This is a genomic window from Ruegeria sp. AA6 (assembly GCF_056542865.1).
In genome coordinates, this window is record NZ_JBQGAN010000020.1 from 1 (window position 1) to 57671 (window position 57671).

The 57671-nt window shown below is 57.0% G+C and carries 52 protein-coding genes, 1 tRNA gene and 1 pseudogene (1 of these 54 running past the window's edge); 25 read left to right on the top strand and 29 right to left on the bottom strand.

From position 1 onward, the window contains the following. Positions 1-281 precede the first annotated feature (281 nt). Both msrQ and msrP read right to left on the bottom strand, forming a co-directional pair. Positions 282-896: a protein-methionine-sulfoxide reductase heme-binding subunit MsrQ gene (gene msrQ, locus ACR0LN_RS18485; RefSeq protein ID WP_480431748.1), complete on the bottom strand. Its 615-nt coding sequence runs from the start codon at positions 894-896 to the stop codon at positions 282-284. 4 nt (positions 897-900) lie between these two features. Further along, complete coding sequence (msrP, locus tag ACR0LN_RS18490) at positions 901-1803, bottom strand: protein-methionine-sulfoxide reductase catalytic subunit MsrP (RefSeq protein WP_480431750.1); 903 nt, start codon at positions 1801-1803, stop codon at positions 901-903. 285 nt (positions 1804-2088) lie between these two features. Between msrP and ACR0LN_RS18495 the strand changes: the two genes are divergently transcribed. Together ACR0LN_RS18495 and ACR0LN_RS18500 are read left to right on the top strand one after the other, a co-directional pair. After that, positions 2089-3033, top strand: coding sequence for a hypothetical protein (locus ACR0LN_RS18495; RefSeq protein ID WP_480431751.1), 945 nt, complete (start codon positions 2089-2091; stop codon positions 3031-3033). A 123-nt stretch (positions 3034-3156) separates the two neighbouring features. After that, entirely contained in the window at positions 3157-3693 is a 537-nt protein-coding gene (locus tag ACR0LN_RS18500; protein WP_480431753.1) for a hypothetical protein, read from the top strand. Between the two features lie 40 nt (positions 3694-3733). Here the strand turns inward: ACR0LN_RS18500 and clpB are convergent, their stop codons facing one another. Together clpB and ACR0LN_RS18510 are read right to left on the bottom strand one after the other, a co-directional pair. Further along, positions 3734-6352, bottom strand: a complete 2619-nt coding sequence (gene clpB, locus ACR0LN_RS18505; protein WP_480431755.1) for an ATP-dependent chaperone ClpB — start codon at positions 6350-6352, stop codon at positions 3734-3736. A gap of 128 nt (positions 6353-6480) precedes the next feature. After that, the gene (locus tag ACR0LN_RS18510; protein WP_480431757.1) at positions 6481-6801 is read right to left on the bottom strand and encodes a hypothetical protein; all 321 of its coding nucleotides are present in this window, start codon (positions 6799-6801) and stop codon (positions 6481-6483) included. A 151-nt stretch (positions 6802-6952) separates the two neighbouring features. On the opposite strand from ACR0LN_RS18510, the gene pyrF reads away from it, so the two are divergent. Together pyrF and ACR0LN_RS18520 are read left to right on the top strand one after the other, a co-directional pair. Further along, complete coding sequence (gene pyrF, locus ACR0LN_RS18515) at positions 6953-7669, top strand: orotidine-5'-phosphate decarboxylase (RefSeq protein WP_480431758.1); 717 nt, start codon at positions 6953-6955, stop codon at positions 7667-7669. 358 nt (positions 7670-8027) lie between these two features. Next, positions 8028-9281 (top strand): DNA polymerase IV, encoded by a 1254-nt coding sequence (locus tag ACR0LN_RS18520; RefSeq protein ID WP_480431760.1) that lies wholly within the window; start codon positions 8028-8030, stop codon positions 9279-9281. 2 nt (positions 9282-9283) lie between these two features. On the opposite strand, the gene ACR0LN_RS18525 is transcribed toward ACR0LN_RS18520, so the two are convergent. Next, complete coding sequence (locus tag ACR0LN_RS18525; RefSeq protein WP_480431762.1) at positions 9284-10144, bottom strand: N-formylglutamate amidohydrolase; 861 nt, start codon at positions 10142-10144, stop codon at positions 9284-9286. A gap of 150 nt (positions 10145-10294) precedes the next feature. Here ACR0LN_RS18525 and ACR0LN_RS18530 point away from each other — a divergent pair. Further along, positions 10295-10369: transfer RNA gene (locus tag ACR0LN_RS18530), tRNA-Val, on the top strand. Between the two features lie 90 nt (positions 10370-10459). Beyond that, on the top strand, positions 10460-10585 hold the full coding sequence (gene ykgO / locus ACR0LN_RS18535; protein WP_008755722.1) for a type B 50S ribosomal protein L36: 126 nt from the start codon (positions 10460-10462) through the stop codon (positions 10583-10585). Between the two features lie 86 nt (positions 10586-10671). On the opposite strand, the gene ACR0LN_RS18540 is transcribed toward ykgO, so the two are convergent. Beyond that, the gene (locus ACR0LN_RS18540) at positions 10672-11826 is read right to left on the bottom strand and encodes an adenylate/guanylate cyclase domain-containing protein (protein ID WP_480431764.1); all 1155 of its coding nucleotides are present in this window, start codon (positions 11824-11826) and stop codon (positions 10672-10674) included. A 237-nt stretch (positions 11827-12063) separates the two neighbouring features. On the opposite strand from ACR0LN_RS18540, the gene ACR0LN_RS18545 reads away from it, so the two are divergent. The 3 genes from ACR0LN_RS18545 to ACR0LN_RS18555 all read left to right on the top strand — a co-directional run bounded on the left by ACR0LN_RS18545 (position 12064) and on the right by ACR0LN_RS18555 (position 14269). After that, entirely contained in the window at positions 12064-13080 is a 1017-nt protein-coding gene (locus tag ACR0LN_RS18545) for a Fe(3+) ABC transporter substrate-binding protein (RefSeq protein ID WP_480431766.1), read from the top strand. A gap of 119 nt (positions 13081-13199) precedes the next feature. Further along, the gene (locus ACR0LN_RS18550; protein WP_480431768.1) at positions 13200-13754 is read left to right on the top strand and encodes a helix-turn-helix domain-containing protein; all 555 of its coding nucleotides are present in this window, start codon (positions 13200-13202) and stop codon (positions 13752-13754) included. Further along, positions 13751-14269 (top strand): N-acetyltransferase family protein, encoded by a 519-nt coding sequence (locus tag ACR0LN_RS18555; protein ID WP_480431770.1) that lies wholly within the window; start codon positions 13751-13753, stop codon positions 14267-14269. Before ACR0LN_RS18550 ends, ACR0LN_RS18555 begins: the two co-directional genes overlap by 4 nt. A 157-nt stretch (positions 14270-14426) precedes the next feature. On the opposite strand, the gene ACR0LN_RS18560 is transcribed toward ACR0LN_RS18555, so the two are convergent. The 9 genes from ACR0LN_RS18560 to ACR0LN_RS18600 form a co-directional block, all read right to left on the bottom strand. Continuing rightward, positions 14427-15671 (bottom strand): molybdopterin molybdotransferase MoeA, encoded by a 1245-nt coding sequence (locus tag ACR0LN_RS18560; protein ID WP_480431772.1) that lies wholly within the window; start codon positions 15669-15671, stop codon positions 14427-14429. Positions 15672-15903: 232 nt separating this feature from the next. Further along, positions 15904-16404: a GNAT family N-acetyltransferase gene (locus tag ACR0LN_RS18565; RefSeq protein ID WP_480431773.1), complete on the bottom strand. Its 501-nt coding sequence runs from the start codon at positions 16402-16404 to the stop codon at positions 15904-15906. Between the two features lie 48 nt (positions 16405-16452). Continuing rightward, positions 16453-17301, bottom strand: a complete 849-nt coding sequence (gene nadC, locus ACR0LN_RS18570) for a carboxylating nicotinate-nucleotide diphosphorylase (RefSeq protein ID WP_480431775.1) — start codon at positions 17299-17301, stop codon at positions 16453-16455. After that, positions 17298-18860, bottom strand: coding sequence for an L-aspartate oxidase (locus ACR0LN_RS18575; RefSeq protein ID WP_480431776.1), 1563 nt, complete (start codon positions 18858-18860; stop codon positions 17298-17300). Before ACR0LN_RS18575 ends, nadC begins: the two co-directional genes overlap by 4 nt. Positions 18861-18868: 8 nt before the next feature. After that, positions 18869-19921, bottom strand: coding sequence for a quinolinate synthase NadA (gene nadA, locus ACR0LN_RS18580; RefSeq protein WP_480431777.1), 1053 nt, complete (start codon positions 19919-19921; stop codon positions 18869-18871). A 126-nt stretch (positions 19922-20047) separates the two neighbouring features. Further along, positions 20048-20854, bottom strand: coding sequence for an SDR family NAD(P)-dependent oxidoreductase (locus ACR0LN_RS18585; protein ID WP_480431778.1), 807 nt, complete (start codon positions 20852-20854; stop codon positions 20048-20050). Between the two features lie 10 nt (positions 20855-20864). Next, a complete protein-coding gene (locus ACR0LN_RS18590; RefSeq protein WP_480431779.1) occupies positions 20865-21827 on the bottom strand; it encodes an LLM class oxidoreductase in 963 nt (320 codons plus the stop codon). A gap of 48 nt (positions 21828-21875) precedes the next feature. Next, a complete protein-coding gene (locus ACR0LN_RS18595; RefSeq protein ID WP_480431780.1) occupies positions 21876-22178 on the bottom strand; it encodes a DUF1330 domain-containing protein in 303 nt (100 codons plus the stop codon). A gap of 23 nt (positions 22179-22201) precedes the next feature. Continuing rightward, a complete protein-coding gene (locus ACR0LN_RS18600; protein WP_480431781.1) occupies positions 22202-23206 on the bottom strand; it encodes a zinc-binding alcohol dehydrogenase family protein in 1005 nt (334 codons plus the stop codon). Between the two features lie 108 nt (positions 23207-23314). Here ACR0LN_RS18600 and ACR0LN_RS18605 point away from each other — a divergent pair, with 108 nt between their 5' ends. After that, positions 23315-24202 (top strand): LysR family transcriptional regulator, encoded by an 888-nt coding sequence (locus tag ACR0LN_RS18605; RefSeq protein WP_480431782.1) that lies wholly within the window; start codon positions 23315-23317, stop codon positions 24200-24202. Positions 24203-24247: 45 nt separating this feature from the next. Here ACR0LN_RS18605 and ACR0LN_RS18610 read toward each other — a convergent pair whose 3' ends face one another. Beyond that, complete coding sequence (locus ACR0LN_RS18610; RefSeq protein ID WP_480431783.1) at positions 24248-25414, bottom strand: MFS transporter; 1167 nt, start codon at positions 25412-25414, stop codon at positions 24248-24250. Positions 25415-25510: 96 nt separating this feature from the next. Between ACR0LN_RS18610 and ACR0LN_RS18615 the strand changes: the two genes are divergently transcribed. Beyond that, a complete protein-coding gene (locus ACR0LN_RS18615) occupies positions 25511-25993 on the top strand; it encodes an Lrp/AsnC family transcriptional regulator (protein WP_480431784.1) in 483 nt (160 codons plus the stop codon). 259 nt (positions 25994-26252) lie between these two features. On the opposite strand, the gene ACR0LN_RS18620 is transcribed toward ACR0LN_RS18615, so the two are convergent. Continuing rightward, the gene (locus ACR0LN_RS18620; RefSeq protein WP_480431786.1) at positions 26253-27434 is read right to left on the bottom strand and encodes an adenylate/guanylate cyclase domain-containing protein; all 1182 of its coding nucleotides are present in this window, start codon (positions 27432-27434) and stop codon (positions 26253-26255) included. A 195-nt stretch (positions 27435-27629) separates the two neighbouring features. Here ACR0LN_RS18620 and ACR0LN_RS18625 point away from each other — a divergent pair, with 195 nt between their 5' ends. From ACR0LN_RS18625 to ACR0LN_RS18640, 4 genes and pseudogenes are all read left to right on the top strand, one after another. Next, positions 27630-29162, top strand: coding sequence for a phospholipase D family protein (locus ACR0LN_RS18625; RefSeq protein ID WP_480431788.1), 1533 nt, complete (start codon positions 27630-27632; stop codon positions 29160-29162). A gap of 55 nt (positions 29163-29217) precedes the next feature. Further along, the gene (locus ACR0LN_RS18630; protein WP_480431789.1) at positions 29218-29583 is read left to right on the top strand and encodes a cupin domain-containing protein; all 366 of its coding nucleotides are present in this window, start codon (positions 29218-29220) and stop codon (positions 29581-29583) included. 157 nt (positions 29584-29740) lie between these two features. After that, positions 29741-31135, top strand: a complete 1395-nt coding sequence (locus tag ACR0LN_RS18635) for an alpha/beta fold hydrolase (RefSeq protein WP_480431791.1) — start codon at positions 29741-29743, stop codon at positions 31133-31135. A 474-nt stretch (positions 31136-31609) separates the two neighbouring features. Continuing rightward, positions 31610-32996 (top strand): annotated as a pseudogene (locus ACR0LN_RS18640) (IS1182 family transposase). A gap of 471 nt (positions 32997-33467) precedes the next feature. Here ACR0LN_RS18640 and ACR0LN_RS18645 read toward each other — a convergent pair. The 3 genes from ACR0LN_RS18645 to ACR0LN_RS18655 are packed head-to-tail and all read right to left on the bottom strand — an operon-like array spanning position 33468 to position 39046. Continuing rightward, entirely contained in the window at positions 33468-34232 is a 765-nt protein-coding gene (locus tag ACR0LN_RS18645; protein ID WP_480431792.1) for a sulfotransferase-like domain-containing protein, read from the bottom strand. 9 nt (positions 34233-34241) lie between these two features. Next, complete coding sequence (locus tag ACR0LN_RS18650) at positions 34242-36656, bottom strand: GcvT family protein (RefSeq protein WP_480431794.1); 2415 nt, start codon at positions 36654-36656, stop codon at positions 34242-34244. Further along, positions 36653-39046 carry a GcvT family protein gene (locus ACR0LN_RS18655; protein ID WP_480431796.1) on the bottom strand — a complete coding sequence of 798 codons (2394 nt, stop codon included), beginning with the start codon at positions 39044-39046 and terminating at the stop codon, positions 36653-36655. Before ACR0LN_RS18655 ends, ACR0LN_RS18650 begins: the two co-directional genes overlap by 4 nt. Before the next feature lie 161 nt (positions 39047-39207). Here ACR0LN_RS18655 and ACR0LN_RS18660 point away from each other — a divergent pair, with 161 nt between their 5' ends. The 5 genes from ACR0LN_RS18660 (at position 39208) to ACR0LN_RS18680 (ending at position 44567) form a co-directional block, all read left to right on the top strand. Continuing rightward, a complete protein-coding gene (locus ACR0LN_RS18660) occupies positions 39208-40185 on the top strand; it encodes a LysR family transcriptional regulator (RefSeq protein WP_480431797.1) in 978 nt (325 codons plus the stop codon). 114 nt (positions 40186-40299) lie between these two features. Continuing rightward, positions 40300-41820, top strand: coding sequence for a trimethylamine methyltransferase family protein (locus tag ACR0LN_RS18665; RefSeq protein WP_480431799.1), 1521 nt, complete (start codon positions 40300-40302; stop codon positions 41818-41820). Further along, positions 41817-43136 (top strand): aspartate aminotransferase family protein, encoded by a 1320-nt coding sequence (locus tag ACR0LN_RS18670; protein WP_480431801.1) that lies wholly within the window; start codon positions 41817-41819, stop codon positions 43134-43136. The genes ACR0LN_RS18665 and ACR0LN_RS18670 overlap by 4 nt, the downstream gene beginning before the upstream one ends. Before the next feature lie 774 nt (positions 43137-43910). Beyond that, positions 43911-44168, top strand: coding sequence for a YjhX family toxin (locus ACR0LN_RS18675; protein ID WP_480431803.1), 258 nt, complete (start codon positions 43911-43913; stop codon positions 44166-44168). A gap of 9 nt (positions 44169-44177) precedes the next feature. Then, on the top strand, positions 44178-44567 hold the full coding sequence (locus ACR0LN_RS18680; protein WP_480431804.1) for a GNAT family N-acetyltransferase: 390 nt from the start codon (positions 44178-44180) through the stop codon (positions 44565-44567). Between the two features lie 106 nt (positions 44568-44673). On the opposite strand, the gene otnC is transcribed toward ACR0LN_RS18680, so the two are convergent. Genes otnC through ACR0LN_RS18715 form a run of 7 tightly spaced genes read right to left on the bottom strand, consistent with a single transcriptional unit; the run spans position 44674 to position 50997 of the window. Beyond that, positions 44674-45315, bottom strand: coding sequence for a 3-oxo-tetronate 4-phosphate decarboxylase (gene otnC / locus ACR0LN_RS18685; protein ID WP_480431806.1), 642 nt, complete (start codon positions 45313-45315; stop codon positions 44674-44676). Beyond that, positions 45312-46589, bottom strand: a complete 1278-nt coding sequence (otnK, locus tag ACR0LN_RS18690) for a 3-oxo-tetronate kinase (protein WP_480431807.1) — start codon at positions 46587-46589, stop codon at positions 45312-45314. Before otnK ends, otnC begins: the two co-directional genes overlap by 4 nt. Continuing rightward, positions 46586-47383, bottom strand: a complete 798-nt coding sequence (locus ACR0LN_RS18695) for an N-acyl homoserine lactonase family protein (RefSeq protein WP_480431809.1) — start codon at positions 47381-47383, stop codon at positions 46586-46588. The genes otnK and ACR0LN_RS18695 overlap by 4 nt, the downstream gene beginning before the upstream one ends. Beyond that, complete coding sequence (locus ACR0LN_RS18700; protein WP_480431811.1) at positions 47380-47667, bottom strand: putative quinol monooxygenase; 288 nt, start codon at positions 47665-47667, stop codon at positions 47380-47382. The genes ACR0LN_RS18695 and ACR0LN_RS18700 overlap by 4 nt, the downstream gene beginning before the upstream one ends. Continuing rightward, positions 47667-49178 carry a tripartite tricarboxylate transporter permease gene (locus ACR0LN_RS18705; protein WP_480431812.1) on the bottom strand — a complete coding sequence of 504 codons (1512 nt, stop codon included), beginning with the start codon at positions 49176-49178 and terminating at the stop codon, positions 47667-47669. Before ACR0LN_RS18705 ends, ACR0LN_RS18700 begins: the two co-directional genes overlap by 1 nt. Before the next feature lie 4 nt (positions 49179-49182). After that, on the bottom strand, positions 49183-49932 hold the full coding sequence (locus ACR0LN_RS18710) for a hypothetical protein (protein ID WP_480431814.1): 750 nt from the start codon (positions 49930-49932) through the stop codon (positions 49183-49185). Between the two features lie 57 nt (positions 49933-49989). Then, the gene (locus ACR0LN_RS18715) at positions 49990-50997 is read right to left on the bottom strand and encodes a Bug family tripartite tricarboxylate transporter substrate binding protein (RefSeq protein WP_480431815.1); all 1008 of its coding nucleotides are present in this window, start codon (positions 50995-50997) and stop codon (positions 49990-49992) included. A gap of 135 nt (positions 50998-51132) precedes the next feature. Here ACR0LN_RS18715 and ACR0LN_RS18720 point away from each other — a divergent pair, with 135 nt between their 5' ends. The 5 genes from ACR0LN_RS18720 (at position 51133) to ACR0LN_RS18740 (ending at position 55679) form a co-directional block, all read left to right on the top strand. Further along, positions 51133-52221: an isocitrate/isopropylmalate dehydrogenase family protein gene (locus ACR0LN_RS18720; protein ID WP_480431817.1), complete on the top strand. Its 1089-nt coding sequence runs from the start codon at positions 51133-51135 to the stop codon at positions 52219-52221. After that, positions 52218-53249 carry a Gfo/Idh/MocA family protein gene (locus tag ACR0LN_RS18725; protein WP_480431818.1) on the top strand — a complete coding sequence of 344 codons (1032 nt, stop codon included), beginning with the start codon at positions 52218-52220 and terminating at the stop codon, positions 53247-53249. The genes ACR0LN_RS18720 and ACR0LN_RS18725 overlap by 4 nt, the downstream gene beginning before the upstream one ends. After that, positions 53246-53923 carry a GntR family transcriptional regulator gene (locus tag ACR0LN_RS18730; protein WP_480431819.1) on the top strand — a complete coding sequence of 226 codons (678 nt, stop codon included), beginning with the start codon at positions 53246-53248 and terminating at the stop codon, positions 53921-53923. Before ACR0LN_RS18725 ends, ACR0LN_RS18730 begins: the two co-directional genes overlap by 4 nt. Positions 53924-54139: 216 nt before the next feature. Continuing rightward, positions 54140-55240: an Acg family FMN-binding oxidoreductase gene (locus ACR0LN_RS18735; protein ID WP_480431822.1), complete on the top strand. Its 1101-nt coding sequence runs from the start codon at positions 54140-54142 to the stop codon at positions 55238-55240. Then, on the top strand, positions 55230-55679 hold the full coding sequence (locus tag ACR0LN_RS18740) for a MarR family winged helix-turn-helix transcriptional regulator (protein WP_480431824.1): 450 nt from the start codon (positions 55230-55232) through the stop codon (positions 55677-55679). Before ACR0LN_RS18735 ends, ACR0LN_RS18740 begins: the two co-directional genes overlap by 11 nt. Before the next feature lie 37 nt (positions 55680-55716). On the opposite strand, the gene ACR0LN_RS18745 is transcribed toward ACR0LN_RS18740, so the two are convergent. Together ACR0LN_RS18745 and ACR0LN_RS18750 are read right to left on the bottom strand one after the other, a co-directional pair. Beyond that, positions 55717-56484, bottom strand: coding sequence for a hypothetical protein (locus tag ACR0LN_RS18745; protein ID WP_480431825.1), 768 nt, complete (start codon positions 56482-56484; stop codon positions 55717-55719). Between the two features lie 48 nt (positions 56485-56532). Further along, positions 56533-57671, bottom strand: partial view of an adenylate/guanylate cyclase domain-containing protein gene (locus ACR0LN_RS18750; RefSeq protein WP_480431826.1) — the 3' portion only. It continues 34 nt past the right edge of the window; only the last 1139 of its 1173 coding nucleotides appear in the window; the start codon falls outside the window, past its right edge; it ends in the stop codon at positions 56533-56535.

The window sequence follows — 57671 nt, forward strand, 5'->3', positions numbered from 1 at the left end:
TAACTCATTCCCCAAGATGCCCCCAGTCTCTCCTGAGCGTCCCCGCCGCTTCCGCCGCGTCCCGAGCGCCTCAGCAGCGCCGGTGAAGGGGGTTCTAAGGATAACCAAACAAAGCCGCAAGTGGAAAATTCTAGAAACTCGCAAAAAACCAAAGAATCTTATTCTTTCCTTTAATTTCATACTCTTACGATAAATAGATCAGTGCGATTGCCCGCCGGCAGAGCCAGCACCACGCCGAATCTCGGCTTTTGCACAGGGATACTCACAGACTCAGCCGCGAGTCAGGCGGAATCGGCCTGACGCACGCGAGTCAGCAGGTCAGAAAAAGGCACACGCAACAACAATAGGCCGACGATTGCGGACAGATAGACCAGCGGTTCGATCTGAAAGCCCTTGGCCAACATGACGTAGTGCAGCCCGCCCAGAACCGCCGCCGGAAAGACAAGGCGCTGCAAACTGCGCCAGCGTGGGCCCAATTTCCGCACAGACAGACTGTTCGAAGTAATCGCCAGCGGCAGCATCAGAATAAATGCGGCCATGCCAACCGTAATATAGGGACGTTTGACGATATCCGCCCATATCTGGCTAGGCACCTGTACATCCAGAACCAGCCACACCAACAAATGCAGGCTGACATAGATGAATGTCAGCACACCAAGTGCACGGCGGAACTTGAGCAAGTTCAGCCCGAGAAACCGCCGCAGAGGTGAAATCGCCAGCACAGCAATCAAAAGCTGCAATGCCAGTTCGCCGTACCGGTGCTCGAGCGCCTCGATCGGGTCGACACCCAGACCTCCGGTCAGCCCCTGATAAAAGAGCCAAGGCGCGGGAAGCACGCCCAGTAGGTAGACCAGCCAGACAGGGGTTCGGCGTATTATCTGGTTCACACTCTGCATACGATTAATAGTTTTTCGCCAAATCCATGCCTTCGTAAAGGCCCGCGACCTCTTGCTCATACCCATTGAACATCTGGGTCGGGATACGCTTGGCAAACAGACCTCCGCCAATCTGACGTTCCGAAGCCTGCGACCAGCGCGGGTGGTCCACGTTCGGGTTCACATTACTATAGAAACCATACTCGCGCGGGTTGGACATGTTCCAGCTGGTGGGCGGTTCGACATCCGTAAGGGTGATCCGCACGATCGACTTGATCGACTTGAACCCGTACTTCCACGGCACAACCAAACGCAGAGGCGCACCATTCTGGTTTGGGATCGGACGGCCATAGATGCCGGTGGCCATAATGGTGAGCGGGTGCATTGCTTCATCCAGACGCAGACCCTCGCGATAGGGCCATTCCAGGATCGGATAGCGGACGCCCGGCATTTCATCAGGGATGACGGCGGTCTCAAAAGCCACATATTTGGCACCTTCCTGAACACCCGCCATATTCAGCAGATCGGCCAGTTCAAAACCATTCCACGGAATCACCATCGACCAAGCCTCGACACAGCGGAAGCGGTAGATACGCTCCTCGACTGTCATCTGGGACAGGATGTCCTTGAAGTCATACTCACCCGGATTGTCGACCAGACCGTCGATCTTGACGCTCCAAGGCTCAGTCGTCATTGCACCCGCATATTTGGCGGGATCGTCCTTGCCGGTGCCGAATTCATAAAAGTTGTTGTATGAGGTGATTTCTTCCCAGGTGTTGGGCTCCAACGCTTCTTGCGCCGACGCGCCCCGCGCCATGCCCGCCAGTCCGACACCCGCCAGCCCGGCCATCACCTGTCGCCGGTTCAGAAACGCAGCCCTTGGGGTTACGTCTGCATGTGTCAATGTGTTGGTCCAGCGATGCGCCATCTATGTCTCCGTCGTCAAACAACCTCGGATGTGAGGTAGTCCGCTGATAGCACAGAGCCAAGGAAACAGGCGTAACGATTGAGAGACGAGATTGTAACGAAAGGAGCAACACCACTACGCGCCGCCTGAAACGGCCAACCTTGCGATCCCCAAAAGACACATTGGGCCGCGCTGTTGGTTGGAAAGCTTAAAAACTCTGGCACGTCGCGACACGCTTCGATACGTCGATCACAGTTAGATTATTAATCAGAGATTAATACGTTGCTTTTTGCTCAGGCCTTTCCTTTGTCTTTCTCCATTTTCTGGCGCATGGCTTTTGTTTCGCCTGTCATGCTGATTGGTTTGACGCTCTATGCATTGCTTGGACTGTTGGTGGGTTTTCTGATTGGCCTTCTATTGCCCGCATTGTCGTTCATTCTGACTTTTCTGATCATGGCCTCGTCCAGTGTTCTGCCGACTTTGATCGGAACAAGAATGGGTTTTCAGGCAAAACGCGTCCGACCCAGTATCGGAATCTGGAAATTATTCGTGCCGGCAGTGATCTACGGAGCGGTTGAGGGCGTCAGCGTGACGTTGATACTTCTTCTAGTTGCCGCAGTGTCTGTGGTCATTATCTCTCCCGACATCATGCAGCAGTACGAAGTGGCCGATCTGATGCTGCAATACGCGGATACCGCTTTGATATTTGCCGCGCCGCTGGCGTTGATTACTGTATTTCTGTCCATATGCTCGATCCGGGCCAGCCTGCTTGTCCCGATTTCATCTGCCTCGATCGGGCGTGACCCCGATGGTTTACACTACACACCCTTCCGGCATTTCCGAGCTTCTTTCGGCCCGCTGTTTGCGTTGACCATCTGCAGCTATGTGGGAATGCTGATTCTGCACGCGGGCCTTATCCTGGTGCTCGTGCTGACGGGTTACGCCGAAACATTGCAAACAGACCTGACCGAGTTCACCAACATGACGGAAGGCACTGCGCGTATCCGTCCAATCTGGTCCCTGATCATCCTGTTTGTCGTCTACATGTTGATTGGCACCTGGGCTTTCAGCCTTCAATGCGCAGGTGGAGTTCTGGGTTATCTGCGCTTGCGCGACGAGACCCCGACAGTGACAGAGATGCTGAAAGCCGGGCAGAAGCAGTCATCGCAACCTGATACTCAAGAAGCCCCGCGAATGAGTGCGGAAGACCTGCGCGCCCTGCGCAAAAGCCGCGAGACAGGCAATCGATAGAGGCGCGAACTCTAAGCCAGCCTCTCGGCCCGCCTTTACAACATTTGGCGAGGTCAAATTTTCACCGCAGATCAAGATCACCAATTGGGTACGACTATTTTTTGGACCGGAACAAACCTAGCAATGTTGTTAAGAACACTTACTCTGTCACTTTCGATGCTGAGCGGGCCGGCGCTTGCCGACGTGCAGTCGTACAAAAACTTGTATGATCGTGTGTCGCAAGTCCTAGACGATTTGAACCAGGTGGGGTCTCAAGAATATGAAAGCGACCACCCCGGCCTGGGCTATTCTGCCACCTTCGCAGACCCGTCTTCTAAGATCACCGTTTTCTTTTACGATCATGAGCAAAACACCATCTCTTCTGAGGTAGCCCTTGAAAGCTTCAAACAGGCCGCGCGGGATATTGCGGCGGCGGCCGAACGGCGCGGGGCCGAGACCAGAGAAATAAACGCTTACCAAATGCGCGATGCCTCTCAGGTATTGCCACTCCGGGCCGAAGTCGAAACATCGGATGGCTTGTCCGAGTTTCTTGCGGTTGGCGTTGTCGATGATTGCATAGTGAAACTGCGTTTCACCGCGCAGTTTCCGATGGAGAAAGCTCAGGTTTGGATGAAGGTCCTGAACGACTATATGAATAAAGGGTACGGAAATCCGGCCTAAAAAAACCCGCCAATATGGCGGGTTTTTCTGTGTCATTTGACTAATGCACGACCGCATCATCTGGACGCGGGCGTTCCGAGGTTCCCAGCCGATCTCCGATGATCAGGCCATCGGCCCCGGCAGTTACGGGAACGGTCTCGCCATCCTTGATCTCACCAGCCAGTAAGGCTTCGGCCAGTGGGTTCTGAAGCGCGCGCTGGATCACGCGTTTCAGCGGGCGGGCGCCAAAGACAGGATCATAGCCCTCGTTGGCCAGCCATTCCTTCGCACCATCGTCCAAAGCCAGCTCGATCTTGCGGGCGGCCAGACGTTTTTGCAGCCGTGCCATCTGGATGTCGACGATCCCGTCCATGTCAGCCCGCTTGAGCCGGTCAAAGATGATAGTCTCGTCCAGACGGTTCAGGAATTCCGGCCGGAAATGCGCCCGGACCGCGTCCATCACATCGCGCCGCGCCTGCGCGCTGTCCGCGCCTTCGGGCAACTGGCTGAGCGCCTGCGAGCCAAGGTTCGACGTCAGGATGATCAGCGTCTGCTTTAAGTCCACGGTGCGGCCCTGACCATCGGTCAGGACACCATCGTCCAGAACCTGCAGCAGCACGTTGAACACATCCGGGTGCGCTTTTTCGACCTCATCGAACAGCACAACCTGATAGGGCCTGCGCCGAACAGCTTCGGTCAGCACACCGCCTTCGTCATAACCGACATAGCCCGGAGGGGCCCCGATCAGACGGGCGACCGCGTGTTTCTCCATGAACTCGGACATGTCGATGCGGACCATCGCGTTGTCGTCGTCGAAGAGGAAATTCGCCACGGCCTTGGTCAGTTCGGTTTTCCCCACACCAGTGGGTCCGAGGAACAGGAACGAGCCCAGCGGGCGGTTCTCGTCATTCAGACCGGCTCGTGCACGGCGCACGGCGTTGGCAACGGCAGTGACCGCCGCATCCTGACCGATCACGCGGGAATGCAGATCGTCTTCCATCCGCAGCAGTTTCTCGCGCTCACCTTCCAGCATTTTCGAGGTCGGGATACCAGTCCAGCGCTCGACAACGCTGGCGATCTGTTCCGGGCGCACCGTTTCCTCAGCCATCATAGCGTTGCTTTCAGCGTTTTCAGCCTCGGTCAGCTTTTTCTCAAGCTCGGGGATGACGCCATAGGACAGCTCACCCGCTTTAGCGAGGTTGCCTTCCCGCTTGGCGATCTCCAGATCAGCACGCGCTTTGTCGAGCTGCTCCTTCAGATCGCGCGCACCTGCGAGTTTATCACGTTCGGCCTGCCATTGGGCGGTCATCTCGGCGGATTTCTCCTGCAGATCGGCCAGATCCTTTTGCAAGGTTTCCAGACGATCTTTAGAGGCCGCGTCATCCTCAAGCTTCAGCGCCTCTTCTTCGATCTGCATCTGCAGGATCTGACGATCCAGCTGATCGAGTTCCTCGGGTTTGGAATCCACCTCCATCCGCAACCGCGACGCGGCTTCATCGACAAGGTCGATGGCTTTGTCGGGCAGGAAACGGTCGGTGATATAGCGATGCGAGAGCGTCGCCGCCGATACCAACGCCGAATCCGATATGCGCACACCGTGGTGCAGCTCGTACTTTTCCTTGATGCCGCGCAGGATGCTGATCGTGTCCTCGACCGTCGGCTCGGTGACCATCACAGGCTGGAACCGGCGCGCAAGGGCCGCGTCTTTTTCCACGTATTTGCGATACTCATCCAGCGTGGTCGCACCGATACAATGCAGTTCACCTCGGGCAAGCGCAGGCTTGATCAGGTTGGCGGCATCCATCGCGCCGTCGGATTTACCGGCACCGACCAGCGTGTGCATCTCGTCGATGAAAAGGATGATCTCACCAGCGGCCTCGGTCACTTCGGTCAGAACGGCCTTGAGGCGTTCTTCGAACTCACCGCGGTATTTCGCACCAGCGATCAGCGCACCCATGTCGAGCGCAAGCAGCTTTTTGTCCTTCAGCGATTCCGGCACGTCTCCGTTGACGATGCGCAGGGCCATGCCCTCGGCGATCGCGGTTTTACCGACGCCGGGTTCCCCGATCAGAACCGGGTTGTTCTTGGTGCGGCGCGACAGAACCTGCATCGAGCGGCGGATTTCCTCATCGCGCCCGATGATCGGGTCGATCTTGCCCTCAGCCGCCGCCTCGGTCAGGTCACGCGCGTATTTCTTGAGCGCGTCATAGCCCTCTTCCGCCGATGCGGTGTCGGCAGTGCGACCCTTGCGGATATCGTTGATCGCCTCATTCAGTTTCTGGGCGGACACGGCCCCAGCCTCCAACGCCTCCTTGGCTTTGGATTTCACCATGCACAGCGCCATCAGCACCCGTTCGACCGGCACAAAACTGTCGCCCGCCTTGGTGGCAATCTTGGCAGCCTCGTCCAGAACCTTGGCGGTCTGGCCGTCCATGTAAATCTGGCTCGCGTCGCCGCTGACCTTCGGGATTTTGCCCATCGCGGCGTCCAATGCCTCTACCACGCGATTGGGCGCTCCACCCGCGCGGGTAATCAGGTTACTGGCCAGCCCCTGATCGTCATCCATCAATGCTTTGAGTATATGTGTGGGCTCCAGCCGCTGGTGCCCCTCGCGCAGCGCAATCGTCTGCGCCGCTTGCACGAAACCCCGTGCCCGCTCGGTGAACTTGTTTAAGTCCATATTATTCTCCTTTTCCTAAGCGCCCGGAATGTGATGCGCCCGCTAGGCAGCACGCGTCGGTCTGGGCCTCACATTCAATCTGGGAAATATCTTTGCGCTTTCAAGAGGCTAAACCACCCATTCCACCCTTATCTGCGAGGCACCGTGTAAACCGTATATCCCCCGATTTCGGCCACTTCGCGCGCGCCATACATGTCGACCAAAGACTGCGCCGCATCACTGCCTTTTGGACAAGATACAAGGTCTGCTGCGTCATCCAGAAATTCGTTGGTATAGGCAGTTTCTCCGGTCAGCTGGCAATCGTCGTCGGTGGACCGGTATCCCCGCACAAGACGCAGGTCTTGGTTGGTCGGGGACCTGATTACCGAGTCTGCAGCCTCTGGCTGTAACGGCATTTGCTGACATCCGACCAAACACAAAATAAGCCCTACACCCGCAAACTGTTTCATGATCCCCCCACCTGAAATGCTCTTTGGAATGATCAGACCATATCATACTCGGCCTTGGGACAAGTGATTTCGGTCAAAAAACCTGTCCCGCATGGACAGAAGACAAGGAACCCGCTAGGACGCAGACGTTTGCCAAAAAGGAGCTTGCCCCATGACCGTTCCAATGTCCGATGACCGGCTGATCGTTGCCCTTGATGTTCCGAACGCCCTGCAAGGGTTGGCCATGGCCGAGCGGTTGGGTGACGCGGTGTCTTTCTACAAGATCGGGCTGGGGATGCTAACCGGCGGCGGGCTGGCATTGGCCAATGAGCTGAAACAGGATCATGGCAAGCGCATCTTTCTGGACATGAAGCTATTCGACATTGGCAACACCGTGGAAAACGCCGTCCGTGAGCTGGCGCAGTTCGATCTGGACTTTCTAACCGTGCATGGCGATCCGCATGTAGTGCGCGCCGCGAAAGAGGGTGCCTCGGGCAAAGACCTGAAGATTCTCGCCGTGACTATCCTGACTTCGCTGAACCGCGACGATCTGGATGCCAGCCTGCTGAAAGACGGAGACGTGCAGGAATTGGTGGTGGAACGCGCTGCACGCGCTTTGGAAGCCGGCGCTGACGGCGTCATCGCCAGCCCACAAGAGGCTGCCCTGATCCGAGCCTTACCCCAGGCCGAAGGCCGCCTGATTGTCACCCCGGGCGTCCGCCCGGCAGGTGCAGCCCTGGGCGATCAAAAACGCGTCGCAACCCCAGCCAGCGCCATCGGTGACGGAGCTGACCACATCGTTGTCGGGCGCCCTATCTATCAGGCTGAAGATCCGAAGGCCGCGGCAGAAGCGGTAATTGCTGAGTTAAATTCCTTGACACAGCATTAAATGCCCTCGCCAAATCGGCGATTTTTTGCCCAGATTCCAGCCGCAAGCGGTTGACCTTACGTCACTTTCCGGTTTCACCGCGCCAAATCGTCTCTGTGCCCCAAAACACACATGAAAAACACGAGTTTTGCTTGTGTGACTTAGAACCTATCTAAACCCACATTTTTGGGGGATTCTGGTTCCGTGATACTCCCCGCGGACCGTTTCTTCCTGAGGTCCGTTACCTCCCCCCGCCACTTCGCGGGGGGTCTTCTTTCAAAGTAAATTCTGCCCGGTATCTCAGTCCAGCCTTTGCGCGGAAGCTGGGGCTGATATAAGAAAACCCCCGAACAAATCGCACGGAAGGCGGGAACGTTACATGCCCGGTCTCTGCCGAGATTGCTTGACCATTTTGACCGACGAACGGCGCTGCCCGGCCTGCGGCAGCCCGCAGATCAAGGCGCATCCGGAACTGTTCGATCTGTCCATCGCGCATATGGATTGCGACGCGTTTTACGCCTCGGTCGAAAAGCGCGACAACCCTGAATTGGCCGACAAGCCGGTGATCATTGGCGGCGGCAAACGTGGCGTCGTGTCGACCGCTTGCTACGTGGCGCGCATTCGCGGGGTTCGGTCGGCAATGCCTATGTTCAAAGCCCTGCAACTCTGCCCTGATGCGGTGGTGATCAAACCGCGCATGTCTGTCTATGCCGAAGTCTCGCGCGAAATCCGCAAAATGATGGATGAACTTACCCCCGTGGTCGAACCGTTGTCGCTGGACGAAGCCTTCATGGACCTTTCGGGTACACAGCGCCTGCATGGCGCACCGCCCGCCGTGATGCTTGCGCAACTGGTGAAACGGATGAAGGACGAGCTAGGCGTGACCGGTTCGATTGGCCTGTCGCACAACAAGTTTCTGGCCAAAGTGGCCTCGGACTTGGACAAGCCGCGCGGGTTCTCGGTGATCGGCAAGGCGGAAACGGCAGAATTCCTGCATGACAAGCCAGTGCGACTGATTTGGGGCATTGGCCCTGCCGCACAGGAATCGCTGGACCGCGCAGGTATCCGCCTGTTTTCCGACCTGCTCCGCTGGGATCAGGAGGCGCTGACCGCGCGCTTTGGCTCAATGGGCTATCGGCTTTGGCATCTGGCGCGCGGGCAAGACAAACGGCGAGTCTCGGCGCATGAGCCGATGAAATCCATTAGCAATGAGACCACGTTCTTTGAAGACACCGCCAGCCTGGATATTCTCGACGGTCACCTGTGGCGCATGTCCGAGAAAGTCGCCGACCGCGCCAAGGCCAAGGCGCTGGCCGGGAGGGTTGTCGCGCTGAAGCTGAAAAAAGCCAACCACAAGACCATCACACGGCGCATTTCATTACAAGACGCAACGCAAATCGCAGACCGAATCTATCGCACCGCTCGGGGGCTGTTCGATCAGGTCGGGGATGAAGGCCCTTACCGCTTGTTGGGCGTAGGTCTGTCTGACCTGTGTCCCGAGGCGCAGGCCGATATCTCGGGCGACCTGCTGGACCCTGGCGCAACCCAAAGATCAAAAGCCGAACGCGCCACAGATGAGATTCGGCGCCGCTTTGGCAGTGATGCGATTGTGAAAGGCCGCGCGCTGCGCTGAGGTTACTCGGCCGCCAATGGCAGGCGTTCTTCTCCGATACCGGCGATGTCCTGGATCACGTCACGCAGTATTGCCTGAAAGGCGTCAAAATTGGCGTTCGGCTCGATCCGGGATTCGTCCATATAAAGCGCCCGGTCGATCTCAATTTGAACCGCGTGCTGATGACGGGTGGGGCGGCCGTAAGTCTGAGTAACATAGGCCCCGGCAAAAGGCGCGTTGCGCGCCACGTGCAGCCCGGCCGAAACAAATGCTGCCTCGATCAGGTCCACCACCTCAGTTGCAGCGGATGCACCAAACCTGTCGCCCAGCACAACATCCGGTCGCCGGGACTTTGAATTGCTGGCCATTGCCACGGCTTCATGCGGCATGGAATGGCAGTCAATTAGGATCGCTTGTCCAAACGTCTCATGCGATTCCTTAAGGAGGGATTTGATCCGTGCGTGATAAGGCCGCCAGCAGGTGTCGATGCGCAGACGCGCCTCATCCATCGTCAGCTTGCCACGATAGATCGCGCGCCCGTTTGCCACCACGCGGGGAATCACCCCCAACCCCGAGGCGACCCGCGGGTTATGCCCGTGACGGCGCGCACCCTGAATTAAAGCGGGGTCCAGCTCCTCGGCGCTGCGGTTCAAGTCCAGATAGGCACGCGGTATAACGGCCGAGATCATAGGCGCGCCGTAGTCCACCGCTGCGGAAAACAGTTGATCCACAAAGGCATCTTCCGAGGATCGAATCACGTGTTCACTTAACACCGTGCGGTCTAACAGCGTTTCGGGGTAATTCCGGCCACTATGCGGTGAAGAAAATACCACGCAAGACGTGCGGCTGGCGGGCATATCCAATACATAGGGCGTATTCTGCATGGTCACTCCTTGTTCGCGACCAACATAGACCGGAAAATAGTTCTACCAAACCCCTTGAACCCCTTTGCGACTCCTTTTATAGACCCCGCTACCGGCGCGGGGTTCCGCGCCCCATTTCGTTATGGGGCAGGGCAACGCAAAGGTTCAAGTGGGCGGTTAGCTCAGCGGTAGAGCACTTCGTTGACATCGAAGGGGTCACAAGTTCGATCCTTGTACCGCCCACCATCGTTTCACTGTTCCGGGTTTCCGGGGCACCCGCTAACCCAGGCGCTGGCCACGTCTTTGATGAAGGCGCCGCAGATTGGAGACAGACCCATGAAGGTCAAGAACTCGCTCCGCTCGCTCAAGAACCGGCACCGCGACTGCCGGATTGTGCGTCGCAAAGGCCGCGTCTACGTGATCAACAAGACGCAGCGCAAGTTCAAAGCTCGCCAGGGCTAAGAACAGCACTATCCATTACAAAAAACCGCGCTTCTTAGCGCGGTTTTTTTGTGCCTGATTATGAGCGCAGCAAGACACAGGGCAAATCATTCCAACCGAAACACTTCAACGGCATGCCCCAGCCCTTTCAGGCTGTGCAACCCGAACGATTGCGTTGGAACCGAAACATGCTGCTGGACCGCCGACGTCATCAGAAGCTGCTGATCCAGCGCCTTGCACAGACTTTGGACCCGGCTGGCGACGTTTACGGCAGAGCCCACGACTGTGAAGTCCAACCGATCCGGGCTGCCGATATTTCCGAACGTGACGGTGCCATAGTCTATGCCCACCACGAACGCGATCTGTTCCTGATTCTTCTCTTGCACATCCCCATTGTAGACAGCCAACCGATCCAGCGCTGCACGCGCAGCGGCAACGGCAGCCTGACACGCCTGCTCTGGCCCGTCGCTTGCCTCGAATATGGCCAGCACACCATCCCCCATAAATTTCAGGACATCGCCGCCCTGCTCTCGGATCGGCGCAACGACCATTTCAAAGTAATCGGCCATGATCTGCAGCAGTTTACCTTCGGGCCAGATCTCTGACTTGGCTGTGAACCCTCTGAGGTCCACGAACAGAATCGCGGCCGAAACGGATTTGTGTTCGCCACGTTTGATGATGCCATTCCCGATTTCCAGCGCAGGACCGTCACCGAGATAGGTCGACAACAGGCTTTGCTGCGATTCGCGCATTGCAATGGGCTCAAGCGCCGCCGAGAGCGCATGGCGCGTCGATTTGAGCATTCGGATTTGCGATTCCGTAAACCCGGCCTCATGATCTGTGCAAAAGCTGGATCCCTGAACCGATCCGTCGCCATATTCCAAAGGCATCGCTAGAAAATCGGTGGCACCATCGGCTGCAAGCTCGGCATAGACCTCGTGCTCTTGCGCAAGGTTCAAATCCATCAACCGTTTGCGCAGGCATGTCCGCGTGCTGACAACCTGTTCAAAGGGGCTACCCTGCCACGCGCTGGTCATTCGAACTGTCGCCGGCACCGTGTATTTTCGGGAACCGTCCGGCGTCCAGATGATACCCCAGGCACTGATCAGCGGATTCGAGTAATTCTGACCGATCCGCACGCGCGAAAGTGGGATTCCCATATCCCACAGGCTTGCGCAGTAGTGCGAGACAATTTGGGTGGCATCGCCAAGCAGACGTCCCTCTGAAATCAGCCAGAGGTTAAGTTCCGTGGTATCTTGCATTTTTCACCCGCAAAAAACCGTTATTCCAGCGTGACTCTACGCTGTCTCTGTCCCTGTTGGAACCAGTTCTGTTGCCTGTCGATCTGCACCAAATACTGCGCAATTTGTCCCTACACACCACACCTGGAAATTTGACCGACTAATTTTATCGGATTTGCATTGCAAATGCCGGAAATATCGTTAATTGAGAAAATCACTCAGATTTATCAAACCGGAAACGACACGTTCGGAGACCCCATGTTAAAATCCACAACTTGCCTTACAGCTGCCCTGACGGCCCTGATCGCCACCTCTGCGATCGCTGAAGGCGAACTGAACCTCTACTCCTCTCGCCACTACGACACTGACGAGCGCCTCTACAGCGACTTCGAAGAGGCAACCGGCATCACCATCAACCGCATCGAAGGCAAAGCCGACGAATTGATCGCGCGGATGGAAGCCGAGGGCGCGAACTCTCCTGCCGACGTTCTGCTGACCGTTGACACCTCGCGTCTGGCCCGCGCCAAGAACGCTGGCATTCTGCAACCCGTCGACAGCGCCGTTCTGGAAGACAGCATTCCGGCAAACCTGCAGGACAGCGACAACGAATGGTTCGGCTTCTCGCAGCGCGGTCGCATCATCTTTTTCGACAAGGAAAATTTCGCCAATCCGCCAGCCACCTATGCCGATCTGGCCAAGCCGGAATACAAAGGTCTGGTCTGCATTCGGTCGTCCAGCAACACCTATAACCAGACGCTGCTGGCCTCGATCATCACCCATGAGGGCACCGAAGCGGCCAAAGCTTGGGCCGAAGGCATTGTCGCAAACATGGCGCGTGAACCGCAGGGCGGCGACACTGACCAGCTGCGCGGCATCGTTTCGGGCGAGTGCGACATCGCCGTGTCCAACACCTATTACTTTGGCCGCGCCATCCGCAAAGATGTCAAAGGCGTATCTGCTGAAATCGACGCGATCGGGTGGGTCTTCCCGAACCAAGACAGCACCGGTGCGCATATGAACCTGTCTGGCGCAGGTGTTGCGGCAAACGCGCCCAACAAGGATAACGCGATCCTGTTTCTGGAATATCTCGCCAGCGACTCGGCCCAGCAGTACTTCTCGGCTGGTAATGACGAATACCCGGCAGTTGAAGGCGTTGCCCTTGCAGAGTCCGTCAAGGCTCTGGGTGAGTTCAAAGCAGATGACGTGAACCTGTCCGACGTCGCCAAGAACATCCCCGAAGCACAGAAAATCTTCAACGAAGTTGGCTGGAAGTAATCCACAACAAGAACATGGCTATCCGAAAGGGCGCAGTGAACTCTGCGCCCTTTCTTGTTGTGCCCGTTTTACTTTTAGTCGATGATCCCATAAATGAACACGATTCTCAAATTTGAAACATGCTGGATGATCTCTCAAATCGCCTAGCCACGCGCTTAGCCGAACTTCGCCGCAGCCATGGATGGTCGCTGGACCAACTGGCGGACCGCAGCGGCATCAGTCGCGCGACTCTGTCACGGATGGAGAAGGGTGATGTCAGCCCCACCGCCGAAACACTGGGGCGTCTGTGCGCAGCTTACCGCCTTCCCATGTCTCGCCTTTTGATGATGGTAGAAGACAGTTTTGATCCCCGTGTGCCGTTCGAGCGGCAATCGGAATGGCGCGACCCAGAGACCGGATTTACGCGGCGGTCGGTTTCGCCACCCGCAGCCGGACTTTCCGCTGAAGTAATGGAAGGGCACCTGCCCCCCAATTCGGTGATCACGTACGATACCCCACCAAAACCGGGGCAGGAACATCACCTGATCATGCTGGACGGCGCTCTGACGCTGACCGTGGATGGTATCGCTCACGCCCTGAACCAAGGCGATTGCCTGCGCTACCACCTGTCCGGCCCGACCCGATTTGAAACGACCTCAGATTGTGGTGCACGGTACTTTTTGGTGCTGATATGATCTTACGTCTGGACGAATACGGCTTTGACGCCGCAGTGGACGACCTGACCGATATCCTGCACGCATGTGTGCAGGACGGGGCCAGCATAGGGTTCATTCTTCCCTTTTCGCCCAAACAGGCCCGCGCCTACTGGCAAGACCGCGTGCTGCCGGACCTGCAGACCGGCGCGCTGGACCTTTTTGTTGCTCAGGACCAACAGCGCACAGTCGGCACGGTGCAATTGATACCGGCAGCGATGCCCAACCAGCCGCATCGCGCTGATGTTGCCAAGCTGTTGGTCCACCCTGACGCAAGGCGACAGGGTCTTGGGCGAACCCTCATGAAAGCCTTAGAGAACCGCGCCGCAGCCCTTGGCAGGACCCTGCTGGTGCTGGACACACGCAGCACGGATCCCTCGCGGATTCTGTATCAGAGCCTCGGATTTCAGATCGCCGGAGAAATCCCCAACTATTGCCGCAATCCGTTCGAGGATCGGCTTGAGCCGACAACCTATATGTTCAAGGACCTCAGTTGATCTTGGCCTCTGTGCGCGTTGGCGGCAATACAACAGCCGATGCCATATACGGTTATGCTCTTTCACCAACGGCGAATCCGAACGAGCGCGTTTGGCTGTTGCGCGGCTCTTACTGCCACCGTCAGCTGGCTCTCGCAACATTGCAGCGACACCAGCGTCAAAACCGCAGGAACGGCAATGCGTGGCCTTTAGCAAGCGCTTCAGTTTCTGCACCGATCACAGCCAGGCCATCCGCCTGCGCCAGCAACGCGACCCGGCCGCTATAGGACGCGTCCATCAGGCGCAATTGCGGGGTTCCGTCAGGCAATGTGCCCTCAATCACCACGGGGCGGTACTCCTGACGTCCGGCTCGACGCTCCAACGGTTCGGCCAGAACGGCCTGCTCGGGCGTAAGTGGCACATGGTGCAAGCCTGCCCGGCGGGCCATCAAATGTGCCCCAATGATCTGCCAGGTCACATAGGCCGAGACCGGGTTGCCCGGCAGGCCGACATAAAGTGCGCGGCCCCGACGACCGAACATGATCGGCTTGCCTGGTTTCATCGCCACTTTCATCACATCCGTCTGACCACCGATCTTGGCAAACAGTCGCGGCATGTGGTCTTCGTCGCCCACCGACACGCCGCCTGTCGTAACTATTAAATCGGAGCTGTCACATGCGTCGCGCAAGACCCGTTCAAGCAACGCGGGATCATCCTCGACCGGCCCCCTATCCATCAGGTCGATCCACGGTTTGTCTAATAGCGCCCGCAGCATATAGCGGTTTGAGTTGTAGATTTGGCCCGGTTCCAGTTCCTCGCCGGGTTGCCGCAACTCGCTGCCGGTCGAAAAGATCGTGACTTTTAGTTTGCGATAAACCGTGACTTCTCCGTATCCGGCCGAGGCCAGGGCGGCGGCTTCGCGCGCCGCGATCTCGCATCCCCGATGCAGGATCGGAGCACCGGCCTTCAGGTCTTCACCTGCGTAGCGGATATGCTGACCGGGCTTGGGACGGCGGCTAAAGCGGATGCCGTCGGCGGTGGTCTCGCAGTCTTCCTGCATCAGCACGGCATCGAAACCACCGGGCACCAGAGCACCGGTGAATATCCGCAAGGCACTGCCCGCAGGCGCGTCATGGGCCCCACTGTCCCCTGCAGCCACGCGTCCGGCGACAGGCAGGGCGTGCAGGGGACCATTGCCCAGATCAGCCGTGCGGACCGCATAGCCATCCATCGCCGAGTTATCGAAAGCGGGCATTTCCACTTTGCTCACGCAGTCCTCGGCCAATACGCGGCCAATCGCTTTGATCAGCGGCAGGGTTTCGGTTTCGTTCACCGGATCGGCGACGGACAGGCCACGATTCAGCGCCTCAGAGACCGTGAGATACATATGGGCGTGCCGATCGCAGGCGCATCCATCAGCCATTTGGGTCCTCCGTTTTTCGAACTGTTCCTCAAAACCCGTGTGTTTCGCATCGCGCAGTTCACCCAGCTATTGACGCCTAATGGACACCGCCGCCGGAGTGCTGTCATTGACATAGGTCAGGACTCGTTGCGCGGAGGTGGTCGTCTGCTTGGGGTCGCTCATCGCGCCCGCCTGATGCGGCGCGGCAGTCGACAGCAACTGCATGGCGGCCTGTCGCACAGGGACTTTCTGATCACTTCCGGTCCAGCATCCCTTCCATTCGCACAACAGGGAACCAAACTCCCCGCCCCATGTCCAGGTGGATCAACTCAAGGCGACGCAACCCCATGCGGTGATAAAAAGCCTCGGCATTCAGACTGGAAAATGTCTGTATCCGGACTGCGCCAATCAGTCCGGCCTCAGCCTCGCAGCGGGCAAACAGAGCCCGTCCCACCCCCTGACCGATAGCCTCTGGGTCCACCGCGAAATGGCGGGCATGCACCAGCCCCTCAACCACAGCTCCGGTTCCCGGTTCCGCGCGGCTCCAACCGCCGCAACCGATAATGGACCCCACAGCCTCGGCCACGTAAAAGCGACCGGAGGCGACAAGATCAGGATTGGCCCGTGTCATGGCTGGCAGCGCCTGCGAAAGGACATCCGGCGCATAGGCCCCCGCCATCAGAACTGGATAGCTCCGCCCAAGCAGATCCTCAATGGCAGGTATATCCTGCTTTTCCGCGATCCGAATGCGCATTCTGGGCCCTCGCGCTTTGCCTGATCAGTGCCCGTGGAATGGCTCGTGTTAAAAGTCCAATCCCAAATCAATGGTGCGATAGGAATGTGTGAGCGCCCCGGACGAAATATAATCCACTCCGGTGGCCGCGACAGCAGCCACAGTTTCACGGCTGATGTTGCCAGAGGCTTCGGTCACGATCCGGCCGTCCACCATTGCAACCGCTTCTTTCAGAATCGCGGGCGGCATGTTGTCCAGAAGCACCACGTCTGCCCCGCCGACCTCAAGCACTTCGGCCAGCTGGTCCAGAGTATCGACTTCAATTTCAACCTTCATCATGTGCGAGGCGCGGGCTTTGGTCGCCTCAAGCACTGCACGCACGCCCCCGGCGGCTGCGATGTGGTTGTCCTTGATCAGGATCGCATCCGACAGAGAAAAGCGGTGATTGAACCCGCCGCCATGCAGCACGGCCTGTTTTTCGACAATGCGCAGGCCGGGTGTGGTCTTGCGCGTGCAGGTGATGCGGGCCTTGGTTCCCTTGGTTTCGGCCACCAGCGCGGCGGTCGAGGTCGCCACTCCGGTCATGCGCCCGGCAAAGTTCAGCGCGACGCGCTCACCCGACAGGATCGAGGCCGCGCTGCCCTTGATTTCCATCAGCGTGTCGCCTTTGGCGCAACACTGCCCGTCCGCGACATGGGTGGTGACATTCAAGGACGGATCGACCAGACGGAAGGCCAACGCCGCCACCTGCATGCCCGATACCACCGCATCCTCGCGCGCGTTCAGCCGGGCGTTATAGGTCACGTCCGCCGGGATTACGGTCAAGGTGGTGACGTCGCCATTGGCGCCCAGATCCTCCATCAGCGCGGCTCGCACCATCGGTTCCAGGATCATGTCGGGCAAAGCCGGATAGTTCATGCTGCGTCCTTTGCAATGCGGTCCCGCAGGGCCAGCGCCTCGGTCAGCGTCAGGGCCGAGCGTTGGCCGGGGCCGGGGATCAGGTCAGGAAAATCGGATCGGTAATGCGCGCCGCGGCTTTCTTCGCGCAGCAGCGCGGCGGCGGCGATCAGCGTGGCGGTGGCGGTCATGTTCAGGAACAGGGCAGAGCCTTTGTGCCGTGCCTCAAGCGCCGCAATCTCGGTCAGGGCGCGGCGCAGACCGGTTTCATCGCGCACCACACCAACATGCTCGGTCATGGTTTGTCGCAGCGCCATCACGCCCTGTTCGTCAGTGGGGTCGCCGGAGGCAAAACGGATTACAACCTCGGGCGCGTCCTGTGCCGCCACCTCACCAGCAATGTCACGGGCGCAGGCGCGGGCAAAAACCAGCGCCTCAAGCAAGCCGTTCGAGGCTAACCGGTTGGCCCCGTGCAAGCCGGTCGAAGCGGCCTCACCGCAGGCCCAAAGCCCGGTCAGCGAGCTGCGCCCCGCCAGATCGGTTTCGACGCCGCCCATGTGATAATGCGCCGAGGCGGTCACCGGGATAGGCTGACGCACTGGGTCAACACCATTGCGCAAGCAGGCTTCGGTCACGGCGGGAAAATGCGTTGCGATTTCGGTGCCGATGGCCTGACGAGTGTCCAGCGCGGGGCGCTTGCCCGCCTGTGCCTGCATGTAAACTGCGCGGGCCACAGTGTCGCGCGGCGCCAGCTCGGCATCTGGGTGAATATCCAGCATGAAGCGGTGGCCGTCACTGTCGATCAGTACGGCCCCTTCGCCGCGCAACGCCTCGGTCGCCAGCGGTGTCGGGTCTTCGCCCACATCGATGGCCGTGGGGTGAAACTGCACGAACTCCGCATCCGCAATCCGCGATCCGGCGCGGGCAGCCATGCCGATCCCCTGCCCTCGAATACGCGCAGGGTTAGTCGTCTGGGCGTAAAGACCCGACGATCCGCCCGTCGCCAGAACATGTGCGGCCCCGCGCAGCAAAACAGGTTGGCCGTCGGGGGCGTCGGAACTGGTCAGATACACGCCAGTCACGCATTTGCCATCACTTTCCAGCTTGACGGCCAACGCTCCCTCAATCACCTGAATAGAAGGCGTTGCGCGCAAAGCCACGTTAAGCGCCCGCATGATCTCGGCCCCGGCCTGATCGCCTTTGACCCGCACCACGCGGGCAGCCGAATGCGCGGCCTCACGCGATTGCACAAAGCCACCATCAGCGGTGCGATCGAACCCCGTGCCCAATTCTGACAGATCAAAGATATGCTCGGGGGCGGCCTTGGTGACGAACTCGGCCACCTCACGCAGTACCGACCCGGCACCGGCGCGCATGGTGTCATCTGCATGCGCTTCGGGGCTGTCGGTTTGCGCCATGGCTGCCGCAACACCGCCTTGCGCCCAGGCCGAACTTGCGCCTGCGCCCAGCGGTTCAGGCGAGATCATAACAACCGGGAGCGGTGCCAGCTTCAAGGCCGTATAGACCGCAGCCAACCCAGCTCCGATTATGACCACACGCGGCGTTTCAACCGTCTGCATTTTGCGGATCAAATACCCAGTTGGCGCGACAGATCAATCATACGCTGCACCGACAGGCGGGCCTTGTCGGCCACGTCCGCGTCAACCTCAACCTGCCCGGTCATGGTATCCAAGGCGTACAGCACTTTCTCTAGCGTGATCTTCTTCATGTAGGGGCACATGTTGCAGGGACCGACAAACTCGACCTCGGGCAGCTCATCGGCGATGTTCGACGCCATCGAGCATTCGGTAATCAGCAGCGCCTTTTCCGGTTTTTCATCGGTGACATATTTGATGATACCGCTGGTCGAGCCCGAGAAATCGGCCTCGGCCACAACGTCTGGCGGGCATTCGGGATGCGCGATCAGGCGCGTGCCGGGGTTCCATTCCCGAAAATCGCGCAAGTCCTTGGCGCTGTACTGTTCGTGGACGATGCACGACCCTTCCCACCAGACCACATTCTTCTGGGGCACGTCGCGGGCCACGTTCTGCGCCAGATACTGGTCCGGTGTCATGATGACCGTGTCACTGTCTTGCGCTGCCACAATCTGGGCTGCATTGGAGGAGGTGCAGCAGATGTCCGAGGCCGCTTTGACCTCGGCCGTGGTGTTCACATAAGACACAACCGGCGCGCCGGGATAGCGGCGGCGCATTTCCTCGATCCCTTCGGCGGTGATCGACTCGGCCAATGAGCAGCCAGCCTCCATATCCGGCATCAGCACGGTTTTTTCGGGGCTGAGAATCTTGGACGTCTCAGCCATGAAATGCACACCGCATTGCACGATCACGTCCGCTTCGACCTCGGTGGCCTTGATCGCCAGTTGCAGACTGTCGCCGCCGAAATCGGAAATGCCGTGGTAAATCTCGGGCGTCATATAGTTGTGGCCCAGAACGACCGCGTTACGCTCAGCCTTCAGATCGTTGATCGCCTTCACATAGGGCGCATAGATCGCCCAATCCATGGGCGAGACCACGCGGGACATGCGGTCATAGATATCGCTCATGCTTGCGGCAAGCTCGGGCGATGGGGCCAGATCATATTTTTCGGAGAGATGCGCGCGCTGCGCGGGTAGGTCGAACACGGGACTGTTTTTCCGCCTGATGAAGTCGTGACGCCTTTAATATGGGGTTTGTGGCGGATTTACTACCGCTCAAACCAGAAGAATATTCCAATATTAGCATGACCGACGGAACTATCTTATCGAACATCACAAGTTGGGCGCATACGTCGCAATGGTGGACCTGATCGACTCGACCACTTTTCCAACCTGCGACGGATTCGCTGCGTCTTGGTGCGGGGCCGCAAATTGCCCGCTGTCATTGTCGAAATACCGCCCCGAAGCACTGGCGAATTCCGGCGACAGGGCAGCCCTGATCAGAATCTCCGCGCCTATGCCGATGTCATTGCCCGCCACGCCAAAGCCCTGCTGCACCATATTTGTGGCCAACAGCGACCCGGGGTTAATGGCGATCGAAGCGGGGCCATCGGGATGTTCCTCGGCGAAGGCCTGACTCCACATCGTTATCGCCAGTTTGCTTTGGGCATAAGCCTCAATCGCCTCGGGCTGTCGCTGGCCCGTCATCGCGGCCAGATCAACCGGCGCCTGCGCGGCGGACGACAGATGAAGGATACGACCGTCGCTGGGCAGGATCGGCAACAGCAACTGGCTCAGCAAGGCCGGAGCAAAGGTGTTGACGACGAACCGCGCGTCCAGCCCCCCTGCTGTGATTGGCGCGGCCATTCGGAACACGCCTGCGTTGTTGATCAGCACGTCCAGACAGTCATGTGCCGCGCGTACCTCTTGCGCAAGCTGCCGGACCTCGGACAGATCGGACAGGTCAGCGCGAAACGTATCCACCCGGGCACCGCGTGTGGCCAATTCATCGCGGATCGTCGTTAGTTTGTCAGAGTTGCGGCCATGGATCAGCAGATGGTGCCCCTGATCGGCCAACGACAGGGCGGTTGCGCGGCCAATGCCATCGGTTGCGCCGGTGATAAGAATGGATTTCGGCATCGTGGCCTCCTTAACTGAATTGCGGCAACACATCCTGCGCCAGCCGGTCGAGTGTTTCGTCGATGGGCGCGGAATTGAACCGCAGGTTCAGCGCCACGTGGTTCACGCCGACCGTTTCAAGCTGGCGTAGATATTGTATCAGCCAACGATGACCGGTCCGTACCCCCAGATGGATCGGTTGTGGCGGTTCGTCTGGATCGTCGGACAGATCAATATACAGCGGTTGCAGCACCGGTTTGGGCGGCTGCCCCGTACCAGCAACGCGGGCTTGCCAATCAGCCAGCACTTTGGCCTGCGAAACATCTGATCGCGGATAGGTCATCCACCCATCGGCGTGTTCAGCGATCCAATCCGGCGATTGTCGACTTGACCCGGTGACCAATAATGGCAGTCGAGAGCCCACGGGTTTAGGCAGCAAATCCAGCCGACCCTCCAACGACCCACAGGAATTGGAAACGGTCGGGTTCGTCGCAGACATGGCCCGAATATAGTCGAAACTGTCCCGAAACGCCTCGGCGCGCGCCTCATAGGAATGGTTCATCGCCGGGTATTCCTCGGGCCGGTCGCCCGAGGCTACGCCCAGTATCACCCGTCCGCCGGACAAGACATCGGCGCTGGCTGCAGCCTTAGCCACATGCGCCGGATGGCGCAGAGGCAACACGATGCTGGCAACGCCCAGCGCGATCTGTGAGGTCTGCCCAGCGAGGTAGCCAAGATAGGTGAACGGGTCGAACAACTGACCGGCATCACCAAAAGCCGGGACGTTAAACGGCACATCGCGCAGCCAGACTGCTTTGAAGCCCAGCGCTTCGGCCAAGCGTATCCGGTCCAGATGCCCGCGCATATCCGGCACAGCGCTGTCGGCATAGCGCGTGATTGGCACTACCAGCCCAAGCGTCAGCCGCCCGGCCTGAAAGGTTGTATCAAAGCCCCGGTTGATCCGGGCAAATGGCTTATGGATCTCGTCGCGCATGGCATCCTCACGTGATTGAACACCGCCGCGAGGCGGTGCCCTGCTGGTTCAGGCCAGATCGTCCTTGCCTTCGATCAGATAGTGATGACTGACCGAGCCGGCCGTTCTGGCCGCAAGATGCGGGGCATAGGCTTCGTCTTGCATGAAAGCCTGTGCCGCCTCTTTCGACGGCCATTCGATGATGATCCGCAGCGCGGCGGGCTGGGTATCGCCTTCCAGTTGCTCATGGTTCGACGTGCGGGCGATATAGCGCCCGCCATACGCAGCCACACGTTCGTTGGCTGATGGCAGATAACCGGGTATCCAGTCTTCGCTGGTAGGGGTTACGTCCAGAACGGAATAAAACGCCATTGGGTGCTCCTCATGGTCAGGTTTCAAAATCCAGGCAGAACCTGCTTGCCGATGACACGACCGCTTTCCTGCCGCAGATGGGCCTCGGTCAGGGTGTCCACGTTCAACTCGGCCGCGGTTTCCGTCACGGTCGAGATCAGCTCACCCGCGTCCAGCATCGCCGAGACCCGGTTCAGCAGGGCGCGTTGCGCGTCGATATCTGCGGTGCCAAACATGGATCGGGTGAACATGAACTCCCACGAAATCGTCAGCGCCTTGGGTTTGGCAGGGCCGATGTCGAACCCATCGGGATCGTCGATCAGAGCGACATGGCCGCGCGGTGCGATCATCTCGATGATCGCGGGCCAGTGCTGATCGGTGGCAGTCAGGGCGGCCACGTAGTCCGGAGCCAACCCAAGGTCGCGCATCTGCGCCACCAGATCGCCGCGATGGTCAACCACGTGGTCGGCCCCCATCCGACGCACCCAATCCTGCGTTTCCGGACGCGAGGCCGTTGCAACGACCGTCAGATTGGTCAGCTTCTTCGCCAGTTGGATCAGGATCGAGCCGACGCCACCTGCACCACCAATAACCAACAGGCTTTGCCCAGCGCCGCCGCCTTCGGTCAGACGAAAGCTATCAAACAGCATCTCCCATGCGGTGATTGAGGTCAGCGGCAATCCTGCGGCTTCGACAAAATCCATCGACGCGGGCTTACGCCCGACGATGCGTTCGTCGACGGCTTGCAATTCGGCATTTGATCCGGGGCGTGTGACGTCGCCCGCATAGAACACCTCGTCTCCGACCTTGTACCCTGTGACCTCGGCCCCGGTTTTGACAACCACACCGGCAGCGTCAAAGCCCAGAATGTCCGGTCCGTTTTCCGGCGCACGTAACGCGCGCAGTTTCACGTCCACCGGGTTCAGGGATATCCCTTTGACACGCACCAGCAGGTCGCGCGGGCCGATTTGCGGCGCTTCCGTTTCAAACACACGCAGCGCGCCTGCACCGCCAACGGCCCCCACCTTGTCATATCCGATCGCTTTCATCTTGCTTCTCGCTCCTTCGCGTTTCGCTTGAGGCGCAAGATATCTATTGTAATTTTGATAAAAACGGCGAAATTTGGAGTTCAGAATTCTGATATTCAGGATAATGAAATGGACACGAATGCTCTGCGCCTGTTCGTACGAGCGGCGGAACAACTTAATATTTCTGCCGCCGGTCGCAGCCTTGGATTGGCACCGGCAATCGCCAGTGCACGCCTCGCCAAACTTGAGCACGAGCTGGGTGTCGAGCTATTACACCGTACCACGCGCAAAGTGTCGATCAGCCAGGAAGGTGAGGCGTTCCTGCCCTATGCCCGCGAAATCCTCGCACAGATGGACGCCGGACGCGCGACGCTTGGGCTGGATGCGACCACGCCAACCGGCACCCTGCGATTTGCCGCGCCAAGCAGTTTTGCCCAGTTGCACATCATGCCCCTGCTGCCGGAATTTCATGCGCTGTATCCAGAAATCACGTTGGACCTGCGCCTGTCGGACACCCGGTTTGATCTGATCGAGGGCAGCTTTGACCTCGCGCTGCGCAGTGCCCCGTTGCAGGACAGCAGCCTGAAAGGGCGCAAACTGGCGGATGACACCCGCGTTCTGTGTGCCTCACCCGCTTATCTGGAACAGCATGGCACACCACAAACCCCCGATGAGCTGATCGATCATGACTTTCTGGCCTGGACCGATCTGACACCACGGGACCTGATTGACCAAAACGGCACGGTCTTCTCGTTGAACCCAAAGCAGATGCGCTGTCGGACGATTGTGGATGACGGGGCCTCACAACGGGTTGCGACAATTGCCGGAGCAGGTATTTCCGCTAATTCACTCTGGAGCGTCGCGCATGAGTTTTCCTCGGGGCGATTGGTTCAGGTTCTGCCGGACTGGAGATTGAACGATCAGTCCGTCCTTTGGCTGATCTACCCCCGCTCGAACGTCCTCACACCAAAAGTGCGATGCTTCATGGATTTCCTGATTGCGCGACTGGCATTCTGAAAACAGCAAGCTCAAAGCTTCCTGCAGTCCAACACCGGTGTGCTCTTACCCACTATTGCGGCTTGGAAGGGCGTTGCTGTTCTGCGTTGCGGTGTGGCGTTTCAGCGTTCCCACCAAAGCCGGGAAGATGCACAGGGCGGATAGCACCGCGACTGCTTGCAGGCCATAGGCTTCGAAAACCGGTTTGAATGCTGCCGTACCGGCGAACATGGCCGCGTAGGTGACGGCGCTGTAAAGGCCAAGGATCGCGCCTCGACGGTCCGGGGACAGGGCCGTTAATTGACCCACAAGAATGTTCAGGCCCAGATGATTCAAAGCCCCCCATAGAACGCACGCTGCGAACACAGCCGCGGTTGAGCCGGATACCACCGCAAGCAAGGTGTATGCGCTCAGCAATCCGGCAAATACAAAAGGCGCTGCCCGTTTTGCTCCAAAGCGATCAATCAGCTTGTCCCAAGGCGTCACTGCCCCGAAGCCGACGCCGTAGGAAACCGCAACAAGGCCGACAATCCAGGTCGGTTGGCCCAGAACGTTTTTCACATGTGTGCCGATATACCCATAGAGACCATAAAACGCGACCATATACGCAAGGACCGCCATCAGAATGGGCATCAGCCCCTCGATCCGCAGCGCCTTCAACGGAGAGGCCGCTGGTGCATCAGATGGTTTGGACCCAAAGTTCGCGCCGCGAAGCGACAGAACAAGCGCCAGGCTACCGCCTGCAAGCAGGACATAGACCGCGCGCCAATGGATCACATCAGACAGGATCGCCGCGAGGGAAACGCCCGCCACAAGGCTGAGCGTCCAACCGGTCAGCACTTTACCCAAAGTCTCGCTTTCGCGCCCCTTAGGCGCGGCATCTGCGGCCAACCCATAAATGGCTGGCAGGGCCAAACCAGCGGCGGCCCCTGCCAGCCCTTGGGCCAGAACCAACATCCAAAGCATTGGTGAAACAGCGCTTAGGGCGAGTGAGGCAGCAAGACCCGACATCGCCAGCAGCAATGCGCGATGTAACCCGATCTGGTCAGCTTTGGGCGCCAGCAACAAAGCGCTCAGCGCTGTTCCAGCGCCATAGACTGCCGAAGCCAACAGCACATCGGGCGCAGTCTGTCCGGGGAAGGACTGCGCAACTTCCTGAGCAATCGGGCTGAGCACCAACGAATTCGAGCCCACAACGCCAACAGCGCACATCAATAGCCAAACGGGGTTCATGGAATCACCTCTTATTGTCACGAGGGATAGAGAAAACTGTATCCTTTTGGTATTGCATTATGCCAAATCAAAAAAGAAACGAATGAGGTTCTGTTTATGGCCCGAGATGCGCAGAAGTTGGACGACATAGACCGAAAATTGTTAGGTCTGCTGACCCAGAATGCCGAGCAAAGCTATGCCGCGCTTGGCAAATCCGTGGGACTATCCGCACCAGCGGTTCATGAACGGGTCAAGCGTTACAAAGCCAGTGGTCGCATCAAAGGCGTTGTCGCCCAACTTGACCCAGAGATGACGGAAAAGCGGTTTTTAGCCTTCATTCACGTTAACACCAGTGGCTGGGGTGCCAGCGATGCGTTGATTGGTATGGGCGAATTGCCGGAGGTTGAGGAAATTCATTCGGTCGCCGGGGACACGTGTATGCTTCTCAAGGTCAGAATGGAAAGCACACGGGCCATGGAGGCCCTGCTGGCGCAGATCTACGACTTGCCCGAGGTTATCTCGACCAAAAGCTACGTTGTTCTTTCCACATATGTGGAACGCCCCGTTCAGGCAGACGTATCAAAGGGGTTGGCACGGTAAAGACGGGGGCTTGCTGCAAGAAATTGCCGTCGCTCCGGGCACCAGAGCACCCGCTTCGTGTTCACCCAAGTCGGGGATGTTTGACCTTCGCAAACTTCGACAGCGGTCCTGCGGCCTGACTGCGTTTCAGTAGCGAAGTCCTGAGCTGCTCACTATGGTGGTGAACCGTTCATCAGACCGACGCGCCAGCTCACTATCTGGTTGAAAACAAAAAACGTTCGGGGTCGCCCTCGATACGTACTATCTGCCCAAAACCCGGCTAAGAGGCACGGTCGGACAGGCTGAGCACGCGATGAACCTGCACGGGGCTGCTTATCCCCTTCAGGTCCAGCTCCCCCAAATCTTCCGTCTTGGCAATATCTTCAATGTCCATAAGCGCTCGTTGGTTCAGGAGTATCTGCCCATCGCAGGCCAAGTCACACAGCCTTGATGCGGTATTCACCACACCGCCGATTGCGGTGTAGTCCGCCCGCCCGTGGAACCCGACAAGGCCAAGAGTTGCATAACCGCTGCTGATCCCAATACCCAATCCCATTGTATGTCCAAGTTTTTGCCAAGGCGCGCGTATATCTTCAAACGCCTCTCTGATTGTTTGCCCCAGGCGCACAGCCTCTAACACAGGGTGATCGCATGGAACCGGATCGTTGAAGAAAACCATCAGCCCATCCCCTGCGCGGTACCCAATCGTGCCTTTGTGTTGCGCCACAAGACCGCCGACCTCATCATGGAACTGTTGCAACAGAGTGATGACGTCTTCCGGTTCAATAACCTCGGAAACTGCTGTGAAGTTGCGGATGTCGCAAAACAAACAGGCGATGTATTGACGATGTGTCTTTAGAAGTTCGTCACTGTCTTTATCCACGACAAGCTGTGCCACCTGCGGCGCAAGAAATTGCCTTAGCCGCCCAAGCCGGTCGATTTCCCCCTCTTGGCGCTTCACTTTCTCGGTTAGCTTGTCGTTCAAAGCCTCAATTTCTTGGGTCTGGTCTCGAACAGTGTGGTTCAGAGCATCGAGTATGAAGTTCTGGTTCAAAAGCGCCGCAATCACCAAAAGCACATATGCAAGTGCTTCGATGCGCTCGTCATAGCCCAGATAAAGCGTGGTGATCAGGATCAGGGCGGCGATACCGCCCAGAGCAAGCGGCAATTCTTTTGTGTGACGTTTTCTGTCGCGCCACAGGAAAGCAACTGCCAAAAGGGCAAACGCCCACATGAGTATTGCCTGCGCATGAGGGTTTATTGAAAACGCCTGATAGCCCAAAACGTATGTCGCCAATATCCCAGCGTAGCATGTCGCTAACGAGGCAAGCGCAGCAACGACCGCCCCGATCCCAATGGGCATCGAGATTTTGAACTCTTCCGTCGCGGCTCCAAACCCATCCGCCACCGCGCGCGAACCGGGCTTGGGAACAGGGTTTCTCGCGTTCTCTGGATCAGACATTGGTCCCTTCTGCAATTGGCTGCGACCAGAGTACGTTTGAAATAGGATTGCGTCAAAATCACGAGGCCCGAACAAGGCGGCAGACACGTCGCGGACACAACGCGTTCACACGAAACACCCGCAAGCAATGCAGAACAAACTTGCAAACGAACCCACAAGCGTAGTCACCTACAGTATGAACGCAGGAGGACGTCGATGAACCCATGGGCCACTGCAGTAAGTGTTTGTTGCGCGCTGGCTCTTGTCGGCTGCGCCTCTAAAGTTCGCACATACGAAAAGACGGTTACAACTTCTCTGCCCGCGCAATCCAACAGTCCTTTGAGTCAGGTGGTCAACCGGCTAGGAGATCCCAAAGATGGCCGGTCAGGCGTCAAGCTGATCAGCGACGGCGAAGAAGCGTTGGTTTCACGATTATTGATGGCTGCTGGGGCCGAGCGCACAATTGACGCTCAATACTACCTTTTGCACAACGACCCAACGGGGCACCTTTTCGCGGCCAGTCTGTTGCAGGCAGCGGACCGAGGCGTTCGTGTTCGGCTGCTGCTGGATGACATGGACACGTCCAGCTATGACGCGATGACTGCCGTATTGGACAATCACCAAAACATTGAAATTCGGTTGTTCAATCCGTTTTGGCGAAACCAGAGTCTGCTTTTTGCTGGATTGACAGACTTCAAGCGCATCAATCGCAGAATGCACAACAAGTCCATGACCGCAGACAACGTGTTCACGATTGTGGGTGGGCGCAATATCGGGGCCGAGTACTTTTTGGCGCGAGAAGAAATGAACTATGCCGATCTCGACGTTCTGGCCGCTGGTCCCGTTGTGAACGAGGTCTCGCAGAGCTTTGACACGTATTGGAACAGTGAATTCGCCGTTCCCGCCCGCGTGGTCGTTGGAGAAGCCGAAGAGATTAGCTTGAGCGATGCGCGGTCTAGGCTGAACCAGCTGGTTGAAGAAGCAAAGCAAACCCAATACGGGGCGGCGCTGAGAAGGTCTGCAAACGAGAATTTTGCTGACGGAGCGCTTTCATTGGAATGGGTGCCCGCGAAACTATATGCCGATCCGCCTTCCAAAGCCGCCGGGCTTGAGAATTTCGACCCTATCCTTGCGTCGCAGCTGCTTCCGTACTTTCAGAATGCCGACAGTGAGGTGAATATCGTGTCGGCCTATTTCGTGCCACGCAACAACGGTGTGAAATGGATGACTGAACTGGAAAATCGCGGCGTGGATGTGAAGGTTGTGACTAACTCTCTGGCGTCGAACGACGTCGCACCGGTCTATGCGCATTACGCCAAAAAACGTCGCGCATTGTTGCGAAATGGCGTCGAACTTTACGAATTGCGACCCGACGCCTATCAGGTCCAACGCCGTGGTATCAACTGGGCACAGTCGCGGTCGGGCCTGCATTCCAAGGCCTTCGCCGTCGATGACCGGTATCTGTTCGTCGGATCGTTCAACTGGGATCCGCGATCGGTCAATATCAATACAGAAATGGGCATACTGATCGACTCGCCGGCGCTGACCGTTCGAACCATGGGGGCTTTGGACGAGGCACTGCCAGCCTATACCTATCACGTGACCCTGGAGGAGGCAGGCCAGTTAAAATGGAGAACACGCGGTGAGGATGGTGTGGTTCTCGAATATGACTCCGAACCAACAGGATCGGCCTGGGATCATATAGTCGCTGGATTTCTGGGCATTCTGCCGATTGGTTCTCAGCTTTAGGGTTATTGAAAACGGCTTGGGCGGCACAACCGATTACGCCGAAAGGAAATTCACCGTGAAATTTTATAAGCTCTACACCGATGCCACCGGCGAAAGTCATTGGAATGATATTGAAATCAACGTTGAAGAACGGAACTTTGCGCCACCCGCTCAGGCAATCGAGATTTCAGAACCTGAACATGTCAAACGAACCATGTTTCTGAGGCTGCGGTCAGGTTGGAACGAGCCCATCCATCCGACACCGGTGATCCAAAAGCTGGTTTGTCTGGCGGGCACAGCGCAAGTAACCGCAAGTGACGGAGAGTATCGAATAATAGGCCCGGGTGATGTCTGGCATATGGAAGACACCTTCGGAAAAGGCCATCACACCAAAGTTACAAGCGAAGGAGATTTTGAGGCCCTTATCATTCAATACGAGTGATTTGGGAACGCCCTCAATTTCGCCCGACATAGCTCGAAGAAATTTACTCTTTGGGACCACCGTTACTGAGAAGCATTTTCCAGCTATAGTGACAGCACTGTGCTGCGCTGGCCCTGGCGAGATACTTCAAACGACTGCTGGCGCAGGGGGGATTGCTTTGGAACAACGCCTCTCAGCTATTCTTGCGGCCGATATGGTCGGGTACTCGCGCTTGATGGAAGCGGACGAGCTTGGCGTATTGTCACGTCAAAAGAAGTATCGGCGCGAATTGATTGATCCCGAGATCACCCGCCGACGCGGCACAATCGTCAAAACGACAGGCGACGGCATGCTGGCCACGTTCGCGTCGGTTCAGGACGCGGTTCAATGCGCTGTCAAAATCCAACAAGCGATGAGCTTGAATGAGACAGAACTGGGGGACGATCAGAGAATCCGATTTCGAGTTGGTATCAATCTGGGCGATGTGATCTTCGACGACGGCGATATTTTTGGTGACGGCGTGAACGTGGCCGCAAGGCTGGAAGGGCTGGCAGAACCCGGTGGGGTTTGCGTCTCGGACGTGGTGCACCAGGCCATTCAGGACCGGGTCGATGCCCCATTCCGTGACATGGGCGGGCAACGGGTAAAGAACATCAGCCGACCGATCCGTGTCTGGCAATGGTCACCTCAGGCGGCACCCGTGCGCAAAGCTCCGGAAATCTCATTGCAGCAACGCGTGAAGTTCTGCAAATCGGTAGACGGCGTAAATCTTGCCTGGGCATCGACCGGAAAAGGCACGCCTGTATTGAAAGCGCCCAATTGGCTCAATCATATTGAATACGAATGGACCAGCCCGGTCTGGGGGGACTTTTTGTCAGAGATGTCCAAACTTTGCCGGTTGGTTCGATTTGATCAGCGTGGGAATGGACTATCCGACTGGGATGTCGATGACATTTCCGAAGACCGAATGATCGACGACATGATAGCCGTGGCTGATGCGGCCGGTCTTGATCGCTTTGGCCTGTTGGGTATCAGCCAGGGCGCGGCCTTCTCAATTCGATTTGCGGCAAGACACCCGGAGCGGGTAAAGTTTCTTATTCTGCTTGGAGGCTACGTCCGGGGACGTATGGTCCGAGAAGACGAGGAAGCCGCACAGTTCTACGAAGCCGCCCGTGCAATGGTGTCGGCCGGCTGGGGCTCACCTAACCCATTGTATCGCCATTTCTTTACGTCCTGCTACATGCCCGACGCGACACCCGAAGAGGGCGCCAGCTTTGACGAGATGCAGCGTATTTCCGCAAGCCCGGAAATGGCTTTGCGCATTATGGAAATGAACGCATACGTAAACGCACGCGCGGACGCGCAAAGCTTGAATATTCCAACCTTGGTGCTGCACGTAAAAGGCGATATGGGCGCCCCCATAAGCGAGGGGCGCGAGACAGCCCGAGAAATTCCGACCGCAGAGTTTGTGGAATTGCCCGGTGCAAACCACTGCATGATCCGAGGTCATCCGGGTTTCGACGAATTCTTTCAGGAAATTCAACCATTTCTCAGAGCCAGCGCGCGTCCTTGATACACGGTCGGAATTTGCCATTTGCGAAGATAGACGAGAGTGGAATTTTTGATCGCCTGTTACAACGGGTTGCCTCGCGTTGCCAATCTTTCAGCCTGCGGAACAAAACCTCGATTCAGTCGCGCTGCTTGCGGCGGCGTTTCGCATATTTGGCGGTGACCCTCGAAGCTTCCAGCCCGAAAAACAAAAGCGTACCCTATTGTCTTTCAAAGCCTCTCTGAACCAGCCAGAGCCTTGCCCCTCTAACCGCCAAGTGAAATCGGGCACGCCGATCAAAAGGCTTATGCGAGGAGCACTCACTGACCTGACCGGCAAGGACGAAAAGAAGACAAGTCACTCAAGATCCACACCTCGCTCGAAATTTCTCGTCAGGATGTAACCCAATGTCGATTGCGGGCGTATTTCGTTGAAAAACCCTTGGTTGATTGAGTGGTAAGTCTCTGATTCAATTCGTCCTGAAGGGAGGAATTGGCGATGATGGGACCGAGGCAGGAAGCGCGGGCGGCGTTGTTTTATGAGTTCTCTCTTGAGGATCATGTCCCGCAAGATCACTTGCTGCGGTCGCTTGATCGGTTCGTTGATCTGACGAGCATTCGCGCTCATTTGGCAAATTTCTACAGCCACACCGGTCGGTCATCTGTCGACCCGGAACTGCTGACACGCATGCTGCTGGTGGGATATTGCTTCGGCATTCGGTCAGAACGTCGGCTGTGCAAAGAAGTGCATTTGAACCTGGCGTATCGCTGGTTCTGCCGTCTCGACCTGACTGACCGCATGCCGGATCATTCGACGTTTCCCAAAAACCGGCATGGCCGGTTCCGGGAGAGCGAATTGCTACATCACATGTTCGAGGCCACTGTTGCGCGTTGCATCGCAGAAGGTTTGGTCAGCGGCCAGCGCCTGGCAATTGATGCCAGTCTGATCGAGGCGGATGCCAACAAGCAAAACTCGACACCCAAAGAAGAATGGTGCGTCTCCGACATCGACCCGGCCAGATGCGCCTCGCGCCGTTCGCGAGTATCTCGACACGTTAGACGAAGCTGCATTCGGTGCCGCCAGCGAAGTGCAACCGAAGTTCACCTCCCATTCTGATCCGGCCAGCCAGTGGACGGCGGCACGTAAAGGCCCTGCGTTCTTTAGCTATTCCGACAACTATCTGATCCACACCGATCATGGGATTATCGTCGATGTGGAAGCCACACGGTCTATCCGACAAGCTGAGGTCGGATCAACCAAAACCATGCTGGACCGGATAGAGGACAAGTTCGATCTGCATCCAGAACGGCTGATCGCCGACACCGCTTACGGCACCGGGCCACTTCACGGATGGCTGGTCCACCGTAAGATCGCGCCGCACATTCCTGTCTTTGATAAATTCGGGCGCAACGACGGCACTTGGACGCGCGCCGAATTCGAATGGGATGCCGAGAACGATCTATACATCTGTCCAGAGGGACACGCGTTGAAGCAATTCCGTCGAAACTACTCCGATCCGAACAGAGGGCCAACTGGCAAAGGGACGGCCCGTTATCGCGCCTTGAAAGACGTCTGTCAGACCTGCCCGTCGAAAGCCAAGTGCTGCCCGAACGCCGATGCACGCAAAATCACCCGCGAAGAACACGAAGATGCCTGCCAGGTTGCCCGCGATATTGCAAAGACCCGCCAGTACGAGGTCTCAATGAAGCTCCGAAAGAAGGTCGAATTGCTCTTCGCGCACCTCAAACGCATCCTCGGTCTGGGACGGCTCCGATTACGCGGACCATGTGGTGCCAATGACGAATTCCTCCTCGCCGCCACCGCCCAAAACCTCCGGAAATTGGCCAAGATCTTTCCTGCGCCGCAGCAAACGCGAAAAGCCTGATCAGAAAGGCGTTCGTGCAGTGCTCAGGTCACCCCATTCTGCGCCAGCAACACGTTGTTTTTCCACAGAATCGGCCGCTTTCCGTCCTTCGAAACCTCAATACGCTTTCGGTAATCACTGAAGAAGTTCACTCAACCGAAATCGCTATGACGCTTTCCTATGATACCCCTACCCGCTTTCTGTGCCGTGCCGGCCTATTTTGCCGCTACAATGCCCTTGTTTTATTGATCTGAGGACTTCTGTTTTGATGTAAGAAACGGCCTCGAAAACCGTTGTGGGTGCAAGCCTACCCAGGGTTCGAATCCCTGTCTCTCCGCCACTCATTCGGGGCCAGTGCAGCCCTTGATTATCGTTTCGAAACAACACTTACAAACGAGTGTAACTGTCGTTGAACAAGATTGGGTCGGCTTTCAGACAGACCAAAATTGTTTGCTTATTTTTATAATGAGACTTCCGAGTCTATTCCGGATATCAGCCGTTCAGCTTTTTCGCCCGTAACTCATGGTAGTGCAAAATGTGGTGTTCGAGATAGCTGCGCAAGTGCGGCGCGGTTTTGGCCTGCGCTTCGAAACGGTCGAGCTGTTGCTGACGTTCGTCCGCATCCATCGGGCTTATGCCTTTCGCCTGACTCACATCACCATGCCAGCCCTCGACCTGCCCCCACTCACTCGGCACTTCCTTTTGCCAGTCAAATGCGTGATCCGCCGGGCTCAGGCCCCACCTTTGCCAGAGCGCCTCCATCACCCTGCGCGGATCGGCACGCATGTCCTCGGCCGAGATGATCGGTGGAGTTTGCCCGGTCACAGCCACGATCCCGTCATAAAGCCTCCGTTGCGCCTCCAGCCCGATCTCTTCGCAGGTCACCTCGGGATCAAGCCGGTGATAGGACGCAATTGATGCCACCGGATCGCGCAACAGAAACCCATGGGTCAGACGATTGAGAAACTCTTCATCCTCAAGGATTCGGTGCAGTACGTAATAAGCCATATCCTTGAAAAAGACCGGGCGAGTTGAAGCGCGCGACAACAGCATGTCTCGAATATCCTCGTATCGAGTAGGGTGCCCTTCCTTCACATCGAAATGCGGCATCACGCGGATTTTGCGGTGCACGTAATAATCATACATGAAGGGCTCGTGGGCACAGTCCAGATCCCCACGTTCCCGCATGATCCGCTCTGTGGCGGTGGACATGGAGCGGGGATGGGCCCAGAGCACAAAGATCGGATATGCAGACATTGGCTGGCCTCAGCTTTTCATACGGCTATTTCCCGGGTCGTACGGCGGCTGGTCAAGGACCAAGGCACTACGCCGTTGCCCCAGAACCTCGACGCTCAGCCCGCTACGTGCGGATCGGTCGCGCAGGTAAGCCAGCGCAAGGGTCTTGCCGGTTCGATGGCCATAAGCCGCCGAAGTGACGATCCCAACCACGCGATCTCCCTGATAGACGCCATGGGCGTAATAGGGATCCACTTCAGTGGTGTCCAAATCCAGCAATACCATGTCCCAGCGATCTTCGGCCTTCATGCGTTCAGCCAGCGCGTCTTTTCCGATGAAATCGTGATCCATCTTGATCATAATCCCGGCACCGGTTTCAGCCGAGGTACGCTCGGTGGTGAAATCCGATCCCCACGCGTGATAACCCTTTTCCAACCGCATCGCGTTCATTGCGTAAGCTCCGAAGAAGTTCAGCCCGTGCGGTTTTCCTGCCTCCTCCACCGCGTCGAAAAGGGCAGGCATGTCAGCGGTTTTCACGTGGAGCTCCCATCCAAGCTCACCCACATAAGACACCCTGAGCGCGCGGACCGGAATGCCAGCCACCTCAATGTTTCGTACGGACAGCCACGGGAAGCCTGACGCCAGATCGGCATCGGTCAGCGCGGACATCACATCGCGCGACTTCGGCCCCATCAGGCCCAGCACGCCGAAATCTTCAGTCACACGGGCGATGGTGACGTCAAAACCTTTGGCGCGGGCGCGCAGCAGGTCGTCATCCATTTCTTCCGCCGCAGCGGCCGAGGTCAGGTAGATGTGGTCCTCGGCCAGAACACTGACGGTGAATTCCGATTGTGTTCCACCTGCCGGTGTCAGTGCGTGGGTCAGACCGATGCGCCCGGTTTTGGGCGCACGGTTTGCGCCAATACTGTCCACAAAGGCACGGGCATCCGGACCAGTCACGTCGAATTTGGAGAAGACCGACATGTCGGCCAGCCCCACATTGTTGGCAACCGTCTCGCATTCCTGCGCCACACGGTCGAACCAGTTCGAGCGGCGAAAGCTTGGCACCGCCTCATCCCCGGTCTGGTCTGAGAACCAGTTGGGCCGCTCCCACCCATAGGCTGCGCCCATCACAGCGCCGCGTGCGATCATGCGATCGTGGATCGGTGACAGGCGTTTGCCGCGTGCGGCAGGGCGTTCTTCGTGTGGGTAATGCACACCAAATTGCAGGCCAAAACACTCGATGGCTTTCTGCACACGATAGTCACGGTCAGCCCAATTGCCGAACCGGCGGCTATCCACGGCCAGTGCATCCATCGGCGGCGCTCCGTGGGTCATCCAGTGGGACAGGAACCAACCCGCACCGCCGCCTTCCATCACACCCATCGACGATCCAGTGAGCAGCCAGGCATTGGGCAACCCATGGGCGGGGCCGATCAACGGGTTGGCGTCCGGCGTGAAAGTGATGGGTCCATTGACGACCGATTTTACCCCACCTGTTTCCAGCGCCGGAATGCGCGCCATCGCCATCATGATGATGTCTTCGACCCGGTCCAGATCGGGCGGCATAAGGTCAGCACCAAAATCAGGCGGGCAACCATCAATCGACCAGGCCTCGGCGTTCTTTTCATAAGGGCCAAGGATCAGCCCGTCTCGCTCTTGCCGCACATACCAGCTTTCCTCGGGGTCGCGGATCATCGGCAGTTCCGGCAGACCTGCAGCGATCCGATCTGCCACCGCGCTTACTGTATCGGTCACAAGATACTGATGCAGAACAGGGACCGAGGGGATGTTCAATCCCATCATATGCCCGATCTCCCACCCCCAGGTGCCCGCGGCATTGACCAGATGACGGGCGTGGATCGTGGTCTTTTCGGTCTCGACCACCCAAAGGTCGCCTTCGCGGCGAATCGAGGTCACCGGGTTGTAGCGCAGAATCGTCGCCCCGTTTTTGCGCGCCACCTGCGCCATGGCGTTAGTGGCCAGTGACGGGTCCACATGCCCGTCATCGGGCTCGTAAATTCCGCCCAACAACCCCTCGGTCCGGGCCAGTGGGTGCAGGCGCTCCACGTCATCGGGGGTAAGCATCTGCAAGTCATAGCCAGTGAACCGGCTGAGCCCGGCAACATGGGCAAACTCGTCCATCCGGTCCGGGTTCGAGGTGATCCGCATCGCGCCCGAGCGGTGAAAGCCACAGGTGCCGCTGGTCTCTTCCGGCAGGATGTCGCGATACAGCCGAACCGAGGTTGCGCGCAGTTCCTGAATGGTTGGGTTATGGGCGAAATGTGTACACAAGCCTGCAGCGTGCCATGTCGATCCATGGGTCAGGTCGTTCTTTTCCGTCAGCACCACGTCCGACCAACCCGCCTTGGTCAGGTGATACATCAGCGATACTCCCATAGCACCGCCGCCAATGATCAAGACCTGAGCTTGCGTGACTGTCATGATTTCATCCGTTCGTTCTTTGGGTCAAATGGCGGGCGCATCAGCGGGATGGCCTGATAATGCGAGCCTGCCACATCAATGGTGAAGCTGCGGGCGCAGGTCTCGGGCAGTGTCTCTCCGACCGCGATTTCAACCAACGCCAGAGCATAGGTCTTGCGGGTTCGCGCGCCCCGCGCGCCGGATGTGGTCGCCCCAACCACCCGACCGTTTTCAAGGATCAGTTCGTCATGCAGGATAAGTGGTTTGTCAGGCAACTCGAAAATCACCGCGCGACGGCGAAGACCTTCTGCCTTCTGCCGGGCCAGTGCCTCTTTGCCCAGAAAATCGGTCTTCCAATCCACAGCAAATCCCAGCCCGGCTTCCAGCGGAGAGATATCCGGCCCAAGGTCATGACCCCAGTGTTTGAAACCTTTCTCGATCCGGCAGCCATCCAGTGCAAAATGACCCATCGGGCGCGCGCCTTGCACCGTGAGCGCATCGAACACCGGCCCACCCTGCTGTACCGGAATGTAAAGCTCCCATCCCAACTCGCCCACAAAGCTGACCCGCTGCGCACGGCACGGCACACCTGCCAAGGTGACATCCCGCGCGGTAGAGAATGGAAAGTCTCTCCAATCCGCGTCAGACAGAGCCGCCAGCGTATCGCGAGACCCGGCGCCCATGACGCCGATCACCACCTCGTCTTCGGTCACGTCCCGGATCATCACGTCCCGGCCCGTACCGTGCCGCCTGAGCCACGCCAAATCCTTTTGCCGGGTCGCAGCACCTGATACCATGCGGAAGTTGTCCGGCCCGAGCCTCAGCAAAGTGACATCCGCCTCAACCCCGCCCCGCGCGTTCAGCAGCGGCGTATAGACCGCGCGCCCCGGCGCGACGTCCATATCCGCAGTCGCGAGAAACTGTACGAACGCCAGCGCGTCCGGTCCGGAAATATCAAACTTCCCGAACGGGGATAGGTCGAGCAACGCCGTGCCGCGCTCCATGATTGCAGCCTCGCGGTGGGCGATCTCCTGCCACGACTGTTCGCCGGTGGAATAAGGCAGCGCCCGTTCGCTGCTGTCCTGCGCGTACCACAGCCCGCGTTCCCAGCCTGCGGTCAGGCCGAATTCGGCCCCCGCCGCGGCCCATTTGTCGTGCAGAGAGGATTTGCGCAGACCTCGCCCGGCTTTTGGTTGCTTGAAAGGCCAATGAAGGGCAAAGGCGTCGCTCACTGCTTCTTCCATGCGGGTTTCAATATGGCTGGCTGCGGCTGCCAATGGATCGACCCGAGCCACGTCGACCTCCCACAGGTCCATCGGTGCTTCGCCTTCGATCATCCAATCGGCCAGAACCCGCCCGACACCCGCCGAGGACATGACGCCGACCGAGTTCATACCGGCCGCAACGTACAGCCCGTCCACCTCGGGTGTCTGGCCGATCAGCGGGCGGGTATCGTGGGTAAAGCTTTCGGGTCCGTTCATGAAGTGCTGGATGCCGGTTTCGGCCAACGCCGGGATCAACTCCAAAGCGCCCTCCATGAAAGGCATGAATTGATCCCAATCCTCGGGCATTTCAAGAAACGGGCGATCTCCTTCCGGGCCGAAGGCATCCCAGCATTTCGCATTCGGCTCAAAGCCGCCAATGACCAGCTTGCCCGCGTCCCCCTTAACATAGAACCCACGGTCCAGATCGCGCAGCACCGGATAAGGATTGGGCAGGCCTTCCATAGGCTCGGTGACGACATACATATGTTCGACGGCCTGCAGCGGCAGAGCCACACCCGCCGCATCGGCCAGCTTCTTCGACCACGCTCCGGCACACAGTGCCACGCGGTCGGCCAGCAATTCTGACCCGTTTGTCAGCGCAACGCCCTTGATCCGTCCGGATTCAACCAGCAGCCGGTCGACCTGCACGCCTTCGCGGATTTGCACCCCTTTGGCCCGCGCCGCTTTGGCATAGGCCATGCACAGATCCACGGGGTTCACATTGGCGTCTTCCTCGACCCGCAACGCCCCCACCAGCCCGTCGGGGTTGAGGCCGGGAACATCGACCGCATCCGGCCCCACGATCGAAGGGGTCAGCCCGAGGTGACGGCCCAGCGACGCAATCCGGTGCAATTCGTCAATGCGGTTGGAGTCACGAGCCAGCCAATAGCCTCCAGTTCGGCGATAACCGGTGGACAGGCCACATTCTTCTTCCAGCTTTGGGAACAGCGTACCGGCATACATGGCCAGATGAGTCATATTTGGCGTGGCGCGCAGTGGCCCAACAATCCCGGCGGCATGCCAGCTGGTCCCGGACGTCAGTTGATTACGTTCCAGCAATTGCACATCCGTCGCGCCAGCCGAGGCCAGGTGATAGGCCAGGCTCAGCCCGATAGCGCCACCGCCAATGATGATGGTTCCCGCCATTTCGGAACTCCTTGCTGTCATCTGATCATGTTCTCGGCAAAGCGGGCGGGATCAAGTCTCGCCAAGCATCATAACTACAACTAATGATAAGCAGAGCTTGCGCCTGTTGAATCCAGCGCGTTTCATGCAATTACAGAAGTTTACGGAGAGTCGAGGAGCGAATGGCGCGCAACGAAGCGGAAATCAATTTGTTCCGGGCAATCGAAGTCTTCATGGCCGTGGCGGATATGCGTCATGTGACAGCGGCGGCAAAAGCCCTTGGAATCACTCAATCGGCAGCTTCGCAACATCTGAAAAACCTGGAAACCGCCTTTGGTGTAACGCTGCTGGACCGTTCGCGCCGCCCGTTGGGTCTGACCCATGCGGGAGAGGCCGTGCAACGGCACGGGTATCGCATTCTCAATGAGATCGACGATCTGAAGTCCGACCTTCGTCACCTGAATGCAACCGCACTTCCTATACTGCGAGTCGGGCTGCTGGCATCGACAGCGACGACATTAACGCCGGGCCTTTTTGAATTTGTTGAGCATGAATTGCGGGTTCCGGAACTGATACTTTCGGCAGGTCTTGCCAGCGATCACCAAAGCGCGCTGAACGCACGCAAGATCGATGTGGCTGTCACCTCGGAATTGTTCATGATGAGTGACGACTATGACACCTATCCTGTTCTGGAAGAACCCTTTTTTCTGGTATTGCCACAGGATTACCACGGGCCCGAGGATGACATTCACGCAATCTCAGAGCGCTTGTCTCTGGTGCGTTTCGGAGCGCTGACCCCGGTGGGGCGACGCACGGATCAGCACCTGCAACGCTGCCGCCTGCATCTGCCTCGTGCGATTGAGGCGGACCGGTCGTCGATGGTTGTGGCCGGGGTGGTAACCGGCAAGTGCTTTGCAATTCTGACGCCTTCGCTTTTGATCGATGGGGTTGCTGAAGGTATGCCGCTGCGCATTGCGCCACTTCCATTTTCCGGGTTCAAACGCGGTATCCAGGTTGTGTCGCGCAAAGGGGATCTGGGCGATATCCCGGCACGCCTTGCTCAGCAATGCGCTGATATCCTGCATGAGCACTTCACCCGCCGTTTTCCCGAAATCGCGGATCAGATCACGTACCACGCCGATGCTAATCCCAATCATTAGGATTTCCGATCAAGCACGCCTCCCCCTGTTCCCTGCGCGTTTTCGTTGCATAGTCACGGCATCGGCGCGGTCTATCCGCGCCACGATTTGGGACAGATTGTCGAGGGGTGCCGTATGTCACGTCGTTCAGGCCGCAAGTCGCGCGTGCAGGCACGGGCCGCCAAAGGGGCTGTGTCCGCCCCCTACGTGACGCGCCGGATTGGATTGGTCAGTCTAATTAATGAAGAGGCCATCGCCATCATCGAGCGAAATGCAGACCGCATTCTGGACGAAATCGGCATGGACTTTCGAGGTGATCCCGCCACGCTTGACCTGTTCAGGGCGCATGGTGCGCGGGTCGATGGCGAGCGTGTGCGATTTGACCCCGGCTGGTGCCGGGAAAAGATCAAGACCGCACCGAGCATGTTCACGCAACACGCGCGCAACCCTGCACGGTCGATCCAGATTGGCGGGGACGCGCAGGTCTATGCCCCCAGTTTCGGCCCGCCTTTCGTGCATGACATGGAAAACGGTCGGCGCTATGCCACGCTTGAGGATTTTCGGAACATCACCAAACTGCACCATCAGCTGGGGGCAGTGAACCATTCCGGCGGGGTGGTGGCAGAGCCGGTCGATGTCTCGGTACCGCTGCGCCATCTGCACATGGCCCACACTCACCTGACAATGAATGACAAGCCTTTCATGGGGGCAGTGACGGCGCCCGAGCGTGCTAGAGATACGATAGAGATGTGCAAGATCGCCATGGGTGCGGATTTCGTCGATGAAAACTGTGTGCTCTATTCCGTAGTCAATACGAATGCGCCCTTGGTGATGGATGAAACCATGCTCTGGGCGCTAAAGGAATACGCTCAGGCAGGGCAATGCACCGTGGTCTCCCCGTTTGTGCTGGGCGGAGCGATGTCCCCGGTCTCGGTCGCGGCTACACTGGCGCAAGTTCTGGCCGAAGTGATGGCTTCGGTCGCGCTGATCCAGATCATTCGCCCCGGTGCACCCGCCGCGTTTGGTACGTTTTTCTCGCCCATCAGCCTCAAGACCGGTGCACCAACCTTCGGCACGCCTGAAGGAACCCAGTTCCAGATGTGCGCTAAAACACTGGCGGATCGCCTGGGCCTGCCGTTCCACTCGGTCGGTGGGCTTACGGCATCCAAAGTGCCGGACGCACAGGCCGGGTATGAGAGCCAGGCGCAACTTATGGGGGCCGCGTTGGCGGGAGTGAATTTCATCATCCACGCGACGGGTTGCCTCGAAGGGTTGCTCACCACAGGCTATGAAAAGATCGTCATGGATGCCGACCGCTGCGCCGCGATGCAACGCTTTGTGCAGGGTGTCGATTTTTCAGAAAGCGCGCAAGCGATGGAGGCGTTTTCCGAAGTGGAACCCGGCGGTCATTTCCTTGGCGCGCAGCACACACAGGACAATTTCGAAACCGCCTTCTGGATGGGCGACATGTCCGACAACGGCACCTACGAACAGTGGGCCGCCGAAGGCGCAGAATGGCAGCACACACGCGCCAGTGCCCGCGTGAAGCAATTGATCGAAGACTACGAAGCCCCGGCCATGGATGTCGGAACCCGTGAAGCCCTTGATGAATTCGTCACCCGTCGCAGCTGGGAAATCGAAGGAGAACAGCCATGAACATGCAAACCGACTGGACCCTGAACGACACCGCACACCGGCGGGACAACTTCTATGCTGCCAGCCAGCGCAAATTCGTTCCGTTCAAAGAGCCGATGGTCTTCAAGAAAGGCTCGATGCAATACCTCTGGGATGTCGAGGGACGCAAATATACTGACCTTCTGGGTATGAACGTCTGCATTTCAGTTGGTCACAGCCACCCCAAGGTCGTCGCCGCCGCGATGGAGCAGGCACAGGAACTGACCCACTGCACCACCATGTTCTACCATCCGGTACCAGCGCATTTTGCCGAAGAACTGGCCGCTACCATGCCGAACCCGAACGGCGACATAGAATGGGTGGTGCATTTCACCAATTCGGGCTCCGAGGCTGTCGATCTCGCCATGACCATGGCCCGCAGCTATACCGGCAACCTTGATCTTCTGGCGCTGAGGTCGGCCTATCACGGCCCTACGGCGGCTGCTCAGTCGATAACAGGCATCAGCGGCTGGCGCCATCCGGGAATGCCGGGCAACGTTGCTTTCGTCCCTGACCCGCATCAGTATCGTGGCATCTTCGGTGAGAATGCCGGAGCCGAGCCTTATTTGGATGAGATCGACCGTACGATCCACTCGGCAACGACCGGACAGGTCGCTGGCATCTTTATCGAAAGCGTTCAGGGCTATGGCGGAATCGTCGAAATGCCCAAGGGTTATATGACCGGCGCTGCAGAACGTGTCCGGGCCAAGGGCGGGTTATTGATCGCGGACGAAGTTCAGGCCGGGTTCGGTCGTACCGGCGATCACATGTGGGGGTTCGAGGCTGATGGCGTCATTCCCGACATCGTGGTGATGGCCAAGGGGATAGGCAACGGCTTTCCGCTGGGCGCAGTGGTTGCGCGCAAGGAAATCGCTGCACCAATGGCCGAGAAATTCATGTTCCACACCTATGGCGCCAATCCAACCTCCTGCGCGGCAGGGCGGGCCGTTCTGCAGATAATCAAGGAGGACAAAGTGCGTGAAAATGCACGCGACGTCGGCGCCGCGCTGCTAAAGCATCTCCATGCATTGAAGGACAAATACCCGGTCATCGGCGATGTACGTGGACGTGGGCTGATGCTGGCGATTGAGATGGTCAAGGACCGTAAGACCAAAGAGCCCGACCCGCAAACCACAGCCGCTGTTTTCGAGGCTACGCGAGAAAGCGGAATCATTCTTTCGAAATCGGGCGCATATCAATCCTGCCTGCGCATGGTGCCACCTATGTGCCTGTCGATAGACGATGTGGAACATGTGGCCGAAGGCCTCGATCGCGCATTTGCCATGGCCAATAACTGATGTGGTAGGAGCAACACTTGTCAATCCGCGAAGGGCCAGCCGCGTGATCGGCACATGTGCATGTGGAGAAAGCCGCACGGTTTTTTCGTCCGCGATGTATTTTTGCGCAATGGTGCTGATCTTGGAGCAACCCAACAAGCATTGTAGGCGCGCGCATAACGCTGCGCCCCAGACACTGATTACATTCAGAAAACTACGGAGTCCTCGCCCATAGTCTTGCGCTCTAATTGCGCATAGTTTTGCACGATTTGCCCATAACTTTGCGCGGCTTAAAGAAATCGTTCAATCGTTGGTAATTGTCTTACAAATCAGCCAACTACAGGCGTAATACCTCAATCATAGGCGCACCTAGAAAAGCAAAACTCAACCCCTACCAGAGGGATTCAGTTTACGGGCAACTACGAGGGATGAGTTCACCTATCTTCTCGCCGAAATCTTTCCTCTCCGCGTCGAACGGAGAAAACAACCCGTTAACAACCGACGAACTCTTACGAGGTATCGATTGGGTGCTGACGCGCACGACAAAGGATGCACGCCAGAACTCAAAACGAGACATCTGGAACTTAAGAGATATTGACCCTTCTTACTTGAAGGACTATCTGCGCCAAACGTATGAGGCGGAGCGCCTCACACAACGGAGATTTTATGAAAGAGACCCGGGCCTAACGCCCGTTCCTGGCGAACCAAATTCAGGAACACCAACACTGATGGGCACACTCACGCGCGATGCTGAGTGTCCTTTTTGTTGTGCTTTCGTAAAATCGAGACATCCCAATGAATATCTCAAAGCACGAGCAACGTGTTTTGCACGAACTCGCCCTTGGTGGGGCTATCCACTTTGAGCGCTTGGAAAACGGAAAAGTCCATGACGTCACTTGTTTTACGCGTGACGGTTATGTGCTGTCCGACTGCACCCTTAGCGTTTTCCAGCGCTTGCTGAAAAAGCGCTTTATCCACTCGAAAAACGGCAACCCCTATCGCGCCTCCGCGTTGGGGATCAAATCCGTGCGCGCCCAAATGAACCAAAGATAGGAACGAACCATGACCCAAGCAGACACCGACGCCATTATTGAAGTCCACCGGCTGGCCTTTGGAAATGAAGAAGGAGAGGACATCGCTCGGCTTGCCGAAGTCTTCCTCGGCCTCGCGGACACGATATCTATCAGCGCCAAACGCGACGGGAAGATCGTAGGCAACGTGCTTTTCACTCCGTTTAACTTTCTGGACCACCCTGATGCGAAATGTTACCTGCTGGCACCTTGCGGGGTGCTGCCAGCGTATCAGGGCCACGGCGTAGGGAAAGAGATCATGGAGGCGAGCATTGAACATCTCAGTTCCGTCGGGGCGGATGCGGTGTTCGTGCTGGGGGTCCCGACATTTTACCCTAGAACCATTGTAGGTCTGCGCATAACACTGCGTTCCAATCATTGATTTCATTCATGAAATTCAAGTGTGCTCGCCCATAACTTTGCGCGAAGTTAGCGCATAATTTTGTACGATTTTCCCAAAAGTTTGCACGCTCCCCCAGGGTGACCGATTACACCCTTCCGAAAGTCTCTTTGAGTTCCGCGACTTGTTCTGCATCCAGCAGGCGGGTTGGCAGGCCGCGCAAAGCCACTAGCAGCTTGGCCGTCTCTTCCAACTCTTCCGCGGCACAGGCCGCTGAGAAGAGATCCTTTCCCGAGACGACAGGACCGTGATTGGCCAATAGAACCGCACCATATTTGCCGCCCAATTCGCGGATCAAATCACCGGATCTTGGGTCGCCCGGCTTAACGTAGGGAACCAGTTTGACCGTACCGACGCGCATCACCACGTATGGTGTCAGCGGTGGAATACAGTCATCTGGATCGGTGTCTTCCAAACAGGACAGAGCAGTGGCCCAGGTCGAATGCAGATGAACCACGGCGCCCGTTTCTGGCCGCGTCTCATAGAAGGCTTGATGCAAGAAAACCTCTTTTGTCGGCTTATCCCCGGAGACGTGGTTCCTATCCAAATCAATCTTGGCAATGCGCTCTGGGTCGATATCACCTAAGGTGGAATTGGTTGGCGTCATGAGGATTCCGTCATCAAGACGTGCGGAGACATTGCCCGCTGTGCCGACGGAAAAGCCACGCGCAAACAGCGAAGCACACAGTTCCGACATCTGCTGCCGTAAAGCCAATTCTTCAGATCTCATTTGCCGACCTCCATCATTCTGAGGGCTTTCGCAAAAAAGTCCGGAGCGCCAAAGTTTCCAGATTTTAGGGCCAGCGCAATGGGTTCAGATTTCCCAACGCTCAGGACTGGCACGCCCGGGTCGATCTCTGGCCCAATTGACATGGCCGGTGACCCCAGTGCCTCAGAGACGGCTTTGGCAACAGCTCCCGACGTCTCCCCTCCTGCCACCACAAGGCGCTTGTACCCCGTTTCGGCAAGTTCTCGTGCCGTATCTGCAAAGAGATTGTCCAGCTTTTCCGCCACAGCTTCCTGACCAAATTGACCTTGGATCGCACTCACATTATCCGGACTTCCCGATGAATATGCGAGCGGAGCCCGACCCAGATGCGCTTCAAAAAAATCCAGAAGCGTTTGCGCGGTCACATCCCCGGACATCACGCCCGGAACATCAATGGCGAAGGTTGGATGGGATTTCGCATGAACATCGATCTGCCCGCGTGTCGCACCTGAACATGATCCTGCAAGGATGGCGGCGGGCCCAGCGATACCTGTGAACACACTGCCACCTCTTTTGGACGAAGCTCTTCTGACGAAGTTTCTGGGTAGACCCAATGCTATCCCCGACCCGCCAGTAACGAGCTTGGCATCCTTTAGAGCCTCACCCCAAGCCAGCAAATCCTCGTCCGAAATCGCATCACCGATCACAAAGCGTTCGTCTGCGATCTGCAACGCATTAGCAATCGCCTCTGACCCTTGCTTCACGGTGTCAACTGGCACCAACCCAACTTCTTCTTCGGTCTGATGCTGCAACCACCGCCTGATGTTCGCATCCGTCATCGGAGAAAGAGGGTGATTTTCCATCCCAGACTCGTGTAGCGGCTTACCGAGCACAAAAAGATGGCCCTGGTAAACCGTACGCCCCGTGGTGGGAAAGGCCGGACAGAAAACCACCTTTTGCGCACTCAGTTCATTGGCCAACGCTTCCGCAACGGGGCCGATGTTTCCCTCCCTCGTGGAATCAAAGGTCGAGCAATACTTGAAGATGAACTGCTGGCATCCTTGATCCGCGAGCCACCGCAAAGCACTCAAACTGTCTGCAATGGCTTCCGCGACCGGAGCAGTGCGGCTTTTGAGCGAGATCACACCCGCCTCGATCTCTTCGTTGGCTGGGGTCGTGGGAATACCCGGGAACTGAGCCGTACGTAATCCACCTTCCGGCTCAACGCCCTTGGCCAAGGTGTTCGCAATATCACTCGCACCGGTAAAATCGTCCGCTATGACACCGATTTTCATAATTCAATGTCCCTCTTCGGTCCTGGATCCAACCTATGGATATGCGGTGCCGCACCGACGGGAAAAATCTCACGCACAAGTGGATCATGGCCGGGCACGATAAGTCGAGGATGCGAGGCCAACCTCTCCAGGGTCTTGAAACCATCCATCATGTCTTGCAGGTCGACGACGATAGGAAAGGCTTTGCGCGCCATGAAATTCTCATAGTAATGCGAGGCATCAGAGGCGAGTACCATCCACCCGGCAGCCGTTCTGACGCGCACGCATTGCAACCCGCGCGAATGCCCTCCGATGCAGTGCACCGTTACCCCATCTGCAATCTCGGCATCTCCGTCGTAGAACACGACCTTGCCCGAATAGAGACGCTTTACGACCTCGCAGACATGGCCAGCCGTGAAAGGCGCACGTAGGTGGTCATGGCACATGCAGGGACCAGTGGCGAAGGCCATTTCCGCCGACTGCATGTGCAACTTCGCGTTAGGGAACATATGCAGCCCCCCTGCATGGTCATAGTGAAGATGGGTCACGATGACCTCAGTCACCGCTTGCGGCGCGATGCCTAAGGGTCGCAAAGCCTCGCGAGGGTCCAACGCGATGGGACGACCACGGGCGGCAGCCTCTTCGGTATCGTAACCAGTATCGACCAAAATGACTTTGTTGCCGCGTTTGAGCACCCAAACGAAATAGTCCATCGCATGAGGCGCGTTGTGATTGTCATCGATGATGAAACTGTCAGCTCGCGTCCGGGCGTTGCGATCCGCGTATTTCACGGCATGGATCTCCCAATCGTTCATCGGATGACCTCGGAATAATGGTGAACTACTTTGGTGGCGATCATATCAGCCACTGCCGTATCGAAGGACTGAAAATGCACGCTTTCTAGATGGGCAGAGAACGCCGCGCTGTCATCATAAACCTCATAGAGAAAAACTGTCTCGGGATCGTCGCCGAGGCATACGTCAAACTGCTGGCATCCGATTTCTTCACGTAAAGAGGTTGAAGCGTTTTCGACCATCAGCGGTAGAAAGGTGTCTCTCATACCGGGCTTGAGAGTGAAGGTGACAGTAACTACAAACATCAGACTGAAAGTCCTTTCAGACGTGAGAAAGCGCGTTTTGCTACGGGCAGTTGGCTGAGGATCAGACCAATATTGAGCATCAGCAGAATGGCCGCACCGGGTCGTGAAAAGAAGACCGAAAGATCCCCATCCGACAAGAACAGTGACCGGCGGAAGGTTTCGTCAAACAGACTTCCCAGAATAACACCGATAACCAACGGGGCGATTGGGTACTTCATCAAGTTCATGAAATAGGCAACGGCGCCGACGCCAAGCATCAGGTAAAGATCATTGATGCCGCCGCCGACGCTGAAAGACCCAATCGTTGTCAGAACCATAACGACGGGCAAGAAGATGGTCTGCGGGATGGCGAGTATTTTGATAAATACCCGAGCAGTGAACAGCCCCATAAGGAACATCGTCAGTGACGCCAGAACCAGGATTGCAACCACGCGTAGAATGATCTCGGGGTCTATCGTGGGGCCCGGGATCACGTTGTTGATCTTGAAGGCCCCCATCAAAGCCGCAGCGGGTGGTGAACCGGGAATGCCCAAAACCAAAAGCGGGATCAGAGCGCCACCAATACAGGCGTTGTTTGCAGTCTCCGAACACAGCAGACCTTCCAATGACCCTTTTCCAAACTTGTCGCCGTCAGCAGATACGGTCTTGCCGACACCGTAGCTGACCCAACCGGCGACATCTTCGCCCACGCCGGGAAGCGCTCCTACCCCGGTCCCAATCACCCCTGACCGGCCAATGGTGGGCAGGTAGCGCCGAATAGAGCTAAGGTTCGGAAGAATACGGCCTTTCAGGGCCAGAACTTTCCCGGCCTCAACGTGCCTCAAACCGTCGATAATTTGGGGAATGGCAAAGGCCCCCATCAAAACTGGCACGACTTGAAACCCGCTCATCAGATAAGGCCAACCGAAGGTATAACGAGGTTCAGACAACAGAGGGTCAAGCCCCACCATGGACATCGCAAGCCCGATCAGACCGGCGATCCATCCCTTAATCACCAGGTCTTCGCTCATCAAAGTGCCAGAAAGCAGAATGCCGAACAGGGCCAGCAAGGCTTTCTCCGGGCTTGCGATGTTCTTTGAAACCAAAAGCAGCGCCCAGACAAAAATCAAAAGCGTGATGGTTCCGATAACTGTGCCAATGAAACTCGCCGTTGTGGTCAGCCCAAGTGCTTCACCCCCTCGACCCGCTTTGGCCAGTGGGTAGCCATCCATGGCCGTCGCCGCGCTCGCTGCTGTACCGGGTATGTTCAGCAGAATAGACGGGTAAGAGCCGCCGTAAATCGCGCCGACATAGGCGCCGAGCAATGCGATGAGAGAATAGTCCAGCGGGATTTTGTTGCCGAAAAATCCCGTCAGGATCGTCACTGCTAGGGTTGCCGTAAGGCCCGGCAATGCGCCGAACGTGATGCCCAGGAATACGGATGCAATCAAATACAGATAGGTCAGCGGGTCCACTGCCAGGCCCACGAATGCAGCCCCAAATCCAGCCAGTTGCGAAAGAATAAAGTCCATCCGGTCAATCTTTCCATAGCGGACGAAGCGTCACGTAGTAGTGGTATTCGATTTGCTTGAAGATTAGCCCGCCGCGCGCGGGCACGTTCTGCCGAAAAACAAAGGCCATCGCACAAACGAGGATGAGCGGGGCAAGTATTGCCACCAATGGAACGAACCGCAAAACGCGTTCGGAAGCCGCTTTGGTCAACACCACTAGTGTTAACGCGACCCACAAGGCCAGTGTAAACCAATCATCACCGTGTGCATTCCAATCCGCCTGAGCAGGAAACACGGCGAACGCAAACAAACCGGCGACGACAACTGCGACACAGGCCACCAAAGCACGCCGCGCATGACCACCGTAGTAGCCGTAAGTCAAAGCTGTAATCAGCAACCCAGAACACAAAATGAAGTCCACTCTGGGGACCAGACCGACGACATATGCAAGAAGCATCAGGCCGATTGTTGATGCTCGATAGGCTTCCGACTTATCCCATCCGATCCCCAAAGCACTGAGCGCGTTTTGGGCTCCACCTGAACGGATCGAAATAGCCAGCAAGACGAAGGACAAGCCAAGCAATCCACCGAAGATGGACAGCGGTACAATTGCAGCCGAGTTGTACCAATCAGATCCACTTACACCTGCGCGGTTTTCACCCCAAAGCGGGATGTCCGACGTCTTCCAAAGGAAAAAGGTGGAAATTGCTATCAGACCAATCGATGCCCAAAAATCGCGCGCCCGCATGATCAGTGTAACGTCAGGTTTGTCCATTGCCTGCCTCTTGTCGGAAAGGGCGCGATCAGGCGCGCCCTTTCAAAAGTGATCGGATTATGGCTTCTCGATACCCAGCGACGCCGGGTCGACGGTCGCTGCGCCCAGATCTTGCAAGGTATAGGCAAAGGTAGCTTCGAGGTTCGCAAACAGCTCTTGAGCTTCTTCGCCGTGTTGACCACCGACATCATAATTGTTTGCAGAGGCCCATTCAGCGACGGTGTCGGAGGAAATCGCTTGCTCGAAGGCATCACCAAGCGCGGCCTTTACGTCGTCCCCGGCTGAACTGTGAACTGCAAAACCGATGGCCTGTTTGAGCGGCAAATATTGGTCGAGACCGTCATAGATGCCAAAGGCAGATGGCACCGTAACTCCTGCAATCTGCGCATCTTCGGGCGTCAACATCGCAAGCGGTTTAAGTTGACCGCCTTCGATCAACGGGGCCTGTTCAGCTAGAGAAGTCACAACCAACGCAACTTCACCCGCTATCGCTGCTTCCTGCCCTGGCGCTGAGCCTTTGTATGGAACAAACTTGAATTCTGCACCGGACCCTTTTTCGATTGCCAGAAGGTTCAAGTGGTGGATCGAACCTGCGCCGGAAGCTGCCGCTGGAATAGTGCCAGGAGCAGCTTTCGCAGCGTCAACCAGCTCTTCCAGGGTATTGTAAGGACTCTCCGCCGGCACCGAGATCAGGTCAGGTGATCCGCCAACAATGAACGGATACCAAAAATCAAATTTCTTATCCCAACCACCTTGCACAGCAGCGGTGACGTTCGACTCTGACAGACCAACCAATGTATAACCATCGTCTGGTTGGTTCATGACATAGACCATCCCGTTGGAGCCTGCGACACCACCTGTTTGATTGATCACATTGATCGAGACGGGAAGGTGTTTTTCCATCTCGGCCATGATCATTCGGTTGATCGTATCCGTGCCACCTCCGGCCCCCCAGACCACAGCTGTAGTGATATCGCGATAGGGATAATCCTGCGCAGCAGTTGCGCCTGCAATCCCGGTCGCCATCACGGCTGCGGCCGCCAACCGCCCTAGCTTTAGTTTCATTTCCAAGTCCTCCCAAACAACTTCGCGTTTATTATTGCATTTATTTGCGTATACATTACAGAATGCATTGTCAACGGACTGTAGTGAAAGCTGCTATCGGGCTATGAATGCGAAACGGGAAGGAAGCGGGCTAAGATGAAAAAGAATTATGATGTGGCAGTTTTCCACGGCGACGGGATCGGCCCTGAAATTATGGCCCCTACGCTTGAAATCCTGCGCCAGCTCTCAGGCGAAAACCCCAGCTACGAGTTGGCGTTTTCAGACGCGCCGGCAGGCGCCTCCCACTACGCAGAAACTGGAGAATCGTTTCCAGCGGGATCACTTGAAACGGCTCGCAACGCCGACGCAATTCTGCTGTCTGCAATGGGTTTGCCGGATGTTCGCTACCCGGACGGAACTGAGATTTCACCGCAGATTGATCTGCGAAAGCAGCTGGGACTTTTCGCTGGGGTGCGGCCAGTAAAGGTAAGCAGTGGACAAATGACCCCCTTGGCGCTGCCTCCCGGAAAAGAGATCGACTTTGTGTTGATACGCGAAAGTACAGAAGGGCTGTTCTTCACCCAAGGCGCTGGTGAAGTTACCGAACACGATGCGCGTGAGACCCTGCTGATCACTCGTGAAGTGTCCGAAAAACTGTTCCGTTTCGCGTTTGAACTCGCCCAGAACCGAAAGGATTCTAGGCGTGGTCGGGGACGGGTTACATGTGTCGACAAAGCCAATGTATTCCGCGCCTTTGCATTCTTCAGATCGATGTTTGATGCAGAAGCCGCCCACCATCCCGATTTGCAGGCAGACCATGCTTATGTTGATGCCACCGCACTGTGGATGGTCCAAAAACCTTGGGAGTTTGATGTCTTGGTGACCGAAAACATGTTCGGAGACATACTCTCCGACCTTGGCGCGGGTCTCATGGGTGGTCTCGGACTGGCTCCGTCTGCGGATATCGGATTGAAACACGCTGTGTTCCAACCCTGCCATGGTTCGGCTCCGGACATTGCGGGACAGGGTTTAGCCAATCCTTTTGCGATGATCCTGTCCGCAGCAATGATGCTTGAATGGTTGGGCTTGACCCATGATCACCCAGACCTGTCCAACGACGGCGAACGATTGCGTGAAGCCGTGGAAGAAGTGGTTGCGAAGGGACAAAACCTGACGCGTGACCTAGGTGGCACCGCCGGAACGCAGGACGCAGCCTCATCGGTATTGGAAGCATTGCGGGCATGAATACTCAACAAGCCATCAGGGTCGCGTGTGTGGGCGCGGGATATTTCAGTAGGTTCCACTACGAAAGTTGGTCCCGAATGCCCAGAGCGGTTCCGATTGCATCCTGCAACCGTGATATCAACAAGGCGAAGGAAACAGGACTGACGGCTTACGACGATCTGTCGAAAATGTTGGAGATCGAAGAACCTGATCTCGTGGACATCATCCTACCACCAGTGGCGCAGGCCGATGCCATCCGAACGGCACTGCGCTCTGGAGTAGAGTGGCTGATCTGCCAAAAACCTTTCTGCATGTCATTGGATGAAGCTAAGAAGATCGTCTCCGAGGCTGAAGCAGTAGGCGCAACCATTGTCGTGCATGAGAATTTTCGCTTTCAACCCTGGTATCGTGCAATCAAGGTAGCGATGACCGAGGGTCGAATTGGAACACCTCTACAAGCGACTTTCCGGCTTCGGCCTGGCGACGGACAGGGACCGCGCGCCTACCTTGACCGGCAGCCGTACTTTCAGGACATGCCGCGTTTTCTGGTGCATGAAACAGCGGTTCACTGGGTAGACACATTCCGATTTTTGTTTGGTGCGCCCAACGCAGTTTATGCGGACTTGCGCCAAGTTAACCCCGTTATCTCGGGCGAGGATGCAGGTTACATCCTGTTTGACCACCCCAACGGTTTGAAAGCTCTGTTCGATGGCAACAGATGCCTTGACCACAGTGCCGAAAACCTGCGCCAAACCATGGGCGAAGCTCTCATCGAAGGAACGGAAGGATCACTGGTTCTTTACGGCGACGGCTCAGTAGAACTCCGCGGTTTTGGAAAACAGGAGCGACAGCAGATTCTACCTCCAAGCGATCATGATGGTTTTGGAGGAGACTGCGTCCACGCCTTGCAAAGTCACGTCATTTCAGGCCTTGTAAATGGTACGCCGCTGGAAAACACGGCTCGAAACTATTTGGACGTGATCCGCATCGAAGAGAGCATCTATCTCTCGGCTGCGGAGGGACGAAAGATCAACCTGGAGACGCCGTGAAGGGTCAAGACGCAAAAACTCTTTCCAACACCCAACGCGCCGTTAGGGATTTGCGACAGATGATCTTGTCCGGCGAACTTGCAGCCGGAACTGACCATCTGGAATCGGAACTCGCGGAAACCCTTGGAATGTCCCGCACCCCGATACGGGAAGCTGCGCTGATGTTGGAAAGTAAGGGCTTGCTTGAAATGCGGCCCCGAAAGGGCGTGCGAATACTGCCTGTTTCATCAGATGATATGCGTGAAATCTACGACATATTGACGGAACTCGAGAGCCTCGCAGCACAGCGCGCGGCCGAAGCGGGTTATTCAGAAGATGAACTGGCGGTACTTGCCGGATCAATCGCAAAAATGGATCAAGCCATCGAAACCGAAGACTTGGAAGCCTGGGCTGAGGCCGATGAATTATTTCATCAGGAACTCGTTCGGTTGGGTGGCAACAAACGGGTCGAAGCGATTGTGGCGATGATGAGCGATCAGGTTCGTCGCGCACGCGCTACGACGCTGTTTATCAGGCCTTTACCAGTCAAATCCAACGAGGATCACCGTGTTGTTTTCCAGGCGATTAGCGAAGGTCGACCGGATGTGGCGCGCGAACGCCATCGGGAACACAGGCTGCAAGCGCAGGCTATGCTCTGCGGGATATTAGAGAAGCACCGACTCAACAGCCTCTGATCTTCTCGCATCCAGTCGTTTATCAACTAAAATAACTGCTTCTTTTCGGCACCAAAGGCGCTCCGAGTACTTGTCCACCGCGGTAATCGGCGGTTGCGTCCGGCGGCTCTAATATTCTTTTTTAATGGTCGCTCAAACAATCACTGCATCGATTGAGGTTGAAATAGTTCGATTTCGTATTATTTTAGTTCGATATCGTACTATTGGAGAGTGAAGATGCCAAACCGAAGACGTTTTCTCAAGATTCTAGGCGGAGGCACGATACTGGCGGCAACCGGCGCGGTTGGGTTCCTCGTCACACGCACGCCGCATGACGCGTTGGCTCCGTGGACGCCGAAATCTTATGACGACCCACGCAAAGCCGCCTTGTCCTACGCGATTCTCGCCCCCAATCCACACAACTTGCAACCTTGGCTGGTCGAGTTCGTTGGGCAAGACAGGGTGCGCATCCACCGTGATCCTGATCGCGAGCTTCCGGAAACCGATCCTTTCCACCGCCAGCTCTATATTGGCCTTGGTGCATTTGTTGAGACGATGGTACTGGCAGCAGGTGCTCTCGGGTTTGATACCGAGGTCAAATTGCTGCCAGATGGGGATGAAGGGCCTATTGCAGAAGCAGTGTTTGTACCTGGAGGGGCAACCGATCCACTTTCAGATCAAATCCTCAACCGACATTCAAACAAAGAACCGTATACTGAACAGCGGCTGTCCGAGGCGGAATTGTCGGTCCTTGAAGACTACGCCACTCTGATAACCGACGAAGATTTGGTGGCCCGTATTCAAGACCTTACGAAACGCGCTTTCGAAATCGAAATGCGAACACCGCAGACCTTGAAAGAATCCGTGGACCTCATGCGGATCGGGAAAGCAGAAATCAACGCCAACCCGGACGGGATTGAGTTACGCGATCCGTTTCTGGAAACGCTGCGACTTACTGGCCTATTGGACAACGAGACCCTGATGAACGTTGACCACCCAGGCACTCAGTCACACATGCGAGGCTACTTCGCCATGCTAGACGCGACGCCGCAATACGCAGTCCTCACGACGGCTACAAACACGCGAAGCGATCAACTCGATGCCGGGCGTCAATTGATGCGTTTTTACCTGAAGACAACCGAAATGGGCCTGGGCGTTCATCCGGTCAGTCAGGCCCTTCAGGAGTATCCTGAAATGGCCGATGAATACGCTCTCGCCCATGAGCTTCTTGCGTCACCGGGCCACACGGTGCAAATGTTGCTGCGTTTGGGGTATGGACCCAAGCCAATTGCCACACCCCGCTGGCCGCTGGAGACACGAATTCTGAATGAAGCCTGAAGATGAGACCAACGAAGTTTACCGGTTCTTCACCGAGGTCGGGATCATAAATCAACTGATCTCGACCAAGCTGGAAACGTTCTTACCTGGTCGAATGACGGCAACTCAATTTGGAATTTTAGGCCATCTGGTCCGGCGCCCCGAGGGAGAAACGCCACTACAGCTATCGAACGCATTTCAAGTGCCCAAGACGTCGATGACGCACATGCTCGCGAGCCTTGAAAATCTTACCCTGATTACCCTTGAGACCAACCCCAAGGACAAGCGTTCGAAAATTGCCCGGTCGACACCGCATGGCGCAGAGTTCCTGAAAACTTGTATGGATCGGATGTCGACAGCTCTTGGTCCGGTTTTGTCCGAACTCGGGCCTGAACCGTTCCATGAATCGCTGCCTAATCTGACGCTCATACGCGAAACTTTGGACAGCGAGCGCGACTAGCGGAAACCTGCGTCGACCCAAGCAAACAGAAAAGCTCTCAGAACATCATGCAATCCGCGCCCGGCGGCAGTGGCGGTGATCCTTCTGGCAAGGTGGGCGTGTAGTCAAATGTCACAATCTTCGCGCCGCCATCGAATGCCACGAACAGTTGGTTAGATCCTGGCCTTATGGCGATGCCCTCCGGGTCAGTGCCGAACTCCAACAAACTTTGCTGGGCGAGCAGTTGGCCATCTGCCGTGAACTCATACAGGCTGTTTGACCCTTCCCAGTCATCAACAATCAACATGTGACCGGTGCGTGGGTCAATCGCAATGCCTTGTGCCTCGCTTAACGGGGGAGAGAGCTTCATGGTATCCAACCTCGCCGTCAATGCACCCTCTGAAGTGAACCAAGACAACCGTTCCGGGTCATCTTCTACGGTCACGATCTGCCCCTGGGCATTGATCGCGATGCCTTCGGTATCCGCAAAACCACCTTCAAGTTCAAAGGGTGCTCCTAAAGTGACTCCTTCTTTAGAGACACGTTGAAGACGGCCGAGACCATCACCCAGTAACAAGTGATCCCCTTCAACAGCAATTGCTTTGATCCGAAAGAGATCGCTGGATATTCGGCGCAACTCATCCCCTTGCAATGTAACGAGAATTGCTTCGGGCCCCTCGTTGGCAATCCACAAGCCACAAAACGTTGGATCGTAGTCAAGGCTTGCGGGTTGGTTGAGCTCGTAGCGCCCAGTTTCGCGAAGCTCCAATGCCGTGGCCGGAGAAGCCCCAGCGCAGATCAATAAGGCTATGGTTCTTGCAAACACTGAGGATGCTCCCGGAAAGGTATGTTGTTTTAAAAAAACTATACCTGATTATTGCGCCCCTTCAGTGAGAAAGAACAGTTCAATGGGTTGAGCAAGGCCACGTATTTCGTGATCCCCACAGCTAACGAACATGTTCGGCGCAGCACTTGCAACGGCTGACGTCGCCAACACCCTCTGACCAATTGATTTTGTTAAGTTTTCAATTCGGCTTGCGACGTTCACCGCACCACCCAAAACCGTAAAATCAAGCCTGCCGGGGCTGCCGATGTTACCGTAGCTGACCTGCCCAACGTTGATCCCAATTCCAATGTCCAAGGGCGGTTTTTGGAACTCGTCTCGTCTAGTGTTGAGAGCTTTCAAACCACTCAGCACACTCTGCGCTGCAAGAGCCGCCATTCTGCAACGGTCGGCATGGTTTTTTTGAGCTTCAATAGTGAAGATCGACAGGATGCCATCACCCATGAACTTGAGGACGTCTCCACCGTTGTCTTCTACGGCTTTGACTACCAGATCAAAATAGTCGCTGAGCGTGTCGAAGACTTCTTCTTCCGAAGAGGTTTCGGAAAGTGCCGTAAAGCCTCGCAGATCAGAGAACATAACCACGGCATCCAGAGTTGTTCGCTCACCGCGCTTGATGTTGCCGCTCCAGACTGCCTCGGAAGGCCCATCTCCTAAATAAGTTCGAAGTAGACCTTTAGACGATTTTCGCATCGTCACAGGTTCCAGAGCGGAAGAAAGGGCAGGTAAGACCGCTTCAATCAGCCTTAGATGTTCCGGCGAGAATCCATCCGGCGCCTGTGTAACGAACGTACAACCATGCAGCGATCCATCACCGTAATAAAGCAAAGTAGCGTAGTAGTCGGTGCCGCCTTGCTCTGCAAATTCCAAATAGGATGAATGCTCTGTTTCTGAGTCCAGTTGCTGGAGACTTTTGTGAAGCGGCTTTCTATTCGCCAGAATATACTCGAATGAGCTCCCAACATAACCATCCGTCAACGTCGTCTCATGTGTGACATCGTAGCTGTCGGTGCCGTTGGGCGTCCAAACCACGCCCCAAGCAATAAGCAGTGGATTGGCAAAGCGCTGGCCAATGTTTACTCGCCACAGCGGAACTCCGGCTTCGACCAAGGAGGAACAAAACTGTGACACCACCTTTACGGGATCGCCGGAGCGACGACCTTCTGTAA

What these genes read in the sequence shown, in the direction of transcription:
- msrQ (WP_480431748.1), bottom strand. Translation starts at nt 896, where the DNA reads ATGCAGAGTGTGAACCAGATAATACGCCGAACCCCTGTCTGGCTGGTC.
- msrP (WP_480431750.1), bottom strand. Translation starts at nt 1,803, where the DNA reads ATGGCGCATCGCTGGACCAACACATTGACACATGCAGACGTAACCCCA.
- ACR0LN_RS18500 (WP_480431753.1), top strand. Translation starts at nt 3,157, where the DNA reads ATGTTGTTAAGAACACTTACTCTGTCACTTTCGATGCTGAGCGGGCCG.
- clpB (WP_480431755.1), bottom strand. Translation starts at nt 6,352, where the DNA reads ATGGACTTAAACAAGTTCACCGAGCGGGCACGGGGTTTCGTGCAAGCG.
- ACR0LN_RS18510 (WP_480431757.1), bottom strand. Translation starts at nt 6,801, where the DNA reads ATGAAACAGTTTGCGGGTGTAGGGCTTATTTTGTGTTTGGTCGGATGT.
- pyrF (WP_480431758.1), top strand. Translation starts at nt 6,953, where the DNA reads ATGACCGTTCCAATGTCCGATGACCGGCTGATCGTTGCCCTTGATGTT.
- ACR0LN_RS18520 (WP_480431760.1), top strand. Translation starts at nt 8,028, where the DNA reads ATGCCCGGTCTCTGCCGAGATTGCTTGACCATTTTGACCGACGAACGG.
- ACR0LN_RS18525 (WP_480431762.1), bottom strand. Translation starts at nt 10,144, where the DNA reads ATGCAGAATACGCCCTATGTATTGGATATGCCCGCCAGCCGCACGTCT.
- ykgO (WP_008755722.1), top strand. Translation starts at nt 10,460, where the DNA reads ATGAAGGTCAAGAACTCGCTCCGCTCGCTCAAGAACCGGCACCGCGAC.
- ACR0LN_RS18540 (WP_480431764.1), bottom strand. Translation starts at nt 11,826, where the DNA reads ATGCAAGATACCACGGAACTTAACCTCTGGCTGATTTCAGAGGGACGT.
- ACR0LN_RS18545 (WP_480431766.1), top strand. Translation starts at nt 12,064, where the DNA reads ATGTTAAAATCCACAACTTGCCTTACAGCTGCCCTGACGGCCCTGATC.
- ACR0LN_RS18550 (WP_480431768.1), top strand. Translation starts at nt 13,200, where the DNA reads ATGCTGGATGATCTCTCAAATCGCCTAGCCACGCGCTTAGCCGAACTT.
- ACR0LN_RS18555 (WP_480431770.1), top strand. Translation starts at nt 13,751, where the DNA reads ATGATCTTACGTCTGGACGAATACGGCTTTGACGCCGCAGTGGACGAC.
- ACR0LN_RS18560 (WP_480431772.1), bottom strand. Translation starts at nt 15,671, where the DNA reads ATGGCTGATGGATGCGCCTGCGATCGGCACGCCCATATGTATCTCACG.
- ACR0LN_RS18565 (WP_480431773.1), bottom strand. Translation starts at nt 16,404, where the DNA reads ATGCGCATTCGGATCGCGGAAAAGCAGGATATACCTGCCATTGAGGAT.
- nadC (WP_480431775.1), bottom strand. Translation starts at nt 17,301, where the DNA reads ATGAACTATCCGGCTTTGCCCGACATGATCCTGGAACCGATGGTGCGA.
- ACR0LN_RS18575 (WP_480431776.1), bottom strand. Translation starts at nt 18,860, where the DNA reads ATGCAGACGGTTGAAACGCCGCGTGTGGTCATAATCGGAGCTGGGTTG.
- ACR0LN_RS18585 (WP_480431778.1), bottom strand. Translation starts at nt 20,854, where the DNA reads ATGCCGAAATCCATTCTTATCACCGGCGCAACCGATGGCATTGGCCGC.
- ACR0LN_RS18590 (WP_480431779.1), bottom strand. Translation starts at nt 21,827, where the DNA reads ATGCGCGACGAGATCCATAAGCCATTTGCCCGGATCAACCGGGGCTTT.
- ACR0LN_RS18595 (WP_480431780.1), bottom strand. Translation starts at nt 22,178, where the DNA reads ATGGCGTTTTATTCCGTTCTGGACGTAACCCCTACCAGCGAAGACTGG.
- ACR0LN_RS18600 (WP_480431781.1), bottom strand. Translation starts at nt 23,206, where the DNA reads ATGAAAGCGATCGGATATGACAAGGTGGGGGCCGTTGGCGGTGCAGGC.
- ACR0LN_RS18605 (WP_480431782.1), top strand. Translation starts at nt 23,315, where the DNA reads ATGGACACGAATGCTCTGCGCCTGTTCGTACGAGCGGCGGAACAACTT.
- ACR0LN_RS18610 (WP_480431783.1), bottom strand. Translation starts at nt 25,414, where the DNA reads ATGAACCCCGTTTGGCTATTGATGTGCGCTGTTGGCGTTGTGGGCTCG.
- ACR0LN_RS18615 (WP_480431784.1), top strand. Translation starts at nt 25,511, where the DNA reads ATGGCCCGAGATGCGCAGAAGTTGGACGACATAGACCGAAAATTGTTA.
- ACR0LN_RS18620 (WP_480431786.1), bottom strand. Translation starts at nt 27,434, where the DNA reads ATGTCTGATCCAGAGAACGCGAGAAACCCTGTTCCCAAGCCCGGTTCG.
- ACR0LN_RS18625 (WP_480431788.1), top strand. Translation starts at nt 27,630, where the DNA reads ATGAACCCATGGGCCACTGCAGTAAGTGTTTGTTGCGCGCTGGCTCTT.
- ACR0LN_RS18645 (WP_480431792.1), bottom strand. Translation starts at nt 34,232, where the DNA reads ATGTCTGCATATCCGATCTTTGTGCTCTGGGCCCATCCCCGCTCCATG.
- ACR0LN_RS18650 (WP_480431794.1), bottom strand. Translation starts at nt 36,656, where the DNA reads ATGACAGTCACGCAAGCTCAGGTCTTGATCATTGGCGGCGGTGCTATG.
- ACR0LN_RS18655 (WP_480431796.1), bottom strand. Translation starts at nt 39,046, where the DNA reads ATGGCGGGAACCATCATCATTGGCGGTGGCGCTATCGGGCTGAGCCTG.
- ACR0LN_RS18660 (WP_480431797.1), top strand. Translation starts at nt 39,208, where the DNA reads ATGGCGCGCAACGAAGCGGAAATCAATTTGTTCCGGGCAATCGAAGTC.
- ACR0LN_RS18665 (WP_480431799.1), top strand. Translation starts at nt 40,300, where the DNA reads ATGTCACGTCGTTCAGGCCGCAAGTCGCGCGTGCAGGCACGGGCCGCC.
- ACR0LN_RS18670 (WP_480431801.1), top strand. Translation starts at nt 41,817, where the DNA reads ATGAACATGCAAACCGACTGGACCCTGAACGACACCGCACACCGGCGG.
- ACR0LN_RS18675 (WP_480431803.1), top strand. Translation starts at nt 43,911, where the DNA reads ATGAATATCTCAAAGCACGAGCAACGTGTTTTGCACGAACTCGCCCTT.
- ACR0LN_RS18680 (WP_480431804.1), top strand. Translation starts at nt 44,178, where the DNA reads ATGACCCAAGCAGACACCGACGCCATTATTGAAGTCCACCGGCTGGCC.
- otnC (WP_480431806.1), bottom strand. Translation starts at nt 45,315, where the DNA reads ATGAGATCTGAAGAATTGGCTTTACGGCAGCAGATGTCGGAACTGTGT.
- otnK (WP_480431807.1), bottom strand. Translation starts at nt 46,589, where the DNA reads ATGAAAATCGGTGTCATAGCGGACGATTTTACCGGTGCGAGTGATATT.
- ACR0LN_RS18695 (WP_480431809.1), bottom strand. Translation starts at nt 47,383, where the DNA reads ATGAACGATTGGGAGATCCATGCCGTGAAATACGCGGATCGCAACGCC.
- ACR0LN_RS18700 (WP_480431811.1), bottom strand. Translation starts at nt 47,667, where the DNA reads ATGTTTGTAGTTACTGTCACCTTCACTCTCAAGCCCGGTATGAGAGAC.
- ACR0LN_RS18705 (WP_480431812.1), bottom strand. Translation starts at nt 49,178, where the DNA reads ATGGACTTTATTCTTTCGCAACTGGCTGGATTTGGGGCTGCATTCGTG.
- ACR0LN_RS18710 (WP_480431814.1), bottom strand. Translation starts at nt 49,932, where the DNA reads ATGGACAAACCTGACGTTACACTGATCATGCGGGCGCGCGATTTTTGG.
- ACR0LN_RS18715 (WP_480431815.1), bottom strand. Translation starts at nt 50,997, where the DNA reads ATGAAACTAAAGCTAGGGCGGTTGGCGGCCGCAGCCGTGATGGCGACC.
- ACR0LN_RS18720 (WP_480431817.1), top strand. Translation starts at nt 51,133, where the DNA reads ATGAAAAAGAATTATGATGTGGCAGTTTTCCACGGCGACGGGATCGGC.
- ACR0LN_RS18725 (WP_480431818.1), top strand. Translation starts at nt 52,218, where the DNA reads ATGAATACTCAACAAGCCATCAGGGTCGCGTGTGTGGGCGCGGGATAT.
- ACR0LN_RS18735 (WP_480431822.1), top strand. Translation starts at nt 54,140, where the DNA reads ATGCCAAACCGAAGACGTTTTCTCAAGATTCTAGGCGGAGGCACGATA.
- ACR0LN_RS18740 (WP_480431824.1), top strand. Translation starts at nt 55,230, where the DNA reads ATGAAGCCTGAAGATGAGACCAACGAAGTTTACCGGTTCTTCACCGAG.